At 72.4% G+C, this 56,549-nt stretch carries 53 protein-coding genes and 1 pseudogene (2 of these 54 only partly in view); 36 read left to right on the forward strand and 18 right to left on the reverse strand.

Features of this window, described 5'->3' with window-relative positions:
• A protein-coding gene (locus BIV25_RS02330; protein WP_071370619.1) for a DUF4429 domain-containing protein crosses the window boundary here: on the forward strand, positions 1-650 show its 3' portion. Its footprint begins 202 nt before the window's first position; 650 of the gene's 852 nt are visible here — the last part of the coding sequence; its start codon lies beyond the left edge, outside the window; the stop codon is at positions 648-650.
• A 32-nt stretch (positions 651-682) separates the two neighbouring features.
• Here BIV25_RS02330 and BIV25_RS02335 read toward each other — a convergent pair whose 3' ends face one another.
• On the reverse strand, positions 683-1,138 hold the full coding sequence (locus BIV25_RS02335; protein WP_071370387.1) for a MerR family transcriptional regulator: 456 nt from the start codon (positions 1,136-1,138) through the stop codon (positions 683-685).
• 97 nt (positions 1,139-1,235) lie between these two features.
• Here BIV25_RS02335 and BIV25_RS02340 point away from each other — a divergent pair, with 97 nt between their 5' ends.
• Both BIV25_RS02340 and BIV25_RS02345 read left to right on the forward strand, forming a co-directional pair.
• Positions 1,236-1,712: a GNAT family N-acetyltransferase gene (locus BIV25_RS02340; RefSeq protein WP_071370388.1), complete on the forward strand. Its 477-nt coding sequence runs from the start codon at positions 1,236-1,238 to the stop codon at positions 1,710-1,712.
• Positions 1,713-1,743: 31 nt separating this feature from the next.
• Positions 1,744-2,565, forward strand: coding sequence for a serine hydrolase (locus tag BIV25_RS02345; protein ID WP_071370620.1), 822 nt, complete (start codon positions 1,744-1,746; stop codon positions 2,563-2,565).
• 8 nt (positions 2,566-2,573) lie between these two features.
• On the opposite strand, the gene BIV25_RS02350 is transcribed toward BIV25_RS02345, so the two are convergent.
• Positions 2,574-3,227 carry a pirin family protein gene (locus tag BIV25_RS02350; RefSeq protein ID WP_071370621.1) on the reverse strand — a complete coding sequence of 218 codons (654 nt, stop codon included), beginning with the start codon at positions 3,225-3,227 and terminating at the stop codon, positions 2,574-2,576.
• 96 nt (positions 3,228-3,323) lie between these two features.
• Between BIV25_RS02350 and BIV25_RS02355 the strand changes: the two genes are divergently transcribed.
• From BIV25_RS02355 to fabF, 5 genes are all read left to right on the forward strand, one after another.
• Positions 3,324-4,553 (forward strand): CdaR family transcriptional regulator, encoded by a 1,230-nt coding sequence (locus BIV25_RS02355; protein ID WP_071370389.1) that lies wholly within the window; start codon positions 3,324-3,326, stop codon positions 4,551-4,553.
• Positions 4,554-4,642: 89 nt separating this feature from the next.
• Positions 4,643-5,575 carry an ACP S-malonyltransferase gene (locus BIV25_RS02360; RefSeq protein ID WP_071370390.1) on the forward strand — a complete coding sequence of 311 codons (933 nt, stop codon included), beginning with the start codon at positions 4,643-4,645 and terminating at the stop codon, positions 5,573-5,575.
• A 10-nt stretch (positions 5,576-5,585) separates the two neighbouring features.
• The gene (locus BIV25_RS02365; RefSeq protein WP_071370391.1) at positions 5,586-6,617 is read left to right on the forward strand and encodes a ketoacyl-ACP synthase III; all 1,032 of its coding nucleotides are present in this window, start codon (positions 5,586-5,588) and stop codon (positions 6,615-6,617) included.
• Between the two features lie 79 nt (positions 6,618-6,696).
• The gene (locus BIV25_RS02370) at positions 6,697-6,945 is read left to right on the forward strand and encodes an acyl carrier protein (RefSeq protein ID WP_071370392.1); all 249 of its coding nucleotides are present in this window, start codon (positions 6,697-6,699) and stop codon (positions 6,943-6,945) included.
• Between the two features lie 84 nt (positions 6,946-7,029).
• Complete coding sequence (fabF, locus tag BIV25_RS02375; protein WP_071370393.1) at positions 7,030-8,292, forward strand: beta-ketoacyl-ACP synthase II; 1,263 nt, start codon at positions 7,030-7,032, stop codon at positions 8,290-8,292.
• Positions 8,293-8,348: 56 nt separating this feature from the next.
• Here the strand turns inward: fabF and BIV25_RS02380 are convergent, their stop codons facing one another.
• Complete coding sequence (locus tag BIV25_RS02380) at positions 8,349-8,843, reverse strand: DUF3145 domain-containing protein (RefSeq protein ID WP_071370394.1); 495 nt, start codon at positions 8,841-8,843, stop codon at positions 8,349-8,351.
• Between the two features lie 279 nt (positions 8,844-9,122).
• Here BIV25_RS02380 and BIV25_RS02385 point away from each other — a divergent pair, with 279 nt between their 5' ends.
• Entirely contained in the window at positions 9,123-10,010 is an 888-nt protein-coding gene (locus tag BIV25_RS02385; RefSeq protein ID WP_071370395.1) for an SGNH/GDSL hydrolase family protein, read from the forward strand.
• 15 nt (positions 10,011-10,025) lie between these two features.
• Positions 10,026-11,003 carry an aldose epimerase family protein gene (locus BIV25_RS02390; protein WP_071370396.1) on the forward strand — a complete coding sequence of 326 codons (978 nt, stop codon included), beginning with the start codon at positions 10,026-10,028 and terminating at the stop codon, positions 11,001-11,003.
• Positions 11,004-11,026: 23 nt separating this feature from the next.
• On the opposite strand, the gene BIV25_RS49065 is transcribed toward BIV25_RS02390, so the two are convergent.
• Positions 11,027-11,938 (reverse strand): hypothetical protein, encoded by a 912-nt coding sequence (locus BIV25_RS49065; RefSeq protein WP_071370397.1) that lies wholly within the window; start codon positions 11,936-11,938, stop codon positions 11,027-11,029.
• 136 nt (positions 11,939-12,074) lie between these two features.
• A complete protein-coding gene (locus tag BIV25_RS54180) occupies positions 12,075-12,215 on the reverse strand; it encodes a fibronectin type III-like domain-contianing protein (RefSeq protein ID WP_371272978.1) in 141 nt (46 codons plus the stop codon).
• Between the two features lie 223 nt (positions 12,216-12,438).
• On the opposite strand from BIV25_RS54180, the pseudogene BIV25_RS46295 reads away from it, so the two are divergent.
• Positions 12,439-12,854: pseudogene (locus tag BIV25_RS46295) on the forward strand (hypothetical protein).
• Positions 12,855-13,150: 296 nt separating this feature from the next.
• Here BIV25_RS46295 and BIV25_RS02405 read toward each other — a convergent pair.
• On the reverse strand, positions 13,151-13,972 hold the full coding sequence (locus BIV25_RS02405; RefSeq protein WP_071370399.1) for an EI24 domain-containing protein: 822 nt from the start codon (positions 13,970-13,972) through the stop codon (positions 13,151-13,153).
• A 36-nt stretch (positions 13,973-14,008) separates the two neighbouring features.
• Complete coding sequence (locus tag BIV25_RS02410) at positions 14,009-14,476, reverse strand: MarR family winged helix-turn-helix transcriptional regulator (RefSeq protein WP_071370400.1); 468 nt, start codon at positions 14,474-14,476, stop codon at positions 14,009-14,011.
• A gap of 127 nt (positions 14,477-14,603) precedes the next feature.
• Between BIV25_RS02410 and BIV25_RS02415 the strand changes: the two genes are divergently transcribed.
• Positions 14,604-15,638, forward strand: coding sequence for an NADP-dependent oxidoreductase (locus BIV25_RS02415; RefSeq protein WP_071370401.1), 1,035 nt, complete (start codon positions 14,604-14,606; stop codon positions 15,636-15,638).
• A gap of 108 nt (positions 15,639-15,746) precedes the next feature.
• Positions 15,747-16,166 carry an organic hydroperoxide resistance protein gene (locus BIV25_RS02420; RefSeq protein ID WP_071370402.1) on the forward strand — a complete coding sequence of 140 codons (420 nt, stop codon included), beginning with the start codon at positions 15,747-15,749 and terminating at the stop codon, positions 16,164-16,166.
• Between the two features lie 61 nt (positions 16,167-16,227).
• On the opposite strand, the gene BIV25_RS02425 is transcribed toward BIV25_RS02420, so the two are convergent.
• Complete coding sequence (locus tag BIV25_RS02425) at positions 16,228-17,379, reverse strand: serine hydrolase domain-containing protein (protein ID WP_071370403.1); 1,152 nt, start codon at positions 17,377-17,379, stop codon at positions 16,228-16,230.
• A 195-nt stretch (positions 17,380-17,574) separates the two neighbouring features.
• Complete coding sequence (locus tag BIV25_RS50225) at positions 17,575-18,705, reverse strand: hypothetical protein (RefSeq protein WP_143076568.1); 1,131 nt, start codon at positions 18,703-18,705, stop codon at positions 17,575-17,577.
• Positions 18,706-18,906: 201 nt separating this feature from the next.
• Here BIV25_RS50225 and BIV25_RS02435 point away from each other — a divergent pair, with 201 nt between their 5' ends.
• The 9 genes from BIV25_RS02435 (at position 18,907) to BIV25_RS02475 (ending at position 29,647) form a co-directional block, all read left to right on the forward strand.
• Positions 18,907-20,067 carry a mandelate racemase/muconate lactonizing enzyme family protein gene (locus BIV25_RS02435; protein WP_071370404.1) on the forward strand — a complete coding sequence of 387 codons (1,161 nt, stop codon included), beginning with the start codon at positions 18,907-18,909 and terminating at the stop codon, positions 20,065-20,067.
• Entirely contained in the window at positions 20,064-21,068 is a 1,005-nt protein-coding gene (locus tag BIV25_RS02440; RefSeq protein ID WP_071370405.1) for a zinc-binding dehydrogenase, read from the forward strand. The genes BIV25_RS02435 and BIV25_RS02440 overlap by 4 nt, the downstream gene beginning before the upstream one ends.
• Before the next feature lie 153 nt (positions 21,069-21,221).
• Positions 21,222-22,190, forward strand: coding sequence for a hypothetical protein (locus tag BIV25_RS02445; RefSeq protein WP_071370406.1), 969 nt, complete (start codon positions 21,222-21,224; stop codon positions 22,188-22,190).
• Positions 22,191-22,237: 47 nt separating this feature from the next.
• Positions 22,238-23,347 carry a multiple monosaccharide ABC transporter substrate-binding protein gene (chvE, locus tag BIV25_RS02450; protein WP_071370407.1) on the forward strand — a complete coding sequence of 370 codons (1,110 nt, stop codon included), beginning with the start codon at positions 22,238-22,240 and terminating at the stop codon, positions 23,345-23,347.
• Between the two features lie 44 nt (positions 23,348-23,391).
• Entirely contained in the window at positions 23,392-24,978 is a 1,587-nt protein-coding gene (gene mmsA, locus BIV25_RS02455; RefSeq protein WP_071370408.1) for a multiple monosaccharide ABC transporter ATP-binding protein, read from the forward strand.
• Positions 24,975-26,219 (forward strand): multiple monosaccharide ABC transporter permease, encoded by a 1,245-nt coding sequence (gene mmsB / locus BIV25_RS02460; protein ID WP_071370409.1) that lies wholly within the window; start codon positions 24,975-24,977, stop codon positions 26,217-26,219. The genes mmsA and mmsB overlap by 4 nt, the downstream gene beginning before the upstream one ends.
• 39 nt (positions 26,220-26,258) lie before the next feature.
• Positions 26,259-27,431 (forward strand): aldose epimerase family protein, encoded by a 1,173-nt coding sequence (locus tag BIV25_RS02465; RefSeq protein WP_071370410.1) that lies wholly within the window; start codon positions 26,259-26,261, stop codon positions 27,429-27,431.
• A 101-nt stretch (positions 27,432-27,532) separates the two neighbouring features.
• The gene (locus BIV25_RS02470; protein ID WP_071370411.1) at positions 27,533-29,278 is read left to right on the forward strand and encodes a histidinol-phosphate transaminase; all 1,746 of its coding nucleotides are present in this window, start codon (positions 27,533-27,535) and stop codon (positions 29,276-29,278) included.
• Positions 29,279-29,398: 120 nt separating this feature from the next.
• Positions 29,399-29,647 carry a hypothetical protein gene (locus BIV25_RS02475; RefSeq protein WP_143076569.1) on the forward strand — a complete coding sequence of 83 codons (249 nt, stop codon included), beginning with the start codon at positions 29,399-29,401 and terminating at the stop codon, positions 29,645-29,647.
• A 77-nt stretch (positions 29,648-29,724) separates the two neighbouring features.
• Here the strand turns inward: BIV25_RS02475 and BIV25_RS02480 are convergent, their stop codons facing one another.
• On the reverse strand, positions 29,725-30,138 hold the full coding sequence (locus BIV25_RS02480) for an ATP-binding protein (RefSeq protein WP_071370413.1): 414 nt from the start codon (positions 30,136-30,138) through the stop codon (positions 29,725-29,727).
• Between the two features lie 107 nt (positions 30,139-30,245).
• On the opposite strand from BIV25_RS02480, the gene BIV25_RS02485 reads away from it, so the two are divergent.
• Together BIV25_RS02485 and BIV25_RS02490 are read left to right on the forward strand one after the other, a co-directional pair.
• The gene (locus BIV25_RS02485; RefSeq protein WP_071370623.1) at positions 30,246-31,082 is read left to right on the forward strand and encodes a helix-turn-helix transcriptional regulator; all 837 of its coding nucleotides are present in this window, start codon (positions 30,246-30,248) and stop codon (positions 31,080-31,082) included.
• Positions 31,079-31,264, forward strand: a complete 186-nt coding sequence (locus tag BIV25_RS02490; RefSeq protein WP_071370414.1) for a DUF397 domain-containing protein — start codon at positions 31,079-31,081, stop codon at positions 31,262-31,264. Before BIV25_RS02485 ends, BIV25_RS02490 begins: the two co-directional genes overlap by 4 nt.
• Here BIV25_RS02490 and BIV25_RS02495 read toward each other — a convergent pair.
• From BIV25_RS02495 to BIV25_RS02505, 3 genes are all read right to left on the reverse strand, one after another.
• Positions 31,245-32,591 carry an NAD(P)/FAD-dependent oxidoreductase gene (locus BIV25_RS02495; RefSeq protein ID WP_071370415.1) on the reverse strand — a complete coding sequence of 449 codons (1,347 nt, stop codon included), beginning with the start codon at positions 32,589-32,591 and terminating at the stop codon, positions 31,245-31,247. The two genes, BIV25_RS02490 and BIV25_RS02495, sit on opposite strands and share 20 nt — an antisense overlap.
• 166 nt (positions 32,592-32,757) lie before the next feature.
• Positions 32,758-33,411 carry a DUF4360 domain-containing protein gene (locus BIV25_RS02500; protein WP_071370416.1) on the reverse strand — a complete coding sequence of 218 codons (654 nt, stop codon included), beginning with the start codon at positions 33,409-33,411 and terminating at the stop codon, positions 32,758-32,760.
• A 189-nt stretch (positions 33,412-33,600) separates the two neighbouring features.
• Positions 33,601-34,059, reverse strand: a complete 459-nt coding sequence (locus tag BIV25_RS02505) for an Rrf2 family transcriptional regulator (protein ID WP_071370417.1) — start codon at positions 34,057-34,059, stop codon at positions 33,601-33,603.
• Positions 34,060-34,136: 77 nt separating this feature from the next.
• Between BIV25_RS02505 and BIV25_RS02510 the strand changes: the two genes are divergently transcribed.
• On the forward strand, positions 34,137-37,103 hold the full coding sequence (locus BIV25_RS02510) for a beta-galactosidase (RefSeq protein ID WP_071370418.1): 2,967 nt from the start codon (positions 34,137-34,139) through the stop codon (positions 37,101-37,103).
• On the opposite strand, the gene BIV25_RS02515 is transcribed toward BIV25_RS02510, so the two are convergent.
• Positions 37,090-38,616 carry an alpha-N-arabinofuranosidase gene (locus tag BIV25_RS02515; protein ID WP_071370419.1) on the reverse strand — a complete coding sequence of 509 codons (1,527 nt, stop codon included), beginning with the start codon at positions 38,614-38,616 and terminating at the stop codon, positions 37,090-37,092. The two genes, BIV25_RS02510 and BIV25_RS02515, sit on opposite strands and share 14 nt — an antisense overlap.
• A 192-nt stretch (positions 38,617-38,808) precedes the next feature.
• On the opposite strand from BIV25_RS02515, the gene BIV25_RS02520 reads away from it, so the two are divergent.
• Positions 38,809-39,465, forward strand: a complete 657-nt coding sequence (locus BIV25_RS02520; RefSeq protein WP_177235133.1) for a toxin-antitoxin system, toxin component family protein — start codon at positions 38,809-38,811, stop codon at positions 39,463-39,465.
• Positions 39,462-40,751, forward strand: a complete 1,290-nt coding sequence (locus BIV25_RS02525; protein ID WP_256255531.1) for an MAB_1171c family putative transporter — start codon at positions 39,462-39,464, stop codon at positions 40,749-40,751. The genes BIV25_RS02520 and BIV25_RS02525 overlap by 4 nt, the downstream gene beginning before the upstream one ends.
• On the opposite strand, the gene BIV25_RS02530 is transcribed toward BIV25_RS02525, so the two are convergent.
• On the reverse strand, positions 40,671-41,522 hold the full coding sequence (locus BIV25_RS02530; RefSeq protein ID WP_071370420.1) for an SMP-30/gluconolactonase/LRE family protein: 852 nt from the start codon (positions 41,520-41,522) through the stop codon (positions 40,671-40,673). The genes BIV25_RS02525 and BIV25_RS02530 overlap by 81 nt on opposite strands.
• Positions 41,519-42,292, reverse strand: a complete 774-nt coding sequence (locus BIV25_RS02535) for an IclR family transcriptional regulator (protein WP_071370421.1) — start codon at positions 42,290-42,292, stop codon at positions 41,519-41,521. Before BIV25_RS02535 ends, BIV25_RS02530 begins: the two co-directional genes overlap by 4 nt.
• Before the next feature lie 112 nt (positions 42,293-42,404).
• Between BIV25_RS02535 and BIV25_RS02540 the strand changes: the two genes are divergently transcribed.
• A complete protein-coding gene (locus tag BIV25_RS02540; RefSeq protein WP_071370422.1) occupies positions 42,405-42,995 on the forward strand; it encodes a hypothetical protein in 591 nt (196 codons plus the stop codon).
• Between the two features lie 15 nt (positions 42,996-43,010).
• Here BIV25_RS02540 and BIV25_RS02545 read toward each other — a convergent pair whose 3' ends face one another.
• Positions 43,011-43,841, reverse strand: coding sequence for an oxidoreductase (locus BIV25_RS02545; protein WP_071370423.1), 831 nt, complete (start codon positions 43,839-43,841; stop codon positions 43,011-43,013).
• A 100-nt stretch (positions 43,842-43,941) separates the two neighbouring features.
• Here BIV25_RS02545 and BIV25_RS02550 point away from each other — a divergent pair, with 100 nt between their 5' ends.
• Positions 43,942-44,844 (forward strand): LysR family transcriptional regulator, encoded by a 903-nt coding sequence (locus BIV25_RS02550; RefSeq protein ID WP_071370424.1) that lies wholly within the window; start codon positions 43,942-43,944, stop codon positions 44,842-44,844.
• Positions 44,845-44,853: 9 nt separating this feature from the next.
• Here the strand turns inward: BIV25_RS02550 and BIV25_RS02555 are convergent, their stop codons facing one another.
• On the reverse strand, positions 44,854-45,723 hold the full coding sequence (locus BIV25_RS02555; protein WP_071370425.1) for a RimK family alpha-L-glutamate ligase: 870 nt from the start codon (positions 45,721-45,723) through the stop codon (positions 44,854-44,856).
• Between the two features lie 131 nt (positions 45,724-45,854).
• Between BIV25_RS02555 and BIV25_RS02560 the strand changes: the two genes are divergently transcribed.
• From BIV25_RS02560 to BIV25_RS02590, 7 genes are all read left to right on the forward strand, one after another.
• Positions 45,855-47,306 carry an acyl-CoA synthetase gene (locus BIV25_RS02560; protein WP_071370426.1) on the forward strand — a complete coding sequence of 484 codons (1,452 nt, stop codon included), beginning with the start codon at positions 45,855-45,857 and terminating at the stop codon, positions 47,304-47,306.
• The gene (locus BIV25_RS02565) at positions 47,299-48,660 is read left to right on the forward strand and encodes a carboxyl transferase domain-containing protein (RefSeq protein WP_177235134.1); all 1,362 of its coding nucleotides are present in this window, start codon (positions 47,299-47,301) and stop codon (positions 48,658-48,660) included. Before BIV25_RS02560 ends, BIV25_RS02565 begins: the two co-directional genes overlap by 8 nt.
• A gap of 234 nt (positions 48,661-48,894) precedes the next feature.
• Complete coding sequence (locus tag BIV25_RS54185) at positions 48,895-49,380, forward strand: CU044_2847 family protein (RefSeq protein WP_071370626.1); 486 nt, start codon at positions 48,895-48,897, stop codon at positions 49,378-49,380.
• Positions 49,377-51,158 (forward strand): trypsin-like peptidase domain-containing protein, encoded by a 1,782-nt coding sequence (locus BIV25_RS02575; protein ID WP_071370427.1) that lies wholly within the window; start codon positions 49,377-49,379, stop codon positions 51,156-51,158. Before BIV25_RS54185 ends, BIV25_RS02575 begins: the two co-directional genes overlap by 4 nt.
• Before the next feature lie 49 nt (positions 51,159-51,207).
• On the forward strand, positions 51,208-52,287 hold the full coding sequence (locus tag BIV25_RS02580) for a MoxR family ATPase (protein ID WP_071370428.1): 1,080 nt from the start codon (positions 51,208-51,210) through the stop codon (positions 52,285-52,287).
• Positions 52,277-55,624: an SAV_2336 N-terminal domain-related protein gene (locus BIV25_RS02585; protein ID WP_071370429.1), complete on the forward strand. Its 3,348-nt coding sequence runs from the start codon at positions 52,277-52,279 to the stop codon at positions 55,622-55,624. Before BIV25_RS02580 ends, BIV25_RS02585 begins: the two co-directional genes overlap by 11 nt.
• 160 nt (positions 55,625-55,784) lie before the next feature.
• Positions 55,785-56,549 carry the 5' portion of a rod shape-determining protein gene (locus BIV25_RS02590; protein ID WP_071370430.1) on the forward strand. The gene runs 273 nt beyond the window's last position, so the window shows 765 of its 1,038 coding nt (coding positions 1-765); the start codon lies at positions 55,785-55,787; its stop codon lies beyond the right edge, outside the window.

Consider the following 56,549-nt stretch of genomic DNA (forward strand, 5'->3'; position numbering starts at 1 on the left):
GCGCCGATCCGCTGCTGGAGGCGGCCGACGGGCAGCTCAAGGACGGCTCCGATCCGTACCGGCTGGTGCTGCCGGCCGAGCGGGAGACGCTCGCCGAGTACTACGCGGACGAGCTGAAGGGGCTGCTGACCGAGTCCGGGCCGGCCGACCGTCACCTGGTGGCCGCGCCCGAGGCGCCGCTGCACTTCAAGGCGTACGACGGGAAGGCCTCCTTCGACGGGACGGCCGTGCAGTTCCGCTGGTCCTGGACGGGCGCGTCCTCGGCGAAGTGGAAGGCGGGCGACCAGAGCTTCGCGGTCACCGACCTCAGCGGGGTGCAGTGGCGCTCGCCGGAGGTCTTCGAGGGGCATCTGCGGCTGATCAGGCGCCCGGCCGACTCGTCGGCCCCGGCGCTGCAGGCCGACCAGGACCCGGCGGCCGTGGTCTTCGGGCTGGGGTACGGCCCGGTGCACGAGTCGCTGCCGTTCGCCGCGGCGGTCCTGGCGGCCGTACGCGCGCGAGGGCCGGTGCCCGTGGTACCGGCCCCGGCGCGGCGGGACCCCGCCGACATCGCCGAGCGGATCCGGCATCTCGGGGAGCTGCACCAGGCCGGACTGGTCACCGACGAGGAATTCTCCTCCAAGAAGGCCGAGTTGCTGGCCGAGCTGTAGCGGTTCGGGGGATCCGGGTCAGGGGCGCGGGATCACTTCCCCGCCGCGTAGAAGCTGATCTTGTGGTCCAGGACGGACAGGGTGTCGTGCAGCTCCGCGATGCGGGTCAGGACGTCCCTGCGGGTCGACTCCAGCAGTTCCTGGCGCTCGGCGTACGTGCTCTCGCCCTCCCGCACCAGCTCCGCGTACCGCACCATGTCCGCCACCGGCATGCCCGTCAGCCGCAGCTTCGTCACGAAGTCCAGCCAGTCCAGGTCGCGGTTGCTGTAGCGGCGCTGGCCGGTGTGGGAGCGGTCGACGTGCGGCATCAGCCCGATCCGCTCGTACCAGCGCAGGGTGTGCGCGGTCAGGCCGGTGAACACGACGACCTCGCTGATCGTGTAGCGGTCCTGGCCGTCGGGGCGGGGATGGCGTCGGGGTGGGGCGGAGCAGATGTCTGCGGGGGCCGTGCGTGCGGGGTCCGCCGGCTTGGTCTGCGTCACCGTCATGGCCCCACGCTATGGCCTTCGAGTGCGCTCCAAGCAAGCGGAACCCGGTAAGAAATACGCGGGACGCGCACCGGGGCGGTTGGTTAGCGTGCGCCGCATGAGTCTTGCACGCCGGGCCCTGCCCGAGGACGCCGTGGAAGTGCTGCGGCTGCGCCAGGTCATGATCGACGCGCTGCCGGTCACGGGGCGGAACGGATCGACCGACTGGCACGCCGAGTCCCTGCCGACGCTCACCGCGCGGCTCGCCGGGGAGGCCGGGGACTTCGCGGCCTTCGTCGTGGACCATCCCGAGCGGCCGGGGGCGCTGGCCGCGCTGACGGTCGGGACTCTGGAGTACCGCATCGGGAAGGCCGGCAACCCGCACGGCCGCGTCGGACACGTCTTCAGCGTGGCGACCGACCCGGACGCCCGGCGGCGCGGGTACGCGCGCGCGTGCATGGAGGAGCTGCTGGCCTGGTTCCGCGCACAGGGAGCCGGGCACGTGCTGCTCAACGCCTCCCCGGAGGCCGAGCCGCTGTACGCCTCCCTCGGCTTCACCCGTGACCCGGACCCGTCGATGCGGCTGCTGCTGTGAGCCGCATAGGCTCGCCCCCATGTCGTTCCCCATGTCGCTGAAGAGCCTCGCGTCGATCGAGAACTGGCCCGTGCCCACCGCGGCGGCGGGTGTCGTACGGGCCGACGGGACCGTCCTCGGCACGCACGGCCCCGTCGGGCACCGCTTTCCGCTCGCCTCGGTCACCAAGCCGCTGGCGGCGTACGCGGCGCTCGTGGCGTACGAGGAGGGCGCGATCGAGCTGGACGAGCCGGCCGGTCCGCCCGGTGCGACCGTGCGGCACCTGCTCGCGCACACCTCCGGGCTGGCCTTCGACGAGCACCGGGTGACGGCGCCGGCCGGGGAGCGGCGGCTGTACTCCAACGCCGGTTTCGAGCAGCTCGGCGACCACATCGCCAAGGCCACGGACATCCCGTTCGCCGAGTATCTGCGGCAGGCGGTGCTGGAGCCGCTGGGGATGACGTCGACGTCGCTGGCCGGCTCTCCCGCCAAGGACGGGGTGTCCACGGTCGCGGACCTGCTGCGGTTCGCGGCGGAGGTGCAGGCGCCCCGGCTGCTGGATCCGCGGACGGTGGCACAGGCGATGACGGTGCAGTACCCGGGGACGAAGGGCGTCCTGCCGGGCTACGGCCACCAGAACCCGAACGACTGGGGACTGGGTTTCGAGATCCGCGACGCCAAGTCACCGCACTGGACGGGAAGTTCGTCGTCCCCGCGGACCTTCGGTCACTTCGGTCAGGCGGGTACGTTCCTGTGGATCGACCCGGACGCGGGGGTGGCGGGGGTCGCCCTGGCGGACCGCGCGTTCGGGCCCTGGGCGATCGAGGCGTGGCCGGTGTTCACGGACGCGGTGCTGGCGGAAGTGCGCGGCTGAGCCGGCTCTCACCCCGCCATCTCCCACATCAGCAGCTCGGCCTCCGTCGCCCCCAGCGCCGCCAGGTCCCGCGCCCCGGTGATCCGGGCCGAGTCGCCCGCCGCCAGCTCCTCCTGCGCCAGCCGGACCGTGCCCCGGATCACATGGACGTAGACGTACGCCCCGTCCGGGACCGCCGTCCGCTCCCCCGGGGCCAGGCGGCGGACGTGGAGCATGGCGCCGGCCGCCGGGAGGGCGTAGGGCGTGGCGTCGGCGATGCCCGGGACGATGGCGTACGACGGGTCGCCGCCCGGCTCCCTCGGCGCCAGCCACATCTGGAGGAAGACCAGCGGGACCGCGCCGTCGTTGCGCTCCACGTGGCGGACGCCCGCTGCGGCGCCGAGGTGCTGCACGTCGCCGGGGCGGACCGTCGTCTCGTGGCCCGCGGAGTCGCGGTGGGTCAGCTCGCCCTCGATCACCCAGGTGACGATCTCGGTGTGACTGTGCGGGTGTTCGTCGAAGCCGGCGCCGGGCGCGAGGTGTTCCTCGTTGCAGGCGATCACGGCGCCGAAGCGCAGGTTGCCGGGGTCGTAGTGCGGGCCGAAGGAGAAGGCGTGCCAGGTGTCGATCCCGGCCTCCGGGTCCCCTCCGCGATAGCGCTCGGCGGCGCGCCGTACCTCGATCACGGGCACCACGGTAGCCCCGCCGCGCCTCCCGCCTCTCACCTGCCTCCTACCCTGCGGCGCACGGGGCCGTCCGGATAAGGCAGGCTTGTCCCCGTGCCCGAACCCGAATCCCGCAGCAGCGATCCTCACGCGGATTCCCGCGCCGATCACCGCGCACACGACGTCCACCAGCACTCCGCGACCCTGAAGCGGCTGGAGAAGTCCTCCGGATCACTCGCCGCGCAGGCCATCGCGCGGATGGACGAGACCCTGCCGTGGTACCGGGCGATGCCACCGGAGAACCGTTCCTGGATCGGGCTCGTGGCCCAGGCGGGCATCGCCGCGTTCACCGAGTGGTTCCGGCACCCGGACGCCCCGCAGGCCATCTCCACCGACGTCTTCGGGACCGCGCCGCGCGAGCTGACCCGGGCCATCACGCTGCGCCAGACCGTGGAGATGGTGCGGACCACCATCGAGGTCATGGAGAGCGCCATCGACGAGGTGGCCGCTCCCGGCGACGAACGAGTGCTGCGCGAGGCGCTGCTCGTGTACGCCCGCGAGATCGCCTTCGCCACCGCCCAGGTGTACGCCCAGGCCGCCGAGGCACGCGGTGCCTGGGACGCGCGGCTGGAGTCGCTGGTCGTGAACGCCGTGCTCAGCGGGGAGGCCGACGAGGGGGCCGTCAGCCGGGCGGCCGCGCTCGGCTGGAACTCGCCCGAGCATGTGTGCGTGGTCCTCGGGACCGCGCCCGACGGGGACAGCGAGCTGACCGTGGAGGCCATCCGGCGGGCCGCCCGGCACGCCAAGCTCCAGGTGCTCACCGGGGTGCTCGGGGACCGGCTCGTCGTCATCGCCGGCGGGAGCGACAATCCGCTCGCCGTCGCCAAGTCGCTGATCGGCCCGTTCGCCGCCGGTCCGGTCGTCGCCGGGCCCGTCGTACCGGATCTGCTGGCCGCCACCCGGTCCGCGCAGGCCGCCGCCGCCGGACTGAAGGCCTGTTCCGCCTGGCAGGACGCGCCGCGGCCGGTGCTGGCGGACGATCTCCTGCCGGAGCGCGCCATCGCGGGTGATCCGAGCGCCCGCGAGCAGCTGGTGGAGGAGATCTACAGACCGTTGGAGGAAGCGGGCTCGGCGCTTCTGGAAACCCTGAGTGTCTACCTGGAGCAGGCGAGCAGTCTGGAGGGCGCGGCCCGGATGCTCTTCGTTCACCCGAACACCGTGCGCTACCGGCTTCGACGTGTGACTGACGTCACCGGATGGTCACCCTCGGATGTACGATCCGCCTTCACGCTGCGGATCGCGCTCATCCTGGGGCGTCTGGTCGACGGCGATCCTCAGACATAGGGTTTTGTCGGGGGCCCACAAAACGCCCCCGTGTTCTTCGTCCCTGTCCCCACGGGCGGCCGCGGCCGTCCCCAAGAGAGAGTGTGAGAGTGCTCGTACTCGTCGCTCCCGGCCAGGGCGCCCAGACGCCCGGCTTCCTGACCCCCTGGCTCGAACTGCCCGGCGCCAAGGACCGCGTCGCCGCCTGGTCGGACGCCATCGACCTGGACCTGGTCCACTACGGCACCGCGGCCGACGCCGACGCCATCCGTGACACGGCCGTGGCCCAGCCGCTGCTGGTCGCCGCCGGCCTGCTGTCCGCCGCGGCACTCGGTGACATTGCCGAGGTCGCGCCGGGCGCGGTCGCGGGCCACAGCGTCGGTGAGATCACCGCGGCCGCCTTCGCCGGGGTCCTGGACGACACCGACGCGCTGCGTCTGGTCCGCCGGCGGGGTCTGGCGATGGCCGACGCCGCCGCGATCACCGAGACCGGCATGTCGGCGCTGCTCGGCGGCGACCCCGAGGTGACCGTCCCGCACCTGGAGAAGCTGGGCCTGACCCCGGCGAACATCAACGGCGCGGGTCAGATCGTCGCGGCGGGCACGCTGGCGGAGCTGGCCGCGCTGGCCGAGGACAAGCCCGAGGGCGTCCGCAAGGTCGTCGCGCTGAAGGTCGCCGGCGCCTTCCACACCCGTCACATGGCCCCGGCCGTCGAGACGCTGGAGAAGGCCATCGCGGAGCTGACGCCCGCCGACCCGCAGGTCACCTACGTCTCCAACCGGGACGGCAAGGCCGTCGTGACCGGCGCCGAGGTCCTGGAGCGGCTGGCCGGCCAGGTCGCCAACCCCGTGCGCTGGGACCTGTGCATGCAGACGTTCCAGGAGCTGGGCGTCACCGCGCTGCTGGAGGTGTGCCCGGGCGGCACGCTCACCGGCCTGGCCAAGCGCGCCCTGCCCGGCGTCAAGACGCTCGCTCTGAAGACCCCCGACGACCTCGAAGCGGCCCGCGCGCTCATCGCAGAGCACGCCGGCGCCGGCGCCTAAGGAGCCGTAGATGGCGAAGATCAAGCCCAGCAAGGGCTCCCCCTATGCGCGCATCCTCGGCGTCGGCGGCTACCGCCCGACCCGGGTGGTGCCCAACGAGGTGATCCTGGAGAAGATCGACTCGTCCGACGAGTGGATCCGCTCGCGCTCCGGCATCGAGACGCGGCACTGGGCCGGTCCCGAGGAGACCGTGGCCGCGATGTCGATCGAGGCCGCCGGCAAGGCGATCGCGGACGCCGGCATCTCCGCCGAGCAGATCGGTGCCGTGGTCGTCTCGACCGTCTCGCACTTCAAGCAGACCCCGGCCGTCGCCACCGAGATCGCCGACAAGCTGGGCACGGACAAGGCCGCCGCCTTCGACATCTCGGCCGGCTGCGCGGGCTTCGGCTACGGCCTCACCCTCGCCAAGGGCATGATCGTGGAGGGCTCCGCCGAGTACGTGCTCGTCATCGGCGTGGAGCGGCTCAGCGACCTGACCGACCTGGAGGACCGGGCCACGGCCTTCCTGTTCGGTGACGGCGCCGGAGCGGTCGTCGTCGGCCCCTCGCAGGAGCCGGCGATCGGCCCGACGGTGTGGGGCTCCGAGGGCGACAAGTCGGAGACCATCAAGCAGACCGTCTCGTGGAACGACTTCCGCATCGGCGACGTCTCCCAACTGCCGCTGGACAGCGAGGGCAACGTCAAGTTCCCCGCGATCACCCAGGAGGGCCAGGCGGTGTTCCGCTGGGCCGTGTTCGAGATGGCGAAGGTCGCCCAGCAGGCGCTGGACGCGGCCGGGATCGCCCCGGACGACCTGGACGTCTTCATCCCGCACCAGGCCAACGAGCGGATCATCGACTCGATGGTGAAGACCCTCAAACTGCCGGAGCACGTCACGGTCGCCCGTGACATCCGCACCACCGGCAACACCTCGGCCGCCTCGATCCCGCTCGCGATGGAGCGGCTCCTGGCGACCGGGGAGGCGAAGAGCGGCGACACCGCGCTTCTCATCGGCTTCGGGGCGGGTCTCGTCTTCGCCGCCACGGTCGTTACCCTCCCCTAGGCACTCCGTGCCGGATCTCCCGGTCCGGCAGGGGGACAACTGCCACAAACCGTCTGAACACCGAAGAAGGAGCGCCAACATGGCCGCCACTCAGGAAGAGATCGTCGCCGGTCTCGCCGACATCGTGAACGAGATCGCCGGCATCCCGGTTGAGGACGTCCAGCTGGACAAGTCCTTCACCGACGACCTGGACGTCGACTCGCTGTCCATGGTCGAGGTCGTCGTCGCCGCCGAGGAGCGCTTCGACGTGAAGATCCCCGACGAGGACGTCAAGAACCTCAAGACCGTCGGCGACGCGACCGACTACATCCTCAAGCACCAGGACTGAGCCACCCCTCAGTCCCGCTGCTAGGCCCCGCCACCCGGCGGTGTTTCGCCGTAGAATCCCCATCCGCTTGGAGAAAGAATTCCCGTGAGCCCGACCAATCGCACCGTGGTCGTCACCGGTATCGGCGCAACCACACCGCTGGGTGGCACCGCGGCGTCGTTCTGGGACGCCCTCGTCGCCGGCACGTCCGGCGTCAGCCTGCTGGAGCAGGAGTGGGCGGCCGAGCTGCCGGTCAAGATCGCCGCGCAGATCGCCGTCGAGCCGGGCGAGATCATCCCCCGGCCGCAGGCCCGCAAGCTGGACCGGTCCGCGCAGTTCGCGCTGATCGCGGCACAGGAGGCCTGGAAGGACGCCGGTTTCACCGCCAAGGCCGGTGAGGACGCGTCCGTGAACCCCGACCGTCTGGGTGCGGTCATCGCCTCCGGCATCGGCGGCGTGACGACGCTCCTGGACCAGTACGACATCCTCAAGGAGAAGGGCGTACGCCGCGTCTCCCCGCACACCGTGCCGATGCTGATGCCCAACTCCCCGGCGGCCAACGTCGGTATCGAGCTGGGTGCCCGCGCCGGTGTGCACACCCCGGTCTCGGCCTGCGCCTCGGGCGCGGAGGCCATCGGGTACGCGATCGAGATGATCCGCACCGGGCGTGCGGACGTGGTCGTGGCCGGTGGTACCGAGGCCGCCATCCACCCGCTCCCCATCGCCGCGTTCGGCAACATGATGGCGATGAGCAAGAACAACGACGACCCGCAGGGCGCCTCGCGTCCCTACGACGCCGACCGCAACGGCTTCGTGCTCGGCGAGGGCGCCGGGGCGATCATCCTGGAGTCCGAGGAGCACGCGAAGGCCCGCGGCGCCCGGATCTACGTCGAGGCGGTCGGCCAGGGCATCTCCGCCGACGCCCACCACATCACGCAGCCCGAGCCGTCCGGCGACGGCATCGCGCACGCGCTGCAGAACCTGATGGACAACACCGACCTGAAGCCGGCCGAGATCGTGCACGTGAACGCGCACGCCACCTCGACGCCGCAGGGCGACGTGGCCGAGATCAAGGCGCTGCGCAAGGTGTTCGGCGACGACGTCGACCACATGGCGATCTCCGCGACCAAGTCGATGACCGGTCACCTGCTCGGCGGCGCGGGCGGCATCGAGACCGTCGCGTCGATCCTGGCGCTGGTGAACCGTACGGCGCCGCCGACGATCAACCTCGACAACCTCGACCCCGAGGTCAACGCGGACATCGTGCGCGGCGAGGCCCGCCCGCTGCCCGAGGGCCGTATCGCCGTGCTGAACGACTCGTTCGGCTTCGGCGGCCACAACGTGGTGCTGGCCTTCAGGACCGTCTGAACCAGCTCAGGAAAGGGCCCCTGCCGGTCGGCAGGGGCCCTTTCCCGTGTGTGCCCTCACACCACCTGGTGCAGCCAGCGCACCGGCGCGCCCTCGCCCGCGTACCGGAACGGCTCCAGCTCGTCGTCCCACGGCTTGCCCAGCAGCTTGGACAGTTCGGCCTCCAGGTCGGTCTCGCCGCGCTGGCTGCGCTGGAGGGCGGCGCGCAGCCGGTCCTCGGGGATGAGGATGTCGCCGTGGATGCCGGTGACGGCGTGGAAGATGCCGAGGTCGGGGGTGCAGCTGTAGCGCTCGCCCTCGGCGGTGGGGCAGGGCTCGGCGGTGACCTCGAAGCGGAGCAGGTGCCAGCCGCGCAGGGCCGAGGCGAGCTTGGACGCCGTACCGGCCTCGCCCTGCCAGGAGAACTCCGAGCGCCAGGTGCCGGGGGCCGCGGGCTGCCGGATCCAGTCGAGGTTGACGCGCGTGCCGAGCACCCCGGCGACGGCCCACTCGACGTGCGGGCACAGCGCGCGCGGCGCGGAGTGCACGTACAGAACTCCACGTGTCGTCACCGGAACCTCCGGACAGAGCGGGACATCTTGCGGACTGGCGGGCGGCAGTGGGGCGACGGCCGCGTTGATGGCGAGGCTACCCTGCGGCGGCGCAAGGAGTGTGACGTACCGTCGGTCCCGGCGCCAGGAAACCCCCGCCATTCACCCAGGGGGACGCCTGTACGGGGGTGCTCCGTTCCAGGGCGCCCGGCCCGGGAACCCTCGCACGTTGTGAGGAGAGGAAGCACCTACGACGACCGGAGTGGCGCCGGGCGCCGCCGACGAGGGGATCAGCAGGGGATGGGCAAGCCGAGCAGCCGTACGCGAGCCGCTCTCGCCGTCGTGGCGGTGGCCGCGCTGGGAGTCGCCGGATGCGATGCCGGCGGCGGCAGCGCGCCCGCGCCGGACGGCACCAGGGAGCACGCCGCCAGGTCCGCCCCGGAGTGGAACACCAGCCCGCGCTCGATCGCCGCGGTCGGCGACTCCATCACCCGCGGCTTCGACGCGTGCACGGTGCTGTCGGACTGCCCCGAGGTGTCGTGGGCGACGGGCAGCGACGCGCAGGTGGACAGCCTGGCGGTGCGCCTGCTCGGCGCGCCGGGCGCGGCCCGGAACAGCTGGAACTACGCGGTGACCGGCGCCCGGATGGCGGACCTGCCGGGGCAGATGACCCAGGCGGCGGCGCACAGCCCCGGGTTGGTCACGGTGATGGCGGGCGCGAACGACGCCTGCCGCGACTCGGCGTCGGCGATGACCCCGGTGGCCGCGTTCCGCGCGGACTTCGAGGAGGCGCTGCGCACGCTGCACAAGGAGGCGCCGAAGACGCAGGTGTACGTGGCGAGCGTGCCGAACCTGAAGCGGCTGTGGGCCGAGGGCCGGACCAATCCGCTGGGCAAGGAGGTGTGGAAGCTCGGCATCTGCCCGTCGATGCTGTCCGACGCGGACGACCTGACGAAGGGGGCCGGCCTGCGCCGGGACCAGGTGCAGCAGCGGGTGGTGGAGTACAACAAGGTGCTGAAGGACGTCTGCGCCCAGGACCGCCGCTGCCGCTTCGACGGGGGCGCGGTCTACGCCTACGACTTCGACACCGACCAGCTCAGCCACTGGGACTGGTTCCACCCGAGCAGGAACGGCCAGGCCCGGCTGGCCGAGATCGCCTACCGCGCGGTGACGAAGAAGCAGCCCTGACCTAGGGTTTCCCACATGAGCGAACTTTTCGGCACACTTTCCGACGGCACGGATGTCCATCGCTGGACCCTGGAGCGTGCCGGGACGCGCGTCGAGGTGCTGACCTACGGCGGCATCGTGCGCTCGCTGGAGGTGCCGGACCGTGAGGGCCTGCGGACGAACGTGGTCCTCGGCTTCGGTTCCCTGGACGGCTATCTCGCCCACCCGGAGCCGTACTTCGGCGCCCTGGTGGGCCGGTACGCCAACCGGATCGCGGGTGCCCGCTTCCCGCTGGACGGCGCGCTCTACGCCCTGGAGCAGAACGACGGCACCAACTCCCTGCACGGCGGCGCCCGGGGTTTCGACCGGCGGGTGTGGGACGCCGAGCCGGTCGGGCACGGCCTGCGGCTGAGCCGGGTCAGCCCGCACGGCGAGGAGGGCTTCCCGGGCCGGCTGGCGGTGTCGGTCACGTACACGCTGGACGCGTCCGGCGCCCTGCACCTCGCCTACGAGGCGACGACGGACGCGCCGACGGTCCTCAACCTCACGAGCCACGGCTACGTCAACCTGGCCGGCCGGGACGCCGGCCACGCGGGCGGCCACGAACTGCGCATCGCCGCCTCCCGCTTCACCCCGGTCGACGCGGACCTGATCCCGACGGGTGCCCTGGCAGACGTGACCGGCACCCGTTTCGACTTCCGCGAGGCCCGCAAGAGCGGCTCGGGCTACGACCACAACTTCGTCCTGGACAAGGGGTTGACCGCGACCGCGCAGGAGGTCGCCGAACTGCACGACCCGGCCTCCGGCCGCACCCTGACCCTCTCGACGACCGAACCGGGCCTCCAGCTCTACACCGCCGACCACCTGCCCGAGCCGTTCGCCCCGGGCGCCGGCATCGCCCTGGAGACCCAGCACTTCCCGGACTCCCCGAACCACCCGGAGTTCCCGAGCACGGTGCTGCGGCCGGGCGAGGTGTTCAGGTCGGAGACGGTGTACGCCTTCTCGGTCCGCTAGGACGGGCCCCGGACCCGGTCGCGTCAGACCGGTTCGCCCCGCATCCGCTTCGTCGCCCTGCCCAGCAGGGACATGGCGCCGCCGCAGATGAGCAGGGCCACCGCACCGCCCCCGATCTGCGGCACGTCGTGACCCTTGATGCCCTCGACCGTCACGGTCGTGGCCAGCGCGAAGAGGATCGAGTACAGACTCCGGCCGACCCTGGCACCGGCCGGAATCACCTGGAGCAGCTGCGGGATCGTGCTCGCGGCCGCCAGCGCCATCCCGAAGGGCAGCGCGGCGGCGGTCACCAGCGCGCCGAAGCCGAAGGAATTGCCGTACGCGCCCCAGCCGACGCCCTTGTAGAGCAGATAGCCGCCGGCGGCGAGGGACAGCAGCGCCAGCACGCCGTTGAGATAGGCGGCATGGGTCGCGGCCTTGCGGGCGCCGGGCAGGTGCGCGGCCGGGGAGCGCCAGGCGTCCGCCGTGATGAGCCGCAGCTGTCGCTTGAGGGCCTGCATCTGCAGCAGCGAGTAGACGCCGAAGGCCAGCAGGCCCAGTCCGGCGAGCGCGGCGACGAATCCGAGGGGCTGTCGCGTGATGCCGTAGTGGACGCCGCCGAAGGTGAGCGGCAGGCCGAGGATCATGCCGTAGGCCATCGGCTTGGACTTCGCCTGGATCTTCTCCGCGAGCTCGCGCTGGGCGGGCGTGAGGTTGGGATCCAGCCGCATGCGCCCCTCCCCGACCTCCTGGCCGTGGGCCGGCGCCGGTTGCTGGGGCGGGTACGGCTGCTGCGGGGCGTAGGGCTGCTGGTACTGCGGCTGCTGCGGGTACGGGTACTGCGGCTGCTGATACTGCTGCGGCTGTCCGTACGGCCCGGCGGGCGGCTGTGGCCCGTACGGGCCCGCCGGCGGCTGCTGGCCGTAGGGCCCCGGTTGCTGCTGGCCTGGATACACGTCGTCTCTCCCCCGTACCCGGTGTGTCCGGTGTTTCTCGCGGGCCGGGAGTCTGCCACACCCGCCCGGACGCTACGAGCCCCGGTCCAGGGGTCAGGTCCCGGACCGGGGCTGCATGTGGGGGACTTGTCCCGGATCAGACGTTAATCGGCTCGGCGCGCCGGCGGTCCACGATCGAGCGTCCGGCGGTGATCTCGTACGAACCCTTCACAAACGCCCACGCCTCCGCCTTCTCGTCCCAGGCCTCGAAGGCGCGGCGCGGGAGCGTGAGCGTCACCTCGCTGCTCTCGCCGGGCCCGGCCGCGGACCGGGCGCTCGGGGCCGGGCTCGGCCGGGGCGACGCAGAGCTGGACGACCTCGCGGCCGGGCCGCTCGCCGGTGTTGCGCAGCCGGACGCGGGCCGTGACGGTGCCGTCGGCCTGCGAGAGGACCGCCAGGGACGCGTAGGCCCAGTCGGAGCGGCGGCGGTTCAGCCGCAACGGAGGGAGCGGCGCGCGGGGATCGTCGGGGCGGCGCTGGAGGTGATCGGCGGGCAGGGTGCCGCGGGTGCGCTGATGGGCGCGCATCGCCTGGGCGGTCTGCCGGGCGCGAGCCTGGCCGCCGTGGCGGAGCGGGTGCCCGCCAAGGACGCCCTGCTGGTCGCGGTGCTCCAGGACCGGGAGCGGTGGGACGCGGTGCCAACGCGATGCGCCCGGCGATCATCCAGACCTTCTCGGCGCTGCTCGGCAAGAGCGTGACGGAGGACCATCCGGCGCGGGCGTACTTCACCGAGCGGTACGCGCGCGTGCGCCCGTCGATGGCCGCCGTCCTGCGCACCGAGTACGGCGACCTCCTGCCGAACGGCCTCACCCCGGAGCACACCGCGCCGCTGCTGGACCCGGAGCCGGTGGACATGACGTTCGAGGTGCCCCCGTGAGGAACTCCCGCCGCACGGCGCCGTGTTCGCCAGGGCGGCTTCCTCGGCGATCTGTCCCGACAGGGACAACAGGGCGCTGTCGTCGGCCTGTTCGACGTGGGCGGTCTGCGCGCAGTGGCCGTCGACGGGGCTGGTGAGGGTGACGTTCATCGGCGGCCTTCCCGTGCCCGGGCGACCACCTGGGCCAGGTCGGCGCGCGGGACGGCGCGGGGGTCGTCGGCGATCCGGCCGACATGGTCCGGCGCCGCTTCGGCGACCGGAACCCGGGCCACGCCCGGCCGGCCGCCGGCCGCGGATCAGGAGGTGACGCCCTGCGGGCGCGGGCGCCCGTCGGACGCGGAGCCCCCGGTGTCCTCCGTGCCGTCCTCCTCGGTCTCCTCCCCCAGGAGTTCCCGGGCCAGCAGTGTCGCTCCCGCCACCGCGCCCGGCATCAGGAAGACCGCGGCGAACGGGACCAGGAAGGCCAGGCCGAGCGGGGTGCCGAAGCCCCAGACCAGGGTCTTGCGGGAGCGGAGCAGGGCGAGTCGTGCGCGCAGTTCCACGCCCCGGCGCTGGAGGGCCACGGAGGCCAGTTCCTCGGTGAGGAAGAAGCCGGTGACGAAGAAGCCGAGCACGGGGACCGCGGTCTGGCCGACGAGGGGTACGAAGCCCAGGGCGAAGAGCAGGACGCCCCAGAGCCCGGCCCGCACCAGCACCCGCAGGCTGTCGCGGCCCGCGATCCACAGCTCGCGCCGGAGCGGGAGGTCCGAGCGCGGGGCGGTGCCGTCGGGCGAGACGTCCGCGTCGGCCTTCTCCGACAGGCTCTCGTAGAAGGGCTGGCCGATCAGCAGGGTCACGGCCGTGAAGGTGAGCACGGCCAGCAGCAGGCCGAGGGCGAACAGGACGGCGGTGAGGAAGCCGCGGAACAGGCCCTGCCAGGGGCTGGACCAGTGGTCCGCGAACGGCGTCGCCCAGGTGACCGCGTCCTCGCCCCACACGGCGAGCGCGACCAGCGCCGCCGCGTACAGGACCAGGGTGATCAGCCCGGGCAGCAGCCCGAAGCCGTACTGCCTGCCGTGCCGGGCGACCCAGCGCTGGCCCCCCAGCAGACAGCCGAATCCCACCCCGAGATCTCGCATGGCCGAAACTTTACCCGCGGGATCACGCCCCGGGCATCAGTCGCCCAGCATCCGCCGCAGCAGATCGCGCAGCGAACGGCGCTCGTCCTCGGAGAGGCCGGCGAGGGGTTCGCGGGCGAAGCGCAGGCCCTCGCGCAGGTCCTTGGCCATGCGCAGGCCCTCGTCGGTGGCGGCGGCCAGCTTCACCCGGCGGTCGGCGGGGTCGGGGCGCCGCTCGACCAGCCCCCGGGACTCCAGGCGGTCCACGATCCCGGTCACGTTGGACGGCTCGCACTTCAGCTTCTGCGCGAGTTTGCGCATCGGCAGCGGCTCCAGCGAGAGCAGGCTGAGCAGCCGGGCCTGCGGACCGGTCAGCGTGTGCTCGCCCGCCGCCTTCTCGTAGTCCGCGTAGAAGCGGGCCACGACGTCGCCGATCAGCTCGACGACCTCCAGGGTCAGGGCGTCGGGGCGGCGGGTCCGCGAAGGACCGGACGGGGCAGACGGGGTGGACGACGGAGTGGACATGCGCTCCAGGATACTCCGTTACTTGACATCATGAAATATTCAGGAGCATGGTTGTTTCAGGTACTGAAGTATTTGCAGCAATCAGTAGCCCCGTTCAGCAGCCCGAAGCCCCGAAGAAAGGCCCGTCATGATCAACCGCGAGTGGCACCTGCTCAGCCGTCCCATCGGCTGGCCGAAGCCCGAGGACTTCGCCCTGGTCGAGACCGAGGTCCCGACTCCGCGCGAGGGCCAGGTACTGGTGCGGAACAAGTACCTCTCCGTGGACCCGTACATGCGCGGCCGGATGAGTGCCGCGAAGTCGTACGCCGCCCCGTTCGAGCTGGGCAAGGTCATGCAGGGCGGCGCGGTCGGCGAGGTGATCGAGTCCAACGCCGAGGGCATCGAGGTCGGCGACCACGTCCTGCACTTCTTCGGCTGGCGCGAGTACGCGGCCGTGGACGCGAAGAACGCCGTCAAGGTGGGCCCGGCGGTCATCCCCGCCGTCAAGGTCGATGACCAGGCCCACGAGGTTCCCCTGTCGACGTACCTGGGCGTGCTCGGCATGACCGGTCTGACCGCCTACGCCGGCCTGCTGCGCACCGCCTCCTTCAAGGAGGGCGACGTCGTCTTCGTCTCCGGCGCGGCCGGTGCCGTCGGCAGCCAGGTCGGCCAGCTCGCCAAGCTGCTCGGCGCCTCGCGCGTCATCGGCTCGGCCGGCTCGGACGAGAAGGTGAAGCTGCTGGTCGAGGAGTACGGCTTCGACGCGGCGTTCAACTACAAGAGCGGCCCGGTCGCCGAGCAGCTGCGCGAGGCCGCGCCCGACGGCATCGACGTCTACTTCGACAACGTCGGCGGCGACCACCTGGAGGCGGCCATCGGCTCGCTCCGCGAGGGCGGCCGGATCGCGGTCTGCGGCATGATCTCGGTCTACAACAACACCGAGCCCGCGCCCGGCCCGAGGAACCTCGCCCGGCTGATCCAGACCCGGGGCCGTATCGAGGGCTTCCTGGTCGGCGACCACTACGACCTGCAGCCGGAGTTCGTCCAGAAGGTCGCGCCGTGGGTCGCCTCGGGCGAGCTGAAGTACCGCGAGACGGTCGTCGAGGGCATCGAGAACAACCTGGAGGCGTTCCTCGGGGTGCTGCGCGGCGACAACATCGGGAAGATGATCGTCAAGCTCTGAGGCATCGGCAGCCCTTCCCTGCCGATTTCGGCATGCGGTAACTTCTTTCCGAAATCTGCCGTCGATCGTGGGCGCGAGTCGCGGCGGACCGAGGAGGAAGACAACCGCATGCCCATCACGCAGAACGACGTCCTCTACACCGCCGTCGCCACCGCCGAGAACGGCCGCGACGGCCGGGTCGCGACCGACGACGGCAGGCTCGACATCGTCGTGAACCCGCCCAAGGAGATGGGCGGCAGCGGAGCCGGGACCAACCCGGAGCAGCTGTTCGCCGCCGGGTACAGCGCCTGCTTCCAGGGCGCGCTGGCCGTCGTCGCCCGACAGGAGGGCGCCGACGTCTCCGGCTCGACCGTCACCGCGAAGGTCGGCATCGGCAAGAACGACGACGGGTTCGGGATCATCGTGGAGATCTCCGCGCACATCCCGAACGTGTCCGCCGAGGCCGCCCGGGACCTGGTCGAGAAGGCGCACCAGGTGTGCCCGTACTCGAAGGCGACCCGGGGCGACGTCACCGTGACGCTGGTCTGACCACCGTCGTTCTCACGAGGGCAGCCGCATCCTTGGACGTGGGGTGCGGCTGCCGTGTCTCTCACCGGGCCAGTGCCGCGCCGTGCACCGCTCTCACGAAGCCCTCGTTCTCCGGGGCCGCCCCGGCGGGGAACGCCGTCCGCCGGCGCGTGTAGCCGTACGCCAGGCCGCTGCGGGGGTCGGCGAAGGCCTGGGAGCCGCCCGCGCCGCTGTGCCCGAAGGTGCCCGCGCCCAGGACCGGGTGCCACATGTCGGCCGTCGCCTGGAAGCCGAGCCCGTACGCCTTGTGGGCGCGGGCCACCAGGTCGTACCCGACGGAGTGGATCTGGCCCACCTCGGCGACCGTGTCCGGCTTCAGCAGCGGCGGGCGGTCCGCCAGCTCGCTGATCGCCGCCGCGTACATCGTCGCGAGCCCGCGCGCGGAGGCGACCCCGCCCGCCGACGCCGGTCCCTTGGCCCGTACGAGGCGGGAGTTGACGTAGTCCTCCAGCGTCCCCGGATCCGGCACATGGAGGTTGAACGCGATCGCGGCCAGGGTGTGCGGCCCGGTCGGCCGGGCCGCCATGAGCGTCTGCTGCTCCGGCGTCGGGAGCATCGGCTGCGCGGTGCGGTAGCGGGGTTCCTCGGACTCGGGCAGGCCCAGGTAGAAGTCCGTGCCGTAGGGGGCGCGCACCCGCTCCTCGTACACCTCCTGGAGCGTGCGCCCCGTGGCCCGGCGCACCACCTCACCGGTGAGCGCGCCGATCACCAGCGCGTGGTAGCCGAAGGCCGTGCCGGGGCGCCAGAACGGCTTCTGGTCGGCGAGCCGTTCGGCCATCGCCCGGTCGTCCGCCGTCTCCTCGACCGAGAACCCGGCGTCGATCCCGACCAGGCCCGCACGGTGCGCCAGCAGCTCCCTGAGGGTCACCGCGGCCTTGCCCTCGGCGGCGAACTCCGGCCAGTAGTAGGTCACTTTGCGGTCCAGCTCCAGCGTGCCGTCCTGCACCAGGAGCGCCGCCACCAGGTGGGCCGCGCCCTTGGTGGACGAGAACACGCCGTACAGGGAGTCCGCCTCGCCGCCCGCCCACAGGTCGACGACCCGTCTGCCGTGCACATACGCGCACAACTGACCCTCGTAATCAGGCCGTTCCCCGGCGACGAACGCGGCGAACTCCTCGCGTACCACCTCGAAGCCCTCGGCGACCGTGCCGTGGACGGTGATCTCCTGACTCATCCGCTCTCCTCACCCTGAGCCGCTCTCGCTGCTCCCCCTCGCACAACGCCCGTTCCCGTTCCGGACGTTCCCCAGACCGTTACGGCGAGATGTGCCTGTTCGACTCAACCGCCGCGGGGGCCGGTGGGTGTCCGCGATGCCCCGGATGGCGGAGGGCAGGGGTGGTGCGCGGATGGCGCGGACACGGGCCAGGGCTCAGGTGCACCACCACAGGAACTGCTTGCAGGTGCTGCTCGGCGACGGCTTGGGGGTCGGCCTGGATGTCGTCGGGGGGCTGGTCGGGGTCGCGGTGGGGTGGGCCGTGGGCGCCGGGGCCGTGGGGGTCGGACCGGGACCCGTCGCCCCGGCGGGTTCCGTGGTGCCGGTGTGCTCGGGCCTGGGCGACTTGGACGGCTTGGCCTTGGGGGGCTTGCTCGCGGACGGGTCGGCCGAGGCGTGCGGCGCGGCGCCCGTGCCCGGGGCGGCCCCGGAGGTGTCGCTCGCCGAGGCGTCCGGCGTCGCGGAGCCGCCGCCGTCCGCCGCGGTGTCGGACGTGGCCGGGCTGCCGCCGGAGAACGGCGCGAAGGGCGCGTCCGTGCCCAGTTCGGCGATGCTGAGTCCGCCGGCCGCTATGACGAACCCCGCGGCGATCAGGACCGTACGGCGACGCCGGCGGCGGTGGACGGCGGCCTTGCGGTCACGCCGACTGGCGTCGGAACCGGCCGGGCTCACGGTCGCGGCGCCCCGCCCCTTGCGCCGGTCGGCCCGGCCGCCGACCGGGGACTCGGCGGGCCCGGACGTAGCGTCCTCCTCGGCGTCGGGCTCGGCCTCGGGCTCCGCCTCCGCCCCGGCGGCCGGATACTCCCGGGCCCCGCCCGACACGTACCCCTGCGGCACACCCGCACCACGCGCCCCGGACCCCGGCACCGGCTCCGAACCCGCCCCAGACACCCGCTCAACCCCAGCGGCCGCATGCTCCCGGGCATCGGCGAACGCATACCCCTGCGCCCCGCCCGACACGTACCCCTGCGGCGCACCCGCACCACGCGCCCCGGACCCCGGCACCGGCTCCGAACCCGCCCCGGCGGCCGGGTGCTCCTGCGCCCCCTGCGTGTATTCCTGCGGCGCGCCGTGTCCCTGTGCCGGGATCCGTGCGCCGTACTCCGCGCCCGCCACGTAGCCGCTCCCGGCCGGAGCGTGGCCACCGCCGTATCCCGCTGTCTCCCCCGCGCGCGCGTACGCGTAGGCGGCCGGCGCTTCCGCGGGTGCGGGATGCGCCGGTGCTCCGCACCCGGGGCAGGCCAGGGCGCCGTTGAGGTGCCGTTGGCACGGGATGCAGTAGTCCATGACGCCGGAAGACTAGATTCCCCGCCGGTAACGTTCCTAGGGGCACCTGTGAAGGTTTCGTGGATCAGCGAAAGGATTCTCGAAAGCCTTGCCGAAACCGTTACCTGTTCGACCCATTGACACTCCCGCCGCCCCGTCCTTACTGTCACGCCAACATTTCGAACGCGTGACGAAATCTCGAACAGCTGAGGGGCAACTGCCGTGCGCATCACCGGAATCAGCACACACGTGGTCGGCACGCCGTGGCGCAACCTGACCTACGTCCAGGTGCACACCGACGAGGGGATCACGGGAGTCGGCGAGACCCGGATGCTCGGTCACACCGACGCGCTGCTCGGCTATCTGCGGGAGGCCGAGGCGAATCACATCCTCGGCTCGGATCCGTTCGCGGCCGAGGATCTCGTACGCCGGATGAAGTACGGCGACTTCGGCCGCGCGGGCGAGATCGTCATGTCCGGGATCGCCGTGATCGAGATGGCGTGCTGGGACATCAAGGGCAAGGCGCTCGGTGTCCCCGTGTGGCAGTTGCTCGGCGGCAGGGTGACCGACCGCGTCAAGGCGTACGCCAACGGGTGGTACACGACCGAGCGAACGCCCGAGGCGTACCACAAGGCCGCCCAGGGGGTGATGGAGCGCGGGTACAAGGCGCTGAAGATCGACCCGTTCGGCACCGGGCACTTCGAGCTGGATCACCAGCAGAGCCTGTACGCCGTCTCGCTCATCGAGGCCGTGCGGGACGCGATCGGGCCGGACGCCGAGCTGATGCTGGAGATGCACGGCCGCTTCTCGCCCGCCACCGCCGTCCGGCTGGCCAAGGAGCTCGCGCCCTTCGAGCCGGCCTGGCTGGAGGAGCCGGTGCCGCCGGAGAACCTGAAGGCGCTGGAGAAGGTGGCCGCCAAGGTGGACGTCCCCCTCGCCACCGGTGAGCGGATCCACGACCGCATCGAGTTCCGCGAGCTCTTCGAGAGCCAGGCCGTGGACATCATCCAGCCGGACGTCGGCCACATCGGCGGCATCTGGGAGACGCGCAAGCTCGCCGCCACCGCCGAGACGCACTACATGCTGGTCGCGCCGCACAACGTCGGCGGGCCGGTGCTGACCGCCGCTTCCCTCCAAGTCGGCTTCACCGCACCGAACTTCAAGATCCTGGAGCACTTCAACGACTTCGCGGACGCGGAGATCAAGAAGGTGGTCAAGGGGGCCCCGCAGGTCGTGGACGGCTACTTCCAGCTGTCCGACGCGCCCGGCCTCGGCGTCGAGCTGGACACCGACGCGGCCGCCGAATTCCCTCAGCAGCAGGCCCGGTTCGACCTGTGGGCGGAGGGCTGGGAGCAGCGCAGGCCGAAGGGCGGCCGCAGGTGAGCACCGCCGTCGTCATCGAGGCACCGGGCAGCCACCGGCTCGCCCCGCACACGCCCCGCGAGCCCGGTCCCGGCGAGGCACTGGTCGCCGTGCACGCGGTCGGCATCTGCGGCAGCGACCGCGAGGTGTACCAGGGCAACCGGCCCGAGGGGTACGTCCGTTACCCCCTGACGCCGGGACACGAGTGGTCCGGCACGGTCCGGAAGGTGGGCCCGGGTGTCCCGGCCTCGCTCACCGGCCGCAAGGTCGTCGGCGAGGGCTTCCGCAACTGCCAGGTGTGCGACCGCTGCCACGCAGGCGAGACCACGCTGTGCACCGACGGCTACGAGGAGACCGGCTTCACCCAGCCGGGCGCCATGGCCGCCACGCTCACCCTGCCGGCCCGGCTGCTGCACGCCCTGCCGGACGACGCCGATCTGACGGCGGCCGCGCTGCTCGAACCCGCCGCCTGTATCGCGGCCGCGGCGCTCAAGGCGGGCGCCCGGCCGGGCGAGCGGGTCGCGGTGGTCGGCACGGGGACGCTGGGCATGTTCGCCGTGCAGTTCCTCAAGGCGATCTCCCCGGCCGAGCTGCTGGTGGTCGGCACCCGGAACGACCGGGAGGCCCTCTCCCGCCGGTTCGGGGCCACCGGCTTCCGCACCAGGGACCAGGCTCTCCCCGACGACTTCGACGTCGTGATCGAGACCGCCGGGTCCGCGTCCGCCGCGCGCACCGCCGCCTCCCTGCCGCGGCGCGGCGGCCGGCTGGTGCTGACCGGGATCCCGGCGGCGGGCGCGGACGGGCTGGACCCGACCGATCTCGTCGTACGGCAGCTGGAGGTGCACACCGTCTTCGGGGCGCCGCCGGACGCCTGGGCGCACACCGTGCGAGTCTTCGGCGCCGGGCTGCTGGACCCGCTGCCGCTGGTCACGCACCAGTTGCCGCTGACCGAGTTCTCCCGGGCCATCGACCTCGTCGGGGCCGGCGACCCCACGGTGGGCAAGGTGCTGCTCCGCCCCTAGAGACGTACGCCGGCCGGGGCGTGTCCTGACGGCGCCCCGGCCGGCGTACCGGAAAGGCCCGAACCTCATGAACAGAGCCTTTTCACGCCCAGAGCCGCGAACCATGTCCGACATCTCGAACAGCGAGAACTCCTCGAACACGAAGGACAGCTTGTGACCGACGCTTCCGCCCCGGCAGCCCGCAGGCCCGGCGAGCAGGTGCTCGCCGCTCTCGGCCTCGGCGCACCCGCCCTCGACCCCGCCGACGCCTCCGCCCACGGCTTCCCGGGCGGCGGCCGCTGGCGCACCGAGATCCCCTCGTGCGAGGGGCCCGAGGCGCTGGCGGTCGTGCTCAAGGAGGCCTCCCGTCTCGATGTACCGATCCACCGGATCAGCCAGGGCAGCGGTGTGTGGATGCTCACCGACGCCGAGATCACCGAGATGGTCGAGGCGACCGCCGCACGCGACATCGAACTCTGCCTGTTCACCGGCCCGCGCGGCACGTGGGACATCGGCGGCTCGGTGCGCTCCGACTCACGGGGGGCCGGACTGCGCGCCCGGGGCCACGACGCCGTGGCCGGCTGTCTCGAAGACGCCGTCCGGGCCACGGAGTTGGGCGTCAAGTGCCTGCTCGTCGCCGACGAGGGCGTGCTGTGGACCCTGCACCGGGCCCGCGAGGCGGGCATCATCCCGGCCGACACCACGCTGAAGGTCTCGGCACTCATCGGCCCGGTGAACCCGGCGTCGTACGCCGTGTACGAGCGGCTCGGCGCCGACTCCCTCAACGTGCCCAGCGATCTGACGCTGGATCACCTCACCGAGATCCGCCGGGTCTCCGGCGCCCCCATGGACATGTACATCGAGGCCCCCGACGACCTCGGCGGCTATGTGCGGATGTACGAGGTCGCCGAGCTGATCCGGCGCGGCGCACCGCTGTACCTGAAGTTCGGTCTGTCCAAGGCTCCCGGCATCTACCCGTGGGGCACCCATCTGCGGGACGTGACCCTGGACACCGCCCGGGAGCGGGTACGGCGCGGCCGGCTCGCCCTGGACCTGCTCGCCCGGCACGGCGCGGACGGCGACATGGCGCCGCTCGGCTCCCGGCTGCCCGGCCCGCTCAACCGGTTCCCCGTCAACTCCTGATCACCCGTTCAAGAGCTCAACGCCGAGACGAACAAGGACAGTTCATCATGCGCAACCGCAGAACGGCACTCGCCGCGATATCCGGAGCCGCCGCGCTCGCCCTCACGCTGACCGCCTGCGGGCAGAGCGGCTCGGGCGGCAGCAAGGAGAAGACGGGCGACGTCAAGGGCGCCACGATCGGCATCGCGATGCCGACGAAATCCTCCGAGCGGTGGATCAACGACGGCAACGACATGGTCAAGAGCCTCAAGTCCAAGGGCTACAAGACCAAGCTGGTCTACGGCGAGGACGACCCGAGCACCCAGGTCTCGCAGATCGAGAACATGATCACGCAGGGCGTCAAGGGCCTGATCATCGGTGCCATCGACAACAAGTCGCTGAACAACGTGCTCCAGGAGGCCGCGCAGGCGGGCATCCCGGTCATCGCGTACGACCGGCTTATCCTCGGCACCAAGAACGTCGACTACTACGCCTCGTACGACAACGAGAAGGTCGGCACCCTCCAGGGCACCTTCCTCGTGCACAGGCTCGGCCTGGACGCCGGCAAGAAGGGCCCGTTCAACATCGAGCTGTTCGCCGGGTCCAACGACGACAACAACACCCAGTACTTCTTCAACGGCGCGATGAAGGTGCTCCAGCCCTACATCGACAGGAAGGAGCTGGTGGTCAAGTCCGGGCAGACCAAGCTCAACCAGGTCACCACCCTGCGCTGGGACGGCACCACCGCGCAGAAGCGCATGGAGGACATCCTCACCGCCTCCTACAAGAGCGGCCGGGTCGACGCGGTGCTCTCGCCGTACGACGGCATCTCCATCGGCATCATCTCCGCGCTGAAGTCCGACGGTTACGGCTCCGCCGGCAACCCGCTGCCGGTCATCACCGGGCAGGACGCCGAGCTGGCCTCGGTGAAGTCGATCATCGCGGGCCAGCAGACGCAGACCGTCTTCAAGGACAGCCGCAAGGAGGCCGCGCTGGCGGTGACCATGGTCGACGACGTCCTGCACGGAAAGAAGCCGCAGGTCAACGACACCACGACGTACAACAACGGCGCCAAGGTCGTCCCCTCCTACCTGCTCCAGCCGGTGAGCGTGGACAAGACCAACTACGAGGACGTGCTGGTCAAGGGCGGTTACTACACCGACTCCCAGCTCAAGTGAGCCCGCTCCCCTGCCCGACCCCACACTGATTGGAAGGCACGACCATGGCGGGACCCGTCCTGGAAATGCGCTCGATCGTCAAGACCTTTCCCGGTGTCACAGCGCTGTCGGACGTCACGCTGACCGTCCGCCAGGGCGAGGTCCACGCCATCTGCGGGGAGAACGGCGCCGGCAAGTCGACCCTGATGAAGGTCCTCTCCGGCGTTCACCCGCACGGGAGTTACGAGGGCGAGATCCTCTTCGAGGGGGAGCCCTGCGCCTTCGGTGACATCCGGGCCAGCGAGCAACGCGGCATCGTGATCATCCACCAGGAGCTGGCGCTGTCGCCGTACCTCTCCCTGGCGGAGAACATCTTCCTCGGCAACGAACACGCCAGGGGCGGGTTCATCAACTGGCGTCAGACCCTGCGGCACGCCACCGAGCTGCTGCGCCGGGTCGGTCTCGACGACCACCCCGAGACCCGCGTCACCGACATCGGCGTGGGCAAGCAGCAGCTCGTGGAGATCGCGAAGGCCCTGTCGAAGAAGGTGAAGCTGCTCATCCTGGACGAGCCCACCGCGGCGCTGAACGACGAGGACAGCGGCAAACTCCTGGATCTCATCCTGGAGTTGAAGAACCAGGGCATCACCTCGATCATCATCTCCCACAAGCTCAACGAGATCCGCAAGGTCGCCGACTCGGTGACGATCATCCGGGACGGCCGGTCGATCGAGACCCTGGACGTCAGGGACGCGGGGACGACCGAGGACCGGATCATCAGCGGCATGGTGGGCCGCGACCTCGACCACCGCTTCCCCGAGCGCACCCCGCACGAGGCGCAGGAGGGCGCGGCCCCGGCGCTGGAGATCCGCAACTGGACCGTCCACCACCCCATCGACCAGCAGCGCAAGGTCGTGGACGACGTGTCGCTCAGCGTCCGCCGGGGCGAGATCGTCGGCATCGCGGGCCTGATGGGCGCCGGCCGCACCGAGCTCGCCATGAGCGTCTTCGGCCGTACCTACGGCCGTTACGCGGGCGGTACGGTCCTCAAGGACGGCGTCGAGATCCGTACGAAGTCCGTCGCCGAGGCGGTGGACCACGGCATCGCGTACGTCACCGAGGACCGCAAGCACTACGGCCTCAACCTCATCGACACCATCAACCGCAACATCTCGCTGACCGCGCTGAAGAAGGTCGCCAGGCGGGGTGTGGTGGACGAGCAGGCGGAGCGGCAGGTCTCCGAGGGCTTCCGGAAGTCGATGAACATCAAGGCGCCGACGGTCTTCGAGCCGGTGGGCAGGCTGTCCGGCGGCAACCAGCAGAAGGTCGTCCTCAGTAAGTGGATCTTCGCCGAGCCCGATGTGCTGATCCTGGACGAACCCACCCGCGGCATCGACGTGGGCGCCAAGTACGAGATCTACACGGTCATCGACCAGCTGGCCGCCCAGGGCAAGGCGGTCGTCTTCATCTCCTCCGAACTGCCGGAACTGCTCGGCATGTGCGACCGCATCTACACGATGGCCGCCGGGCGGCTGACCGGTGAGGTGCCGCGGGCCGAGGCCACGCAGGAAGTGCTGATGCGCCGGATGACGAAGGACCGGGCCCCGGCAGACGCGACAGACGACGCAAAGGACGAAGAGGTAACGCGATGAGCACGGACGTCACCGACAAGACCCCGGCGGCCGCGCCGCCGGGCAAGGGCGGACCGGCCGCCGGCGAGGGTCTGTTGCAGCTGGTGCTGGGCGGCCTGCGCCGCAACATGCGCCAGTACGGCATGCTGATCGCGCTCGGTCTGATCGTCGTCCTCTTCCAGATCTGGACCGGCGGCGACCTGCTGCTGCCGCGCAACGTCTCCAACCTGGTGCTGCAGAACAGCTACATCCTGATCCTCGCGATCGGCATGATGCTGGTGATCATCGCCGGGCACATCGACCTGTCGGTCGGCTCGATCACGGCGTTCGTGGGCGCGTTCGCGGCCGTGCTGACCGTCCAGCACCATCTGGCCTGGCCCGTCGCGCTGGTGCTGTGCCTGCTGGTGGGCGCGGTGGCGGGCGCCGTACAGGGCTTCCTGATCGCGTACTTCGGCATACCGTCGTTCATCGTCACGCTCGCCGGAATGCTGCTCTTCCGCGGTCTGACCGAGATCCTCCTCAAGGGGCAGACCCTCGGCCCGTTCCCGAACGGGCTGCAGAAGATCGGCAACGGCTTCCTGCCCGAGGTCGGCCCGAACACCAACTACCACAACCTCACCCTGCTCCTCGGCATCGTCCTGATCGCCGCCGTGGTGTGGCAGGAGGTACGCGACCGGCGCCGCCAACAGGAGTTCTCGCTCGACGTCGTACCGCGCAACCTCTTCCTGCTCAAGCTCGTCGCGCTGGTCGCCGCGATCCTCGCCCTGACGATGCTGCTCGCCAGCTACGACGGCGCCCCGATCGTGCTGATCATCCTCGGTGTCCTGGTGGGCGGCTACGGCTACGTCATGCGCAACTCGGTCTTCGGCCGCCACATCTACGCCATCGGCGGTAACCTGCCGGCGGCCAAGCTGTCGGGCGTCAAGGACCGGCGCATCACCTTCCAGGTGTTCCTGAACATGGGCGTGCTCGCGGCCCTGGCGGGTCTGGTGGTCGCCGCCCGGCTGAACGCGGCCTCGCCGAAGGCGGGCGACGGCTTCGAACTGGAGGCCATCGCCTCCTCGTTCATCGGCGGCGCCTCCATGAGCGGCGGTGTCGGCACCGTCCTCGGCGCCATCATCGGCGGTCTCGTCCTCGGCGTGCTGAACAACGGCATGAACCTCCTCAGCGTCGGCACCGACTGGCAGCAGGTCATCAAGGGCCTGGCCCTGTTGGCGGCGGTCGGGTTCGACGTGTGGAACAAGCGCAAGTCCGGTTCGTGAGGGTCCATACATGAGGGTCCAGACAAGGGAGCCGTACCCATGGAACTGAACAGACGCACGGTCATCGCGGGCGCCGCGGCGGCGGGCATGGCCGCCACCGCCCTCGGCACGACGACATCAGCCGCTGCCGCGGCGGGCGCACGGGCCGCATCCGGAAGGAAGCCGGTGAAGGAGTACTTCGGCACCCTCGCCGACGGCACGAAGGTGTACCGCTGGTCGCTGGAGAACGGCGGCACGCGGCTGAAGGTCCTCTCCTACGGCGGCATCATCCAGTCCCTGGAGATCCCGGACCGCCACGGCCGGTACGCGAACGTCTCGCTCGGCTACGACAACCTCGACGCCTACGTGAAGGGCACCACCTTCTTCGGCGCCACCATCGGCCGCTACGGCAACCGCATCGCCAAGGGGCAGTTCACGCTCGACGGCAAGAAGTACCAGCTGTCCGTGAACGACGGCGTGAACAGCCTGCACGGCGGGGCCAAGGGCTTCAACACCAAGGTGTGGGACATCGAGCCCTTCACCGACGGCTCCGACGTCGGCCTGCACCTGTACTACACGAGCGTCGACGGCGAGATGGGCTACCCCGGCACGCTGCGGACGAAGGTCACCTTCACCCTCACCCGGCACGGCGACTGGCGCATCGACTACGAGGCCACCACCGACAGGCCGACGGTCGTGAACCTCACCAACCACACGTACTACAACCTCGCGGGCGAGGGCAGCGGCAGCATCTACGACCACGAACTCCGGCTCGCGGCGGGCCGGTTCACCCCGACCGACTCGGGCCTGATCCCCACCGGCGAACTGGCGAAGGTCAAGGGCACCCCCTTCGACTTCACCCGCCCCAAGCCGATCGGCCGGGACATCCGCACCGGGCATCCGCAGCTGGTCACCGCCAAGGGCTACGACCACAACTTCGTGCTCGACAAGGGCGTCACCGCCCGCCCCGAACACGTGGTGACCCTGCGCGACCCCGGCTCCGGCCGCACCCTGAAGATCTTCACCGACCAGCCTGGCGTGCAGTTCTACTCGGGCAACTTCCTCGACGGCACCCTGGTCGGCCCCTCCGGGCACACCTACCGACAGGGCGACGGACTGGCCCTGGAGACCCAGCACTTCCCGGACTCCCCGAACGAGCCGGCGTTCCCGTCCACGGTGCTGCGCCCCGGCCGGACCTACCGGACGACGACCATCCACACGTTCTCCGCGTGAACCGGCTCACACCACCGGTGAGTTGAACGCCACTGCCGTCCCTTCCGTACTCATGAGCGGCCCGTGCTCCCCCGCACGGGCCGCCTTGAACGGAGGTCCTCTTGTCCGGCAACGTCACCTCGCTGTTCCGCGGCACCGCCGCGCACAGCCCGTCGATGGCGGCGCTGACACGGGAGGGCGGCGACGGGACGGGCCCGGTGGACTTCTGCGTCCCGTGCAACCCGTACTTCCCCACTCCGGCCATGTTCGACGAGCTGTCGGCCCGGCTGCGCGAGATCGTGACGTACTACCCGAGCGGCGCCGACACCATCACGGGGGAGCTGTGCGCACTGCTCCAACTGCCGCCGCAGTGCGTGGCGATGGGCAACGGCTCGACGGAACTGATCACCTGGATCGACCACCTCCTGGTCCGTGAGTCCCTGGCGGTCCCGGTCCCCACCTTCGGCCGCTGGACCGACCAGCCGATGGAGACCGGCAAGCGGGTCGACATGTTCCCGCTCCAGGAAGCGGCCGGTTTCGCCCTGGACCTCGCGCAGTACGCGGAATTCATCCGCGCCCGGGGCACCCGGGTCGCCGTGATCTGCAACCCGAACAACCCCGACGGCGGCTACACCCGCAAGCAGTCCCTGGTGCAGTTCCTGGACGCCATGGCCGACCTGGACCTGATCGTGGTCGACGAGTCCTTCCTGGAGTTCGCGGACGCCGAGACCGAGCCCAGCCTCGTCCAGGAGGCCATGCTCCGTCACAACGTGATCGTCCTGCGCAGCCTCGGCAAGAACTTCGGCCTGCACGGCGTCCGCTTCGGCTACCTGGTGGCGAACCCGGCGCTCGCGGGCAGGGTCCGCTCGATGCTCCCGAGGTGGAACCTCAACTCCCTCGCGGAACACCTGGTGTTCATGCTGCGCGACCACGGTACGGAGTACGCGCAGAGCCTGGTCCAGGTCCGCCGGGACCGCCTCGAAATGGCCAGCCACCTCTCCGCGCTGCCCGGCCTGACCGTCTTCCCCTCGCAGGGCAACTTCCTCTTCGTCCGGCTGCCCCTGGGCGCCGAGGGCACGGTGGTCCGGGACCGGATGCTCACCGAGCACCGGATCCTGGTCCGCGACTGCGGCAACAAGATCGGATCCTCCAGCCGCTTCCTGAGACTCGTGGTGCGCCCCCAGGTCGACGTGCGTCGCCTGGTGTCCGGCCTGGAACAGGTGCTCTACGGGACCAGGAGGGGAGCCGCCGTACCCGAGCTGGGCGCTGGGACCAGCTACAGCTCGGGTACGGCGGCCGTCGACCGGCTGATGAGCGAGACCAACGGAGGCGGCGTGCCCGGCCTGGCCGCGCAGGCCCAGGCCATGGCCGCCGCTCCCGCTCCGGCCGCCGGCACCGGCATGCCGCTCCCCGCCGCCGTACCCCCACCCGGCGCCGGGATGCCGATGCCGGCGGCGCCCCAGCAGCTCCCCGCGCCGCTTCCCCCGGCGCCTCAGCCGGCCCCCGTACCGGCGGTGGCACAGCCCGCCCCCGCCCAGCAGCCGATGGTGCCCGTGCAGCAGCCGGTGGCCCCGGTGCCGATCCCCCCGCCCGTGCCGCCGCAGGTACCCGTACCGCCACCCGCACCTCTCCCGGCCCCCACCCCCATGCCGGCTCCCGTGCCCGTCCCGGCCCCCGCTGCCGCCTTCGCGCCCACCCCGCCCGGTGTTCCGGCGCGCGGCGGGCTGACGGCGGCCCAGGTGCGCGGCATGACGGCACCGGCCACCCCGGCGGCGCCCGCACCGGCCGCCCCGAACGGGCTGACCCCGGCCCCGGCGACGGGCTGGCCGAACGCCCAGAGCTGGCCGAACGCGGCGGGCATGGGTTAGGCGGGCTGAGCACGAAGTACACTGCTTGGCAAGGTGGTTGGGGAAGCGGTGTCCCGGGGGACTCACACGGTTGGCCCACACGAGGTGAAACTTCCTCCGAAGCCAGCCAGGGTGAGTCTCATGAACGGTATATCGGCGTTTCGCCGACACAGGACCATTGCCCGAATACTCGCGGTCGGCGCCATGGGCGTCGCGCTCGCGACCACCGCGGCCACGCCCTCCTCAGCCCTGGCCGCGACGGCCACCACGGTCAAGTCCCGTCCCGTCGACCACGACCACGACCACGGCCGCGACCACGATCACGGCGACCACGACGACGGGGACTGGGACGGGCCGGACTGCGTCGGCCTCATCAACCTGCTCTGCTGACCGACCGACGGCTCCGGTTCACCAGGTCGATGCCCAGCTTCGGGGTACCTCTGTCAGCACAGGGGTACCCCCGCTGTTCAGCAGTTCTCACAGGCGTGCAGATCGACCTCGGCCCGCACGGTCTTGCCGAACGGCTCCCGGTCGACCACCTCCCACCGGTCGGCGAACGCCTCCACCAGCAGCAGACCGCGCCCCGCCTCGGCGAACAGCCCGGGCTCACCCTTCGGCCCCAGGGGACGCCGCTCACCCCTCGCGTCACTCACCTCGACGCGGACGCTCCCCGTCACCAACGCCAGCCGCAACTCGAAGTCCCGCCCCGGTACGCGACCGTGCGTCACGGCGTTGGCGGCCAGCTCGGCGACGATCAGCGCCACGGATTCCGCTGTCCGCGTGCCGTACGGGATACCCCACAGGGCGAGCTGAGAGAGGGTGAGATGCCTGGCCAGGCGGGCGCCGCGAGGGGTCGAGCTCAGGCGATGGGTGACGTTCATGGGCCCAATGTGGCGGGCGGGAAACTTAGTTCACCAGCTCCGGCCCGCGTACGCTGCGCAAGCGTACGCGATCACGGACTGGACAGTACTGGTGACGTAACGTGACCATGTGTGGCATGGGTACGGGATACGGCGGTGAGCCGGAGTCGTCGGACAGCTTGCGAACGTTCGGTGCGGTCGTAAAAGCCCTCCGGGAGCATCACGGACTGAGCAGGGAGGAACTCGGGGACCTGGTGGGCTACTCCAAACACACGGTCGCATCGATCGAGCTGGGGAGGCGGATGCCGGACCCGGACTTCGTCGAGGCGGCGGAGGTGGCGGTGGGGAACACCGGGGCACTGAGGAGGGCAGCAGAGCACCTGGAGCGAGAAAAGGGCCTGGCCTCTTGGTTCCGGCGATGGGCGGGTCTGGAGCAGACCGCAATCAGCCTTTGCAACTACGAGTGCCGCATGATGCCAGGCTTGTTGCAGACGGAAGGGTACGCACGACAGCTGTTTGCCGACGAGCTTCCACCGCTGAACGACGAGCAGATCGCGGCCAGTTGGGCCGCTCGCGCCCAGCGGCAACTTCTGCTGCACGAACGCCCCAACACCGCGTTCAGCTTCATCATCGAGGAGCACGCCTTCTTGAGGCAGACCGGTGGAGCGGAAGTCACGCGCCAGCTCATCGACCACGTGCTGGATACTGTGCGACTCCGGAACGTCCAGATCCAAGTCATGCCGCTCATCCAGCAGTCACACGCCGGGCTGCACGGGCCCATCGCGTTACTCGAGACCCCGAAGCACAAGTGGTTCGCGTACAGCGAGGGGCAGGAAAGCGGTCAGTTCATCTCCGACCTGAAGGTGATCAGCGTTCTCCAGAGCCGGTATGCCACTATGCGTTCGCAGGCTCTCACCGTCCGGGACTCCGTGAGCCTGCTGCAACGGATTCGAGGGGAACTATGAGCAACACCTCCGAACTGGCCTGGTTCAAGAGCAGTTACAGCAGTGGCTCGGGCGACAACTGCATAGAGGTCGCCGCCTCCCCCACCACCATCCACGTCCGGGACTCCAAGGCGAAGGAGGGCCCGGTGCTCGGACTCTCCCCCGCCGCCTGGTCGGTGTTCGTCACGTTCGCCGGTGAGTGACCGTCAGGACCTTCAGGGCCACCAGGGGGTGGAACAGCACGGCCGGTGAGGACACCATGTTCACCACCCGTACGAACCTCGCCCACACGGCGGCGTCCTTCACCGCCACGTGGAAGAGACGCGTGTTGTACCAGTGGGCGAAGCGCGCGGTGAGGGGCCGGCCGGCCGGGGTCCACATCAGGTCCGAGTTGGTGGACAGCGTCCACGGGCCCAGCAGCACGCGGCCCAGCTTCTTCTGGAAGCCGCGGGCGAGACCGTCCAGCCGCCCGGACGCGCTGTGCCGCCTCAGCATGCGCTGGAGCAGTTCCGCCTCCATGGCGGCGACCGTCAGGCCCTGGCCGTAGACGGGGTTGAAGACGCAGACGGCGTCGCCGACGGCGATGAGGCGCTCGGGCCAGTCCTTCACCGCGTGGTAGGACCGCCACTGGTTGTCGGCGTTGGTGTAGCGGTAGGTGGGCTCCTGGGCGGTGCGTCGGCCGATGTGTTCGGCCAGGTGCGGGTTCTCCAGGGTCTCGGCGAAGGCCAGGTAGCCCTTGTCGTCGGTCGGCGGCTGGTCCTGGAACCCGAAGAGGGAGCAGGTCCAGCGGTCGCGCTCGACGGCGAGCATGACCCCGGCCCGGGACACGCCGGGAGCGAAGAGCATCTGGTAGGCGACGTAGAAGTCCGGGTGGCCGGGGTCGCTCTCCCGCGGCCGGTCGAAGTTCATCGACGTGTAGGTGATCTTCGCCTTCACGGTCCGTTTCGGCGGCACGGTGGTGCCCGTCGCGCCCAGCCAGTCCGTGAGGGAGCTGGAGCGTCCGGAGGCGTCGACGACCAGGTCGGCGGCCAGTTCGCGGGGATCGGCGTCCTGCGGGTCACAGATGATGCCGGTGGCCCGGCCCGAGGCGTCGCGGATCAGGCCCGTGCACCGGGTGGACGGCATCAGGGTGACCTGGGGAAGCGCGAGCACCTTGCGGCGCAGGCGGCGCTCCAGTTCGTCGCGGGTGAAGGTCTGGATGCGCACGCCCGTGCGGTGGCGTGGGGCCAGGCCGACGGGGAGCAGGAAGTCGATGCCCTCGCCGTAGTCGAAGACCGGCGCTCCCGCCGCTGTCAGCTCCTCGCGCAGGCCCGGGAAGAGGCGCTCCAGGATCTGGCCGCCCCTGGCCAGCAGCGCGTGCGCGTGGTGGCCCTGCGGGGCGCCCGGGTGGACGCCGGTGTCCTCGTCGACGGCGTCCCGTTCCACGAGGACGACCTCGCCGAAGAAGTCGGCCAGCACGCGGGCGGTCACCAGTCCCGCGTAGCTGCCGCCGATGACGACGGCCTTGCCCCAGGGGCGATCTGTTGTCATGTCGTCTCCCATCCACCCATGTCAACGGCGCCGCGGAGGGCTCGGCACGGGGGCTCGGGAAGCTCCCGGGGAGCGCGTGCAGGCCCACGACGACGCGTCCGTGGGCCTGCACGCCGTACGGTCGGATCCGGCACCGTGCCGGGTGACCGGCGGGGCGGGCCGCCGCCTACGAGCTCGGGCACTCCTTCCACGCCATGTGGTACGTCGTGCTGATGTTGCCGTCCGTCGAGTCCATGGTCATGAAGCTGACCTTGTCGGGATTCTGGGTGCCGGCGTTGACTCTGAGCTCGGTGTTGATGTTGAAGTTGCGTTCCACCCCGCAGGGCGCCCAGACCAGTTGGGCCACGTCGGTGCTGTCGGTGGCCTCCCAGTTGTCGTCGAAGGAGCCGTTGAAGGGGTGGGTCTTGGGGACGGTGTCCGGGGAGCCCTGGAAGTAGTACGAGGCCTTCTGGGTCGCCGACGCGCCGGGCTGGAGGGAGAGGAAGCCCCGGTAGTCCGCGCTGGCGATGGCGTACGTGAAGCCCTGCGGGACGTGGACGATCAGGTCGAGCTGGCAGTTTCTGCGGAAGGCCGTGGGGTCGGAGTTGCCGCCGGCCTGGGCCAGGTAGGAGCTGTAGGTCACCGTGAAGGCGGTGTTGTCCGGCGAGACGGCGACCGCCGCCGTGCCGGCCGGGCAGCCGGAGCCGTTGACGGTCGCCACGTCGATGACGATCTTGTCCGGGGGCGGGTTGTCGAAGACACCCGAGGCGGACGCCCGGGTGGGCAGTGCGGCGGTGAGCAGAGCGGCTACGGCGCCGCTCAGGAGGAGTCCACGAGCCATGGTTCTCTCCCATGTCGTCGAGTGGGGGGTGTACCTCCGACCCGCCCCTGTCGCTCGTCCGGCCTTGCACAGACTGTTCAGGGCATGTCAAGGGCGGGAGGCGTGAGCATCGTAGGGAGGCCACGTCCCGCCCCGGCAGGGCGAACTCCGGCCATTCACACCCGGGATTTTCACTGCCCCCGAAGGCCCCTACGGGTTCTCCCAGGCCGCCGGCTCCGCCGCCAGCGCACGGACCGGCTCGGGCAGCGCGTCCGCCGCGAGGTCGGCCACCGTCACGCCCTCCAGGATGCGGCGGACATTGGCCCGCAGGGCGATCCACAGGGGCAGCAGCGGCCGGGCCGTGCCCGTGTAGGACAGGCCCGTCGGACGTTCACCGCGCACCGAGACGATCGGGCCGTCCACACCCCGGACCACGTCGGCCACCGTGATCGCCGCGGCGTCCTTCGCGAGCCGGTAGCCGCCGCCTCCGCCGCGCCTGCTCTCCACGATCCCGGCCCGGCGCAGATCGCCGAGGATGCCTTCGAGGAACTTGTGCGGGATGTCCTGAACGGCGGCGATTTCCTCTGCCTTCACGGGGCCGTTACCCTGCCGTACGGCCAGTTCCAGCACCGCCCGTACCGCGTAATCCGCCCGTGCCGAGATCCTCATGGGTCCATTGTGCGGCGTCGCGCGTGGCGAACGGCCGCGCCCGCGCCCCGTAAGATCGCCGCCCGGGAGGATCCACCTTGGCGCTCAGCAGACGTACCCTCAGTGCCCTGGCCGGCTCGACCGCCCTCGGGCTCGCCCTCGGCGGCAGCGGCAGCTCCGGCGCGCTCTCGGCCTTCGCGGCGCGCGGCGACAGTGTGCCGACGGGCCCGGCGCCGCTGCCGCCGACCGTCGACCACGCACAGCACACGATCGGCTACGACCGGTACTCGCTGCTCGTGGACGGCAGCCGGCTGGTGGTCTGGTCCGGGGAGTTCCATCCCTTCCGGCTGCCGAGTCCGTCGCTGTGGCGGGACGTCCTCCAGAAGATGCGGGCGCACGGGTACAACGCCGTCAGCATCTACGTCGCCTGGAACTACCACTCCCCCGCCCCCGGGCACTACGACTTCACCGGCGTCCGCGACCTCGACCTCTTCCTGCGCACGGCCGCCGAGACCGGGCTGTACGTCATCCTGCGGCCGGGCCCGTACATCAACGCCGAGGTCGACGGCGGCGGCTTCCCGGGCTGGCTGACGGCGACGAAGGGCACCGCGCGGACCGACGACCCGACCTACCTCGCCTTCGCGGACGAGTGGCTGACGCAGGTCAACAGGATCGCCCGCAAGCACCTGTACACCCAGGGCAAGGGCACGGTCCTGCTGTACCAGATCGAGAACGAGTACGACGCCCACGCCGGGGACGCCACCGGCCGGCGGTACATGTCGCACCTCTACAAGAAGGTGCGGGCCGACGGCATCGACGTACCGCTGTTCCACAACGACAAGGGGCGCAACGGGTACTGGGTGCCCGGGTCCTTCGACACCGGCGGCGAGACGGGCGGCTGGCTGTACGGCTTCGACGGCTATCCGTCGCCGTCGAGCACCCCGCCGGACTGGGGGACCTTCGGGCCGGGCGGCGCGAAGGGCGGGGCCAGTGCCTCGCCGGCCACGCCCGGGTTCGTGCCCGAGTTCGGCGGCGGCTGGTTCGACCCGTGGGGCGGGGCCTGGTTCGACGGCAAGGGGTACGCCGAGTCGCGGCGCACCCGGGACGCGGCCTACGAGCGCCGGTTCTACCTCACCAACCTCGCCAACGGGCTCACGCTCCACAACGTGTACATGACCTTCGGCGGGACCTCGTGGGGCTGGCTGCCCGCGCCCGTCGTCTACACGTCGTACGACTACGGCGCGGCGATCGACGAGGCCCGGGGCGTCACGGACAAGATCGCGCCGATGCACCAGCTCGGCCATCTCTTCCAGCGCGTACCGGACTTCGCCAAGCTCGACCGGGCGGCCGAGGTCAGGGCCGCGGGGCTGAAGGTCTACCACCTGGCCAACCCGGACACCGGCGCCCATGTCTACGTCGCCCGCAACGACGGCACGGCCCCGGTCACCTCCTATCTGCCCACCGACGCGGGCTCGCTGCGCATCACCGTGCCCGGCAAGGACGCCCGGCTGCTGACGACCGGGCTGAAGCTCGGCGAGCGGACGCTCAAGTACGCGACCGCCCAGCCGGTCTTCTGCGTGACGGCCGGGCGGCAGGACATCGCCCTGTTCACCGGGCGCACGAACGACATGGCCGACCTGGTGCTGACGTGCCCGGAGGAGCCGTCCGTGATGCGGCTGGACCCGGAGGCCGCCTGGGTCTTCGACGACGACACCGAGCTGCGGGTGACCTCGCCGCTCGGCGAGGGCGGGCTGACCCGCGTCCTGGTGCAGAAGGGCGGCAGCGACACCCCGCTGGTGCTGCTCTTCGGCGACGACGCCACCTCCGTGCGCCTCTTCCCGTACGACACCCCGTCCGGGACCGTGGTGGTCTACGGTCCGACGCTGCTGCGCCACGCCGAGGTGCGCGGCCGGTCCGTCCGTCTGACCGGTGACCTCACCGAGACGACGGCCATGGAGGTCTGGGCGCCGCGCGGCGTCGACACCGTGGTGTGGAACGGGCGCACCCTGTCCACCCGGGTGACCCTGTCCGGCAGCCTGATGACCAGCGCCATGCTGCCCGCCGTGCCCGAGGTGCGGCTGCCCGAGCTGGGCGGCTGGCGGATGCGGCGGGAGAACCCGGAGGCGGGGCCCGGCTTCGACGACTCGGGCTGGCAGCGCGCCGACCGTACGACGTCCTTCTCCACCACGCCCGTCCCCGACGGCGGGCCGGTGCTCTTCGCGGACGACTACGGCTTCCACTACGGGGACGTCTGGTACCGGGGCACCTTCACCGACTCCTCCGGCCTGGAGGAGCTGTCCCTCGCCTACGGCAGCGGCACCCAGGGGCTGCTGATGGCCTGGCTGGACGGCGACCCGCTGGGCACGCACCGGCTGCCCGTGCCCGACAAGAACACCACGGCCCGCAAGGGGAGTTGGACGGCGACGGCGGCCTTCCCGGTACGCGAGGCGCTGCGTTCGCCGGGGCGGCATGTGCTGTCGGTGCTCGTCCGGCGTATGCAGCACGACATGGACGGCGGTGCGCGGGACACCCACAAGGCCGCCCGCGGGCTGACGGCGGTCGCCTTCAAGGGGGTCTCGCCGAAGGTGAGCTGGCGCATCCAGGGCGAGGCGGCCCCGGACCCGGTGCGCGGGCCGATGAACAACGGCGGCCTGTACGGCGAACGCTCCGGCTGGCATCTGCCGGACTTCCGGGAGGACCGCGACTGGGAGCCGGTGACCTTCCCGCGCGACGTCCGGTACCAGGGCGTGACCTGGTACCGGACGGACTTCCGGCTCTCGGTTCCGGCCGACATCGACGCGTCGGTCGGCCTGACCCTTCAGGACGACCCGTACCGGGCCTACCGGGCGCAGATCTTCCTCAACGGCTGGAACCTGGGGCAGTACATCAACAACGTCGGCCCCCAGCACACCTTCGTGCTGCCGAACGGCGTCCTGCGCACCCGGGGCTCGAACACCCTCGCGCTGGCGGTCCTCTCGGAGTTCACCACGCTGTCGGGCCCCGGGTCCGTACGCCTGAGCCTGCTCGGCAGCGCATCGGGCGGACTGCCGGTCACGCCAGTCTGATCACGTTCCAGGACAGGGGTTCCAGTACGGCGGTGAGGGTGCCGTCCGCGACGGCGGTGCCCTCGACCGGGTGCGGGGCGACCCGCCCGGGGTCGTCGAGGGTGTTGCGGGCGTCGGGGTCGGCGTCCGCGAGGGCGCTGTGCTCGGTGACGGTCGTCAACTCCAGCCCGTTCAGGGCGACTTCGAGGGGCAGGGCGGCCGTGCGGTCGCGGTTCACGGCGAAGACGGTGACCGTGCCGTCGGCCGCGCGGACCGCCGTGGCGTGCAGCAGGTCCGTCTCGCCGTACTTCTTCGTCTCGTACGTCGGCGAGTCCACGCGGACGTCCAGCACCTCGCCCCGGCCGTACGCCGACGCCTGCGCGAAGGGGAAGAACGTGGTCTGCCGCCAGGCCGGGCCGCCCGGCTCGGTCATGATCGGCGCGATCACGTTGACCAGCTGGGCCAGGCAGGCGACGGTGACGCGGTCGGCGTGCCGGAGCAGCGCGATGAGGAGCGAGCCGAAGACGACGGCGTCGGTGACGCTGTAGTTGTCCTCCAGCAGGCGGGGCGCCTCGGGCCAGTCGGACGGGGCGATCGTCCGCGCGTGCTCCTCCCAGCGGGAGAGGTACCAGACGTTCCACTCGTCGAAGGAGAGGTTGATCCTCTTCCTGGACTTGAGCCGGGCGCCGACGTGGTCGGCCGTGGCCACCACGTTCTCGATGAAGGACTCCATGTCGACGGCCGAGGCCAGGAAGGAGTCGACGTCGCCGTCCGTGGGCTCGTAGTAGGCGTGCAGCGAGATGTGGTCGACCAGGTCGTAGGTCTCCGCCAGGACGGTCGCCTCCCACTCGGCGAAGGTCGGCATGGACTGGCTGGAGGAACCGCAGGCGACCAGTTCGACGGAGGGGTCCTGCTGGCGCATGGCGCGGGCGGTCTCGGCGGCGAGCCGGCCGTATTCGTGCGCCGTCTTGTGCCCGGTCTGCCAGGGCCCGTCCATCTCGTTGCCGAGGCACCACAGCCGGATGCCGAAGGGCTCCTTGTCGCCGTGGGCCGCGCGCAGGTCGGACAGGGCGGTGCCGGCGGGGTGGTTGGCGTACTCCTGGAGCTCCAGGGCCTCGGCGACGCCCCTCGTCCCGAGGTTCACGGCCATCATGGGCTCGGCCTGCGGGCCGACCTTCCTGAGGAACGCCATGTACTCCGACAGGCCGAAGCGGTTCGTCTCGGTGGAGTGCCAGGCGAGGTCGAGGCGGCGGGGACGCTCTTCGGCGGGGCCGACGGAGTCCTCCCACTTGTAGCCGGAGACGAAGTTGCCGCCGGGGTAGCGGATCGCCGTCACGCCGAGTTCGCGGACCAGTTCCAGTACGTCGGTGCGCAGTCCGGCCTCGTCCGCCGCGGGGTGGTCCGGCTCGTAGACGCCCGTGTAGACGCAGCGGCCGAGGTGTTCCACGAAGGACCCGAAGACACGGGCGTTGACCTGACCGACGGTGAAGGCGGGGTCGAGGGTGAAGCGGGCGGTGCTCGTGCTCGTGCTCATGGGGTCCTTTCCGGATGTTCGAGATATCGGTAGATGCCCGTAACTTCGAACGGGACCGTAGATTCGAAGCGCTACCGCGTCAATGGGTCGGACACAGGCTCGTCACTGGTTTCGCCTAGGACGGAGGTCGCCGGGATCTCGTGACGAGGACGCGCCCGGACGCGTACGCTCGGACCGGCAGAAGGGGGTTCGATGGGCATCGCGGGCGCGCGCGAGCTGTCGGCACGGCTGGCCGCACGACTGCGACACCCCAGACACGCCTCACGGCCGGGCTCGGCGCTGCGCGTGCTGGCCCGCGACCTCGCCGACGCCGTCCGCGCCCGGCCCGACGTGCCGGACGACGTACGGGGGTTGTGCCGGGCGCTGTGCGAGGAGATGAGCGTGCGGCGCGGCGGGCGGCCGGTGGAGCTGCGCTTCGAACGCTTCCCGGACGAGCTGGAAGTCACCGGACTGTGCGTGGAGTTCGCGGACTTCGACCTGGTGATCGTGGAGGAGCGGGCCGCACCGGTGCAGCAACTGGTGATCCTCGGCCACGAGTTGTGGCATCTGCACGCCGGGCACCGGCACCACCGTCTGGCGGGCGACGCGGCGGCGCGGGCCTTCGCGGAGGCGCCGGGCGGGCTGGCGGACGCGCTCACGGTGGCCGCGCGCAACGGCTCCCGGGCGGCCGACGAGGCCGAGGCGGACGACTTCGGGCACCGACTGGCCACCCTGTTCCGCGGCCGCCTCGGCGGCGACCGGCTCTCCGTCGCCCGCCCCGCCCGGCCGGACCCGCTCCAACGGGCCCTCGGCTACCGCGGACGCGAGCAAGTGAACCGAGCGTCCGGAGACGGAGGAGCCGCGCTGTGAGGGAACTGGCCCTGGACCCCGCGCGGTTCCTCAGCCAGTTCTACATCTCCTTCTGGATCCCCACGGCCGTGCTGACCGCCGCCCTGGCGCTCAAGCTGCCCACGATCATCCGGCTGTGGCGGGACCCGCTGCTGCGCGCGGTCGGCGGGCTGCTGCTGCTCGCCTGCGCGGTGTTCGTCTTCTGCACGCCGTCCACGATCCACCGCGTCAACCGGCTGACCGGGGTACCCAACTTCTCGGCACCCTGGTGCTATTCGCTCATCACCGCGATGTCCGCGTCGGGCCTGCTGCTGATCGTGACGTGGCGCAACGGCCTGTCCGGCCGCTCGGCGGCGACACGGCGGGCGGTGCGCTGGGTGGTCTCGGTGTACTCCGGGGTGATCGTCGCGCTGTGGGCGCTGTTCCTGCCGGCGGACGCGCCCGTGGAGCGGATACACGACCTCGACACCTACTACGCGGGCACGCCGTTCATGCGCGAGGAGATCCTGCTGTACCTCTGCGCGCACGCCACGGCCTGCCTGGTCGCCTCGCGGCTCATCTGGAACTGGGCGCACACCGAGGGACCGGACGCCTTCCTGCGCTGGGGCCTGAGGCTGCTGGGCGCCGGATACGGGCTCAACATCGTCTTCAACGGGGCCAAGCTGACCGCCGTCGGCGCGCGGTGGTCCGGGCACGACCTGGACTGGCTCAGCACGGACCTCGCGCCGCCGATCGCCTCGCTCTCCGCGATCCTGGTCGCGGCGGGCTTCATCCTCCCGCACGCGGGCCAGTACCTGTACGACCGCTGGCGCGTCCGGCTGGCCCACCGCGAACTGCGTCCGCTGTACCAGCTGATGCGCACGGTCAGCGGCGACTCCGTGCCCTTCGTCCTCCACTCCACCCCGGAGCTGCGCCTGACCCGTCGCGAGACCTTCGTCCGGGACGTCCTGCTCCCGCTGACCCGCTATCTCGACACCGACCTGGCGACACGCTCGTACGACGCCGCGCGCGCCCTCGGGCACCCCGCGGAGCGTGCCCGCGCGCTGGCGGCGGCCACCGCCGTCCTGGACGCGATCGAGCACAGGCGCCGTACGCCGCAGCCGCCCGACTCGGTGACCGGCCCCGACCCGACGAACCTGCTCGGCGACATCGCCCCGGTCTCCCGCGCCCTGCGCCGCCCCGAGGAGATCGAGGCGGTGCGGGCGCGGGCGCGCGAGCGGGTGCCGTCAGCCCGCGAACGCGGGTTGGGGCAGCCCCTTTCCGACGCCCGGGAGAATCAGCAGCGACCCCGCCAGTGGGTCCGGTGACTCCAGCCCGACCCGAGCCGTCGTGACGTACAGGTCGGTCAGCGCGGCGCCGCCGAACGCGCAGGCCGTCGTGCGCGGGGTCGGCAGGGTGACGACCCGGTCCAGCCTGCCGGCGGGCGTGTAGCGGCGGACCGCCCCGCCGTCCCACAGGGCCACCCACACACAGCCCTCCGCGTCGACCGTCAGGCCGTCCGGGAAACCCGCCCCCGCCTCGATCTCCACCAGCGGGCGGCGGTTCGCCACGCGCCCGCTGTCGTGGTCGAAGACGTCGACGCGGCGTGTCGGGGTGTCGGCGTAGTACATCAGGCGGCCGTCCGGGCTCCAGCCCGTGCCGTTGCTGACCGTGACGTCGGGCAGGACCGTCCGGGCCGTGCCGTCGCCCGTCAGCCGGCTCAGCGTGCCGCCCCCCGCCGCCTCGTCGTAGCGCATCGTGCCCGCCCACAGCGACCCGTCCGGCGCCACCGCGGCGTCGTTCGCGCGGCGCCCCGGCACCGGCTCGTGGTGCAGCCAGCGGAAGCCGCCGTCGGGGTCCAACAGGCCCACGCCGTCCCGGAGGTTGAGCACCAGGCCCCCGCCCGCCCGCGGCTTGGCCGCGCCGACGTGCTGCTCGGTCGTGCGCACCGTACGCCGCCCGGTCGCCGGGTCGTACGTGTGCAGGCGCATGCCCAGGATGTCCAGCCAGAGCAGCCGCCCGGTCGCCGGGTCCCAGGTCGGACCCTCGCCGAGGGTCGCCTCCGCGCGGACCGCGACCTCGGGCCCGCCCGCGCTCACTCGGCGTTCCGGTGGCCGAGCCGCTCGGACAGGTCCGCCGCGCCCTTCACGGCCAGCTGCTCCAGCTCGGTGCGGCGCTCCTCGCTCCAGCGGATCATCGGCACCGAGATGGACAGGGCGGCGACGACCTGGCCCGTGCGGTCGCGCACCGGCGCCGCCACACAGCTGACGTCCGGGTTGGACTCGCGGCTCTCCACCGCGATCCCCCGCTGCCGGATCTCCGCGAGGGCCTCGCGCAGCACCCCGGGATCGGTGATGCTGTTCGGCGTCATCGCGCTCAGCTCGGCGTCGTCCGGGATGCGTGCCGTGAGCTCCTGCTGCGGCAGCGAGGCCAGCAGCATCTTGCCGACGGAGGTGCAGTGGGCCGGGAGCCGGCGCCCCGCCGCCGAGACCATGCGCACCGCGTGCGTGGAGTCGACCTTGGCGATGTAGATGACGTCGGTGCCTTCCAGGATCGCCACGTGCACCGTCTCGTCGCAGGTCTCGGCGACCGTGCGGGCCACCTGCTGGCCCTCGGCGGCGAGGTCGAGCTGCTCGGCGTAGCGGCTGCCGAGCTGGTACGGGCGCACGCCGAGCCGGTAACGTCCGGGCTGTCCCGGAACGGGCACGATGTACGACCGGGCGGCGAGCGTGGTGACGAGCTCGTGCACGGTGGTGCGCGGCAGTTGCAGCTTGCGCACGATGTCGGGGGCGGAGAGTGTCCCGTCTCCGTCGAGGAACAGCTCAAGAATGTCGAGAGCCCGGGTCACGGCAGGCACGAGGCGTCCCACGTCCGGCCCCCTCCCTTGGGTCTAAGCGCCCGGTCGACGTCCCATGTGTTCGAGATATCAACAGGCGATCGGCATGACGAACACAGGCTAGTCACGGGGAGAGGTACGGGCAATGGGCGGGAGCACGCCGGGCACCATGAAGGGCATGGACGTCGACTTCCAGCTGGTCCTGCTGCGCCGCATGGCCGACCACAACCCCGGTCTGGTCGAGGACGCCCGGCGCCGGCTCGGCGCGTCGCTCGCGGACATGCGGGAGGCCAACAAGCGGTGGCAGGCCATGGTCCGCTCGCCCAGGTCGCGCGGTGCCGCCGCCCGGTACCGCTCCGTCCTCGGCGAGCCGGAGTCGGTGCTCCCCCGCCGCCTCGGCGACGCCGACTGCGAGGCCCGGCGCTGGTCCCTGCCCCTCTGGCCCGACCTGCGCTTCGAGGCACTGGTCGGGCCGGACGGGGCGGTGTGGAACGAGTGGCTGGTCCGCGCGCCCGGCGCGCCGCCGCCCGCACTGCGGACCCTGGACGACCTGACCCCCTGGTCCTGCACGGTGGACGAGGCCGCCCGCGCCTTCGCCCCGGCCCGCCCCCTGGAGGGCACGGCACCCAGCCGCTGGGGCCTCGCCTTCACCGCACCGGACCGGGAAGGCGTCCGGCACGAGGTGGTGGCCGAGTTCACCTGGGGGCTGCTCCAGCGGACGGCACTGCGCGACTGAGTCAGCCGCACCGGCTCAGTCGTCGAAGCCCGTCGCCCGGGTCCGCTTCTCCCAGGCCGTGACGTCGTCCCGTACCTGGTCGAGGTGGGCGAGGACCGCGCTCACTGCGTCGTCGCCGAGCGGCAGCCGCAGCGGGGTGTGCTCCGCCTCCAGCGCGGCGCGGATGAGGGCCGCCGCCCTGGCGGGGTCGCCGGGCTGGCTGCCGTGGCCGCCGGCGACGGCACCGCGGGTCTCGCCGACCCTGGCGTACGCCCCGGTGTCGGAGCTGACCCCGGCCCGGTCGGCCTCGAACAGCGAGGTACGGAACGCGCCCGGCTCCACGATCAGCACCTTGATCCCGAACTCGGCGACCTCGTCCGCGAGCGCCTCGGAGATGCCCTCCAGCGCGAACTTCGTCCCGCTGTACGCGCCGAAGCCCGCGAAGGACAGCTGCCCGCCCATGCTGCTCATCTGCACGATCGCCCCCGAGCGCCGCTCCCGCATGTGCGGCAGCACCGCCCGCACGAGCGCCGTCGGACCGAAGACATGCAGGTCGAACAGGTCCCGCAGCTCCTGCTCGGTGGTCTCCTCGACGGCGCCGACATGCGTGCGGCCCGCGTTGTTGACCAGCACGTCGATCCGCCCGTGCCGGCCCAGCACGTCCCGGACCGCCGCCTCGATCGCGGCCGTGTCGGTCACGTCCAGGCGGAGGGCCTCCACCTGGTCGGGACGAGCGGCCACCAGGTCGTCCAGGGCCTCGGGGCGCCGTACCGCGCCGACCACCACATCGCCGGCGGCGACGGCGGCCTCGGTGACCGCCCGCCCGAACCCGCTGCTCGCCCCGGTCACCAGCCACACCTTGTTCATCACAACTCCCGATCGCACGTGCCGTGTTCGGCCTCGACACGGACAACACTGCCGCCGGACACCGTTGCCCGTCCAAGACCCGTGGTGATAACCAACGGCTATGACGATCGACGTCCACGTCCGCGATCTGCGCTACTTCGTCGCGGTCGCCGAGGAACTGCACTTCACACGCGCCGCCGAGCGGCTGTACGTCTCACAGCCCGCGCTGAGCAAGCAGATCCGGGCGCTGGAGCGGCAGTTGGGGGCGGAGCTGCTGCGGCGCGACCGGCACGGGGTGGCGCTGACGGCGGCGGGCGCGGCGCTGCTGCCGCACGCGCGGAACGTGCTGTCCGCCTGGCAGGCGGGCGCGGCGGCCGTCGAGGCGACCGAGGCGGCCCGGCGCAGCACGCTCGTGGTGGGCATGAGCACCAGTCCGGGCCGGGGCGGGCTGCTGCCGGCCGTGCGCTCCCGGTTCACCGCCGAACACCCCGAGGTCACGCTCCGGCTGCGCCAGCTGACCTGGGACGATCCGACGGCCGGCCTGGCCGACGGCGGGTCGGACGTCGCCTTCGTATGGCTGCCGCTGCCGGACGAGGAGCGCTACGACTGGACGCTGGTCGCCGAGGAACCGCGCCTGCTGGCCCTGCCGGAGAGCCACCCGCTGGCCGCACACGCCGAGCTGGACTTCGCGGACCTCCTGGACGAGCCGTTCCTCGCCCTGCCCGAGAGCGCGGGCCCGCTGCGCGACCACTGGCTCGCCCTCCACGCCCGCGCCGGCCGGCCGCCCCTGATCGGCGCGGAGATCTCCGGGGCGGAGGAGACGTACGAGGCGCTCGTCGCGGGCCTCGGCATCTGCCTGGTGGCCGCGGGCAACGCGCCCCTGATCACCCTGGGCGGCGTCACCACCCGCCCGGTCCACGGCATCAGCCCCAGCCGCTACGTACTGGCCTGGCGCCACGAGGACGCGCACCGCCCGCTGATCGGGGCGTACGCGCGGGCATGCCGCAGCACGGTCGGGCGGTGAGCGGTCCGGTCAGCCGGCCGCGGTCAGGATCGTCTGTGTCACCCGGTCCAGCGACCCGGGGTGCAGCCACAGGAAGAGATTCGGCTCCACCAGCTCCAGCTCCATCAGCCGGGGCGTGCCGTCCTCCCCGTCCACCAGGTCCACCCGGGCGTACAGCAGCTCGGGCCCGCCGGGAACGGCCGCCAACGCCCGCTCGGCAACGGCCAGTTCGGCCTCGGTCGGCTGCCAGCGCGCCAGGTTCGGGTGGGCCACTTTGGCGGCGTCGTACGGCGTGCCCGGCGCGAGGACGGCCCCCTTGCGGCTGGCGTGCAGCAGCCGGCCGCCGAAGAACTGGAGGGCGCGCTCGCCGCTGACGTCGATGCCGCGCACGTACGGCTGCACCATCGCCGCGCACCCCTCGGCGTGCATCCGCGCGAGCTGCCGCCGGGCCGCTTCGTGCTCGTCGGGCGTGTACCGCGCGGCGAACCGCGCCCCCGCGCCGGACGTGGGCTTGATCACGTACTCGTGCCCGGTGGGCAGCCGGATCGCCTCGCCCGGCGCGATGTAGGAGGTGGGAACGGTCGGCACCCCGGCCGCCGCCAGCTCCCCCAGATACCGCTTGTCCATGCTCCACCGCACCACGGACGCCGGATTGGCGAGCCTCGTGCGCGCCGCGACCCGCTCCACCCACTCCTCGAACTCGGCCGCCCGCCAGCTGTAGTCCCAGGTGGAGCGTATGACGACGAGGTCGTACCCGCCCCAGTCGGCCTTCTCGTCGTCCCAGTACCGCGCCTCGGCCTCGGCCCCGCCGTCCTGGAGCGCCCGCACGAGCACCGGCAGATCGGCGTCCCGGTGCGCCAGGGCACCGGGGTCGTAGGTGGCGAGGGCGATGCGGGGCACGGCGGGACTCCCTGTCGTACGACGGTTCGACATGGGTGAGGCTAACAACCCCCGTGCCGACCGTTACGGTCTACGACAGTGCCAAGACAGTTCCGACAGTCGACAGTGCCGACAAGTTAGGAGTACGCCGCGTGTCCTCCCTCTTTCCCGCTCTGGTGGACGGTCCGGGCGACCGGGTTGCCCTGCGGTTCGGCGAACGGTCCCTGACGTACGGCGAGCTGGCGGCGGCCGCGGGCGCGCTCGCCGGGCGGCTGCGCGGGGCCCGCCGGGTCGCCGTGTGGGCCACCCCGGAGCTGGAGACCGCCGTCGCCGTGACGGGTGTGCTGCTGGCCGGGGCCGCCGCCGTACCGCTGAACCCGAAGTCGGGCGAGAAGGAGCTCGCGCACATCGTCTCCGACAGTGCGCCCACCCTCGTCCTCGCCGCCCCCGGCGCCCAACTGCCCGCCGGACTCGGCGACTTGGCGCGGCTGGACGTGGACGCGTCCGCCACCGGGCCCACCGCCCCCGCCGCCGAGGTCTCCGACACCGACCCGGCGCTGATCGTCTACACCTCCGGCACCACCGGCCCGCCCAAGGGCGCCGTCCTGCCCCGCCGGGCCCTCGCCACGACCCTCGACGCCCTCGCCGACGCCTGGCAGTGGACGGCGGACGACGTGCTCGTGCACGGACTGCCCCTCTTCCATGTGCACGGGCTCGTGCTCGGCACCCTGGGCCCGCTGCGGCGCGGCGGCAGCGTCCGGCACCTGGGCCGGTTCAGCACCGAGGGGGTCGCGCGGGAGCTGACCCGTGGCGCGACCATGCTGTTCGGCGTGCCGACGATGTACCACCGCATCGCCGAGGCCCTGCCGGACGACCCGGAGCTGGCCAGGGCCCTCGGCCGGGCCCGGCTGCTGGTGTCGGGCTCGGCCGCGCTGCCCGTGCACGACCACGAGCGGATCGCGGCGGCGACCGGGCGCCGGGTCATCGAGCGCTACGGCATGACCGAGACCCTGATGAACACCAGCGTCCGGGCCGACGGCGAGGCCCGGCCCGGAACCGTCGGCGTGCCGCTGCCGGGCGTCGAGCTGCGCCTCGTGGAGGAGGACGGCACGGAGATCGGCGCGTACGACGGGGAGAGCGTCGGCGAGATCCAGGTGCGCGGGGCGAACCTGTTCACCGAGTACCTGAACCGTCCCGACGCCACGGCCGCCGCCCGCACCGCCGACGGCTGGTTCCGCACCGGCGACATGGCCGTACGGGAGCCGGACGGGTACGTCCGCATCGTCGGGCGCAAGGCCACCGACCTGATCAAGAGCGGCGGTTACAAGATCGGGGCGGGCGAGATCGAGAACGCGCTGCTGGAGCACCCCGGGGTGCGCGAGGCCGCCGTCACCGGTGAGCCGGACGCGGACCTCGGCGAGCGGATCGTGGCCTGGGTCGTCCCGGCGGACCCCCAGTCGCCCCCCACCGCCGAGGAGTTGGCCGATCACGTGGCCCGCCGGCTGGCCCCCCACAAGCGCCCCCGCGTCGTCCACCACCTCGCCGCCCTCCCCCGCAACGACATGGGCAAGATCATGAAGCGTGCGCTGGTGGCCGATGCCTGAGCGCCGCTCGGCACGGGAGTTCCTGACCCTGGTCGCGGACCCCGGCAGCTTCAGCGAACTCACCGCCCCGCACCGGGAGTCGAAGCCCGACGGACCACTGCGCTGGCAGGGCTACGACGCCTCGCGCGCCCGCGCCACCGCCCGCACCGGCGAGGAGGAGTCCGTCGTCTGCGGCACCGCCCGCGTCGACGGCACCCCGGCCGTGCTGATCGTCTTCGAGTTCGGCTTCCTCGGCGGCTCGCTCGGCGAACGCACCGGCGACCGGCTGGAGGCGGCCCACGGCCACGCCCGCGCCCACCGGCTGCCGGTCGTGCCGCTGGTCGCGACCGGGGGCAGCCGGATGCAGGAGGGCATGCTCGCCCTCACCCAACTCCAGCGCGTGGCCCGGCAGTCGGCCCTGACCCGCGCGGCGGGCCTGCCGCAGATCGCGGTGCTGCGGGACCCCACGACCGGCGGCGGCTGGGCCACCCTCGGCGCGGGCGCCGACGTCGTCCTGGCCCTGCCCGGCGTCCAGGTGGGCTTCGCCGGCTCGCGGGTACGGCCGGCGGACGCCGACCCGGCCGCCTACACGGCCCAGTCCCAGCTGGCGACGGGCGCGGTGGACGCGGTCGTACCGGCACGGGAGCTGAAGGAGACGCTGGGGCGGTGGCTGCGCCTGCTCGCCCCCCGGGCCCCGGCTCCGGCCCCCGCCGCCGAGGCGCCCCTGCCCACGGCCCTGGGACGGACGGACCTCCCCCGCACCGGCTGGGACGCGGTCCGCCGCGCCCGCTCCCCCGAACGCCCGCGCGCCCACGCCTACTTGGACACCTACTTCACCCACCGGCTCGGCATCAGCGGGGACCGGTGCGGCGGCACGGACCCCGACGGCATGCTGTGCGGGTTCGGCGAGCGGGACGGCCGTACCGTGGCCTACGCGGCACAGACCGGGACGGCGACCCGGCCCGCCGGATACCGCACCGCCGCCCGGCTGATCCGGCTCGCGGACCGGCTGGGGATCCCCGTACTGACCCTGGTGGACACCCCGGGCGCCGCGAACGACGCGGCGGCCGAGCGGCAGGGGGCCGGCCCGGCGATCGCCGAGGTGTTCGGCGCGGTGGCGGCCGCCCGCGTCCCCGTCACCACCCTGGTGATCGGCGAGGGCGGCTCCGGCGGCGCCCTCGCCCTGGCCGCCCCCGGCAACACCTGGGCCACACCGGACAGCTACTTCTCGGTGATCGCCCCGGAACTCGCGGCGGCCATCCTCAAACGCCCCGCCGACGAGGTCGAGGCGACCGCCGGACACCTGCGCATCCGGCCGCAGGACCTGGTGGAGCTGGGGGTGGTCCGTGGGATCTTGAATGCTCCCCGCCCCTGAAGAAGAGGGGACTCCGGCTCGGACGGCCTCCCGGAGCAGCACGGCTCCGCACACGGTGCACGTGCACACACGTTCGCCCCCGGACGCCCGGAGCCGGCCGGAGGTGGCGGATTCCCGCCAACCTCGGCCGACGCCTCGCCGCTCGCCTGGGAAAACGGGACTTGTGAAGCACCGTCCGTAACATAGGAGTTGGTCAGCGTCACGAACGAGTACGGACGGGGAGCGAGCGTCGTCATGGACGGGTTGATGGAGTTCAGGACCGAGGACGGCGCGCTCGTGCTGGCAGAGGACGTCAGCACCCGGCCGGGCGCCCGCCTCGTCTCGCGCGGCGACGGGCCGGCGCTGGCGGCGCGCACGTTCGAGGGAGCGCTGGAGGGGGTCCGGGCTGCGGCCGCGTCCGCGCTGCGGGTCTTCCGGGACGGCAGCCTGCGCCCCGACGAGGTGGAGATCGAGTTCGGCGTGAAGCTGTCCGCGGAGGCCGGTGCGGTCATCGCGAAGGGGTCGACGGAGGGCCATCTGGTCGTCAAGCTCAGCTGGTCGGCGGGCCCGGGCGTGCCGGAGCAGGGAGCGGTGCGGCCGGTCGGCCCGGGACACGGCGCGCCGGGGCAGACCGTGCCCGGACAGGCGCCGCTGCCGGGGCAGACCGTGCCGGGGCAGGGCCGGGCGGGGCAGGACACCACGGGACCGGCCGCGTCGGGACCGGAGTCCGCCGACCGGTGAGAAGCAGTGCCGCCTGGCATGCCCGGATCCTCTGCGGCGACGAGGTGGGGGCCGGTTTCCTGGTCACCGGCCGCCGGGTGCTGACCTGTGCGCACGTCGTCAGGTGGAGCGGGCGGGCAGCGGTGTCCGTGTCCTTCCCGCACGCCCGGGATCTGGGCGAGGTGCCCGCGTCCGTCGTCGCCCACGGCGGCTGGGCCGGTGCGGTCACCGATCCCGGGGACGTCGCCGTACTCGAACTGGACCGCGACATACCCCTCGCCCCGGCCGGTTTCGCCCCGCCCGACGCCGCGACCACCGAGCCGTACCCGAAGCTGATCGCCTACGGCTTCCCCGAGGGCTACGACGAGGGCACGCTCGCGGAGTACCAGGCCGTATCGGGCCAGTTGATCGCCGACGAGTGGCTGGAGCTGGTCGCGTGGAGCGGGCACGGGCAGCCGCTCGTGGCCGGATTCAGCGGGTCCGCGGCGACGCTGCCGGACGGCAGGGTGGTCGGCATGGTCTCCGCGACCTCGGGTACGGCCGAGGTGCGCAAGGGCCGCATGCTGCCGCTGGACGTCATGGCCCGGTACTGGCCCGAACTGGGCGAGCTGGTACCCACCCCCGGCCACGGGGACGACGCCCGCCGGCGGCTGTACGCCCTGCTGCGGCAGGCCGCGGACGCCCCGGTGTGCGATCCGGACCGGCTGTACGTGGACGCGGTGGGCGCCTTCGGACCGCCCCTGCCGGCGGGCGGTTTCGCCTCCCTGGGGGCGGCCGCCGCGTATGTGCAGTGGGAGGTTCCGGACCCGCGGGCGGTGGGCCGCTTCGCCGACCGGCTCCAGGAACTGCTGGACGGCGGTACGGCACGCCCCCCGGCGCCCACTCCCCCGCACTCCTCCTCCGCGTCCCCTTCCTCCGCCCCGTCCGCCTGGTCGCCGGTCGTCGTCGAGATCGATCACAGTGGCGCCGGTCCCGACCAGGTGACCGTCGAGGTGTCCGCGTACCGCGACGGACGGCGCCGGCCGGTGGGTGCGGGCCGGCTGCCGCGGACCGCCGTACGGGCCTATGTGCAGAGCCGTATCGACGAGGCCGTCGCACACCTCGCCCCGGACGCCGACGAGCTGGTGACGTTCGTGCTGTCGCGGGAGTGGATCAACGAGGCGGTGGCGCACTGGGAGTGCAGCGCGGAGGACAGCACGCCGCTCGGCTGCGCCTATCCCCTCGTGGTGACCGACCGCGCGCGCCACCACAGCGGCAGGCTGCGCCACCAGCTGCAAAAGAAGTGGCAGAAGCTGGACGCGGGGCACGGGGCCGAGGTGCACCGGATCGAGTGCGGCACCCGGGAGCGGCCGCCGAGCCTGCGCAAACGCCTGTGGGACGGCGACGCCGGACTGGCGGCCTTCGCGGCCCCGCCCACGGAGGCGCGCGGGCACTTCGACGTCGGCCTCACGGTCCCCGTCCCGATCCTCCTGTGGTCCCGGACCGGCTGCCCCGGCGCCGCGCAAGGGGGTCCGGTCCTGGACCCGGACTGCCCTGGTGGTGCGCACGGGGATCCTGCCTGTTCCGGTGGTGAGCACGGCGAGCAGGCCTGCGCGGGCAGTGAGTTCCTCGACCGGCTGTCCGCCTCGCTCGCCGAGGTCCCGCCCGCCGAACTCCCGCGCCACATCCTGTCGTTGCGGCTGACCGCGGACGCCGCCGACGACCCGGACCGGCACTGGGCGAGAGACCTCCAGCTGCTCTGGGACGATCCGCGCTGCTTCCCCGAGGCCACCGCGAGCCTGCACTCCCCCGTCGGCTGACCGGCTGACCGACCGTACGTCCCCGCCCCCCCACGGAGAAGAAGAACCCATGCCCCTGTGGCCCGTCTACACCGGTACGAACGAGCCGCACGACGGCATCACGAAGCTGCCCCCGCCGCCGCCCTGGCGGGCCTTCGACGGCTCGCCCGTGCTCGACGCCCCGGACACGGCGGCCGACGCCTCGGCCGTGTCCCCGGACCGCATGCACCGCGCCCGGACCTACCAGGCCACGGAGCAGACGGTCCAGTTGGTCAACGCGGCCCTGTATCTGCGCCGTCCGCTGCTGGTCACCGGCCCGCCGGGCACCGGCAAGTCCTCGCTCGTGTACGCGGTCGCCCGCGAACTGGGCCTCGGCCCGGTGCTGCGCTGGAACATCACGAGCCGCAGCACGCTGCACGACGGCCTCTACCAGTACGACCCGCTCTCCCGCCTGTACGCGGCCCGGCAGGCGGCCGACGGTACGGGCAGCACAGACGGTACCGGCGGCACAGACGGTACCGGCGGCACGGACGACGCGGCCGGCGCGGACGACGGGTCCGGCATCGAGCACCATCTGCGCCTCGGCCCGCTCGGCACCGCCCTGTTGCCGTACGCCCGCCCCCGCGCCCTGCTCATCGACGAGATCGACAAGAGCGACCTCGACCTGCCCAACGACCTGCTGAACGTGCTGGAGGAGGGCCAGTACGAGATCCCCGAGCTGGTGCGCGCCGCCCGGCTCGCCCCGGGAAGCGCCGCCGAGGTGATGGCCGACGGCACCGACGAGCGGGTCCCGGTGGCACGCGGCCGGGTCCGCTGCCGCGCCTTCCCCTTCGTCGTCCTCACCAGCAACGGCGAGCGCGAGTTCCCACCCGCCTTCCTGCGCCGCTGTGTCACGCTGCATCTGCGGCAGCCGGACGACCGGCACCTCGCCGAGATCGTCCGGGCCCACCTGGGCGAACCCGACGCGTACGCGCAGAGCCTGATCGACCGCTTCCTGTCCCGGGCGGGCGCCGGCGACCTGGCCACCGACCAGCTGCTCAACGCGATCTACCTGGCCCGCTCCGCCGACCTGGACGCCGGGTCCCTGGAGCAGCTGGCCGAACAGCTGATGCCGTACCTCGGGCAGAGCGCGCAGCCCGATGTCTTCTGAGCTCCCCGGCTCCCCGGATCCCCTGGCCCGCCTCGCCGACGTCCTCACCGGGGCGGCCCACGGGGTCCGCCCGACGGCGCTCGAACTGGCCGAACTGCTGTGGCTGGCCCGGCACATGCGGCCCGACACCCCCGCCACCGGACCCGAGGCCACCACCGGCCCCGAGGACACCGGCCGCGCAGCCGCCCCGCCCTCACCCCTGACCCCGGCCCCGCCCGTGGCACAGCCGCCGCCCGTGCCCGAGCCTTCCCGGCCGGTTCCCGAACCCGCCCGCGTCCCCCTGCACCTGCCCTCCCCCCGCGCCGCCACGGCAGCGGACCGCCGCCACACCACGCTCCTCGCCCCGGCACCCCCGATGCTGCGCCACCCGCTCGCGCTGCAACGCGCGCTGCGCCCGCTGGGCCGCCGCGTCGACGCGCCCGTGGGCCACGAACTGGCGGAGCGGGAGACCGCCGACCGTATCGCCCGGCTGGGCGCCGACCCCGAGTGGTGGCTGCCCGTGCTGCGCCCCGCGCGGGAGCGCTGGCTGCGGCTGAACCTGGTGTACGACGCCGGTCCCACCATGCCGGTCTGGCGCCCCCTGATCCGCGAACTGCACACGGTCCTCGCCCAGTCGGGCCTGTTCCGCACGGTCGCCCTGTACCGCGCCGCCGCCGACGGCACCGTACGCGGCCCCGGCCCGCACGCCCCCGCCGACGGCCGCAGCATCACCCTCCTGATCAGCGACTGCATGGGCCCGCAGTGGCGGGAGGGCCCCGCCGGCACCCTCTGGTACGCCACGCTGCACCGGTGGGCGCGCCGGATGCCCCTGGCCGTCGTACAGCCGCTTCCGGAGCACCTGTGGCGGGACACGGCCCTGCCCACGACCCCCGGCCGCCTGTCGGCTCCGTACCCGGCGGCGCCCACGGCGACGCTGGCGTTCACCTCGTACGAGCGGCCGGAGTCCGCAGGGACCGAGGGGATCGACGGGATCCACGGGAGCGACCTGGTCGTGCCGCTGCCCGTACTGGAGCCGGAGCCGCGGTGGCTGGGGCACTGGGCGGGGCTGCTCACGGCGCCGGGCGGGGTGGAATTCCCCGCCGCGGTGGCCGAGTTGGGCCGTCCGCTGCCGGCGGACGCCGAGGACCGGACGGACGTCGGTCTGCTGTCCGCCGAGGAGCTGGTCCTGCGGTTTCGCGCGACGGCCTCCCCCGAGGCGTTCCGGCTGGCCGGCCATCTCGCGGTGGGGCGACCCGATCTGCCGGTCATGCGGCTGGTGCAGGCCGCCGTCGAACCGGATCCGCGGCCCCGGCACCTGGCGGAGGTCGTCCTCAGCGGCATGCTCACCACGGTGCCGGGCGGCGCGCCCGGCAGCTACGCCTTCCGGGACGGGGTCCGCGAGCTGCTCCTGCTCGGCCTGCCGCGCACCGCCCGCAAGCAGACCGTCGAACTCCTCGGCCGGATGGGCGAGTTCATCGACCGCAGGGCGGGCCGGGCACCGGGCGAGTTCGCGGCGTCGGTCCCGTCCGCGCACGGGGCGGGGACGGCCGTGGAGGGAGATCCGTTCGCCACGGTCAGCGAGGACAGCGTGCGCCGGCTCGCCGCGGACCGCACCGCGCAGGGCGTTCCCGCCGGAGCCGGGGGCGGAGACGGAGACAGCGCCGGAGCCGCCGTCGACCGCTCCGGGATCCTCTTCACCGCCGACGCCCTCACCGGCCGCCCCGAAGCCCGCATCACCCTCGAAGCCACCGTGCACGACATCCTCGCGCGCGGCTCGCTCACCCCGCGCCAGTACGAGGTGGCGGTCCGCCCCGACGGCTACCTGGTGCGCGTCGTGCCCGGCGTCTTCCTGCTGCCCGTCCTGGTCGCCGTGCTGCGCGAACTCCCGTACGCCCTGGCCCGGCTGGCCGATCCGCCACGGCTGCGGGTGACCTTCGGCCGGCCGCCCGCGCGGCTGCCCGAGGCGGCCGCGGACGTCCTGGTCGTCGTGCCGCCGGCGCTGTACGACGACTTCACCACCAGCTCCGCCGCCCAGGGCACCCGGCGCTTCTGGCCGCTGTACGGCGACGACGCCCCGGACAGCCCGCCGGTCGCCTGGTACTGCCCCCTCGGGGGGCCGCGGTCCCCGCGATCCGCCGAACCCGGCGCACCCGGCCTGGTTCAGGGCCCCTTCATCGCCCGCGACCTGCGCGAGCTGGGCGTCCCCGCCCCCGGCCGCACCGCGATCGTCCACACCCGGCCCGACGGCCCGCTCCGGGTGCTCGACCCGATCCAGCCGTACGGCACGCGTCCGCCACGCCCGGAGACGTACTACTCGGTCGACCTCACCCCGCACCACGCCCGGCACACCATGTCCCTGCCCAGCTCCGGCAAGGGCACCTTCACGGCCACGGCCGAGCTGTCCTGGCACGTCGCTGATCCCATCGTCTTCGTCCGCGGCGGGACCGCCGATGTCGCCGGACTCCTGCTGGAGCATCTGCGCGACGCGGCGGCCCGCCTTACGCGCGGTCATCCGCTGCGCCGTGCGGGTGCGGCCCAGCGAGCGGTGAACGCGCAGGTGGGCGGCTGGCCGGTGCCGGGGCTGGCGGTGTCGTACACCGTGCGTCTGGTCCCGGAGGGCGCACCCGCACCGGCGGCGGAGCCCTCGGTGCCGTCGCGGGGCCGGCTGGCGGCCCTCCTCTCCGGTGCCGAGAGTGTGCTGATCGGCTTCGACGGTCCGCTCGCCCGGCTGTTCTCGGCGCAGACCGCGCGTGCGGCCGTGCTCGATCTGCTGTCCGTGGTGGCCGAGCACCGTGATCCGGCGGACGCGCCGGCGGGCCGGCCGCCGGCCGTCGCGGGCGACACCGGCCGGGAGGCGTTCGTGCATCCGCTGGATCTGCTGCGCGCCTTCGCCCACGACCGGCTCGGCCCCGAGCTGCGGGCCCGCCTCGACGACCTCGAACTGCGGGCCGTTCCCGACGCGCCCGCGACACACCTGTCCCGCGCGCTCGTCCGCGCCCTGCACGGGTCCGGTCGCCGCGTCAGCGTGGTGACGGACGTGGGCCCGCGGGCCGTCCACCGCTGTCTGACGCCCGACCGCCTGCCCTTCGCGGGCGTCCACGGCCGCCGCGACGACCCGGGTCTGCTGATGCCCGACCCCGACTGCCTGCTGCGCGCCCTGGGCACCCCCGGCGCGTCGGCCCGCACCGGCGTCCTGATCAGCTCGTCGGTCGCCGAACTCACCGCCGCCCAGCAGCTCGGCCTCCCCTTCGTCGGGTACGCCCCCACCGCGACCGGACGGCGGCACCTGCGCGAGGGAGGCAGCGAGATCACCCTGTCGTCCCTGGAACCCCTGCTGGAGGCCGCCCGCGCCCTGTGATCCAGCGGACACACCGGAGCGACCGGAAAATACCCCCGTTCAGCGGCCCCCCGCCCGGCCGCCCCCAAGGGGCGCCCGCTCCCGCCCCCGCACAGGATGCAGTGTGTGAGGCCCGCCGTCCGGCCGGGCGCACCCGAGCCCGCGCACCGGGAGGATCGTCGTGACCGTCAGTCTGGAGCAGTTGCGCCGCTGCCACTTCGCCGTCGACCTGGGCGCGGCCCGCACCCGGATCTATGTGAAGGGGGCCGGTCTCCTCGTGGACCAGCCCTCCGTCGCCGCCGTGAACACCCGCACCGGCGCGCTGATAGCCGTCGGCGAGTTCGCGGAGCAGATGACGGGACGGACGCCGGACTACATCCGGGTCGTCCGGCCGATCGCCGGGGGCACGGTGGTGGACATCGAGATGGCCCAGCGCATGCTGCGCCAGCTCCTCGGCGACAAGACGCGCCGCGCCCTGCGCCGCAACCTGCGGCTGCGCGCGGCGGCCTGCACCCCGCACGACGCGGATCCGCTGGCCCAGCGTGCGACCACCGAGACGCTGGTCGGGCTGGGCGCACGCAAGGTCGAGCTGGTGGACACGCTCATCGCCGCCGCCATCGGCTGCGGACTGCCCGTCGAGCGCCCCGAGGCCACCATGATCATGGTGTGCGGGGCGGCGGCCACCCAGGTGGCGGTCCTCTCGCTCGGCTCCATCGTGACCGCCGAGCGGATCCCGGTGGGCGGCGAGGCGGTGGACCACGCGATCGTGCAGCACCTGCGGCACGAGCACGAGCTGATCCTGCCCAGCCAGTCGGTACGACCGCTGCAACTGGCCCTGTCGGAGAACGGGTTGACCACGCAGGGGCCCGCGCAGACCGAGATCCACGGGCGGGACGTGGCCACCGGGCTCGCCCGCAGCGTCCGGGTCGACACCGCCGCCGTACGC

The organism is Streptomyces sp. MUSC 14 (assembly GCF_001866675.1).
Classification (GTDB): Bacteria; Actinomycetota; Actinomycetes; order Streptomycetales; family Streptomycetaceae; genus Streptomyces.

Bases quoted from the DNA above. Each gene is read 5' to 3' on its own strand.
- BIV25_RS02335 (WP_071370387.1), bottom strand. From the start codon at position 1,138: ATGACGGTGACGCAGACCAAGCCGGCGGACCCCGCACGCACGGCCCCC.
- BIV25_RS02340 (WP_071370388.1), top strand. From the start codon at position 1,236: ATGAGTCTTGCACGCCGGGCCCTGCCCGAGGACGCCGTGGAAGTGCTG.
- BIV25_RS02345 (WP_071370620.1), top strand. From the start codon at position 1,744: ATGTCGCTGAAGAGCCTCGCGTCGATCGAGAACTGGCCCGTGCCCACC.
- BIV25_RS02365 (WP_071370391.1), top strand. From the start codon at position 5,586: ATGGCGAAGATCAAGCCCAGCAAGGGCTCCCCCTATGCGCGCATCCTC.
- BIV25_RS02370 (WP_071370392.1), top strand. From the start codon at position 6,697: ATGGCCGCCACTCAGGAAGAGATCGTCGCCGGTCTCGCCGACATCGTG.
- BIV25_RS02385 (WP_071370395.1), top strand. From the start codon at position 9,123: ATGGGCAAGCCGAGCAGCCGTACGCGAGCCGCTCTCGCCGTCGTGGCG.
- BIV25_RS02390 (WP_071370396.1), top strand. From the start codon at position 10,026: ATGAGCGAACTTTTCGGCACACTTTCCGACGGCACGGATGTCCATCGC.
- BIV25_RS02405 (WP_071370399.1), bottom strand. From the start codon at position 13,972: ATGCGAGATCTCGGGGTGGGATTCGGCTGTCTGCTGGGGGGCCAGCGC.
- BIV25_RS02410 (WP_071370400.1), bottom strand. From the start codon at position 14,476: ATGTCCACTCCGTCGTCCACCCCGTCTGCCCCGTCCGGTCCTTCGCGG.
- BIV25_RS02415 (WP_071370401.1), top strand. From the start codon at position 14,604: ATGATCAACCGCGAGTGGCACCTGCTCAGCCGTCCCATCGGCTGGCCG.
- BIV25_RS02420 (WP_071370402.1), top strand. From the start codon at position 15,747: ATGCCCATCACGCAGAACGACGTCCTCTACACCGCCGTCGCCACCGCC.
- BIV25_RS02425 (WP_071370403.1), bottom strand. From the start codon at position 17,379: ATGAGTCAGGAGATCACCGTCCACGGCACGGTCGCCGAGGGCTTCGAG.
- BIV25_RS50225 (WP_143076568.1), bottom strand. From the start codon at position 18,705: ATGGACTACTGCATCCCGTGCCAACGGCACCTCAACGGCGCCCTGGCC.
- chvE (WP_071370407.1), top strand. From the start codon at position 22,238: ATGCGCAACCGCAGAACGGCACTCGCCGCGATATCCGGAGCCGCCGCG.
- mmsA (WP_071370408.1), top strand. From the start codon at position 23,392: ATGGCGGGACCCGTCCTGGAAATGCGCTCGATCGTCAAGACCTTTCCC.
- mmsB (WP_071370409.1), top strand. From the start codon at position 24,975: ATGAGCACGGACGTCACCGACAAGACCCCGGCGGCCGCGCCGCCGGGC.
- BIV25_RS02465 (WP_071370410.1), top strand. From the start codon at position 26,259: ATGGAACTGAACAGACGCACGGTCATCGCGGGCGCCGCGGCGGCGGGC.
- BIV25_RS02475 (WP_143076569.1), top strand. From the start codon at position 29,399: ATGAACGGTATATCGGCGTTTCGCCGACACAGGACCATTGCCCGAATA.
- BIV25_RS02480 (WP_071370413.1), bottom strand. From the start codon at position 30,138: ATGAACGTCACCCATCGCCTGAGCTCGACCCCTCGCGGCGCCCGCCTG.
- BIV25_RS02485 (WP_071370623.1), top strand. From the start codon at position 30,246: ATGTGTGGCATGGGTACGGGATACGGCGGTGAGCCGGAGTCGTCGGAC.
- BIV25_RS02490 (WP_071370414.1), top strand. From the start codon at position 31,079: ATGAGCAACACCTCCGAACTGGCCTGGTTCAAGAGCAGTTACAGCAGT.
- BIV25_RS02495 (WP_071370415.1), bottom strand. From the start codon at position 32,591: ATGACAACAGATCGCCCCTGGGGCAAGGCCGTCGTCATCGGCGGCAGC.
- BIV25_RS02500 (WP_071370416.1), bottom strand. From the start codon at position 33,411: ATGGCTCGTGGACTCCTCCTGAGCGGCGCCGTAGCCGCTCTGCTCACC.
- BIV25_RS02505 (WP_071370417.1), bottom strand. From the start codon at position 34,059: ATGAGGATCTCGGCACGGGCGGATTACGCGGTACGGGCGGTGCTGGAA.
- BIV25_RS02515 (WP_071370419.1), bottom strand. From the start codon at position 38,616: ATGAGCACGAGCACGAGCACCGCCCGCTTCACCCTCGACCCCGCCTTC.
- BIV25_RS02520 (WP_177235133.1), top strand. From the start codon at position 38,809: ATGGGCATCGCGGGCGCGCGCGAGCTGTCGGCACGGCTGGCCGCACGA.
- BIV25_RS02540 (WP_071370422.1), top strand. From the start codon at position 42,405: ATGGGCGGGAGCACGCCGGGCACCATGAAGGGCATGGACGTCGACTTC.
- BIV25_RS02545 (WP_071370423.1), bottom strand. From the start codon at position 43,841: ATGAACAAGGTGTGGCTGGTGACCGGGGCGAGCAGCGGGTTCGGGCGG.
- BIV25_RS02550 (WP_071370424.1), top strand. From the start codon at position 43,942: ATGACGATCGACGTCCACGTCCGCGATCTGCGCTACTTCGTCGCGGTC.
- BIV25_RS02565 (WP_177235134.1), top strand. From the start codon at position 47,299: ATGCCTGAGCGCCGCTCGGCACGGGAGTTCCTGACCCTGGTCGCGGAC.
- BIV25_RS54185 (WP_071370626.1), top strand. From the start codon at position 48,895: ATGGACGGGTTGATGGAGTTCAGGACCGAGGACGGCGCGCTCGTGCTG.
- BIV25_RS02580 (WP_071370428.1), top strand. From the start codon at position 51,208: ATGCCCCTGTGGCCCGTCTACACCGGTACGAACGAGCCGCACGACGGC.
- BIV25_RS02585 (WP_071370429.1), top strand. From the start codon at position 52,277: ATGTCTTCTGAGCTCCCCGGCTCCCCGGATCCCCTGGCCCGCCTCGCC.